The sequence below is a fragment of the Collimonas silvisoli genome, assembly GCF_018305005.1.
GTDB classification, from domain to species: Bacteria; Pseudomonadota; Gammaproteobacteria; order Burkholderiales; family Burkholderiaceae_D; genus Collimonas; species Collimonas silvisoli.
In genome coordinates, this window is sequence record NZ_JAGQEG010000003.1 from 1 (window position 1) to 57,671 (window position 57,671).

The window sequence follows — 57,671 nt, forward strand, 5'->3', positions numbered from 1 at the left end:
CAAACAGGCGGCCGCCTTGTGCTGCTTTGCCGGTGTCCGGCTCGAACCCATTCTCCAGTGTAAAGATCGCCTTCAAGCCGCCGCCGAAATCCTCGCTACCCTTCACACCCCAGCGGCTGCCGCTGCTGGCGCCGGAAGTCAGCTCAAGCAATTTATCGCCGGCGACATTCTGGTTGGTGCTGTAACGGATGCCGGTGTCGATACGGCCGTAGAGTGCGACTGACGACTGGGCACATGCCGCCTGGCTGACGAACACGGCCACCCAGCCGCCCAATATGAAGCGCAGTTTCATGATTTCTCCGGCGCGCTTATTGAATCGCTTCAGGCGTGACAACGATCCAGTTTTTGTCGGCCGTCACCGGCAGGCCGAGCTCCTTTTGGCGCGCGACGTTTTGCTGCTGCATGCCATTCAGCTGCTGCATGTATTTGTCTTTGCGGTTGACCCAGACCCGCACCCCGCCCTTCTCGATGTCGGTCTTGTGGAACAGCATCGGACCGTCGCTGACCGGCGTATCGCCGGCGACCAGGATCGGACGCTTCCATTCATCGATATAGGTGTTGATGGCGGCGGACTTGCCTTCGAACCAGGTAAGCGGCGCCCACAAAGTGGCGGTCAGCTCGTAATCCAGCAATGCATCGGGCTGATATTTTCCCTGGGCGACCAGCTTGCGGACAGTGGTGACTTCAGCAGTCTTGCGATCTTTCAGCAGCATGCTGACGCCGATCACATTCTGCGGCTTGACGTTATAGCCGTATTTCGGATCGGCCATTATCATACGCGCCAGATCCTCGCTGGCGGCACTCATCACGTAGACTTCAATGCCGTTCTGCATCAAGGCCCGATACAACTCACGCATGCCGGTAAACAGTTGCGGTGCCTGCACCTGAATCGACTTCACTTCAACGCCTTCGTAATACCTGGCTGGCACCGGCTTGCCATAAGCCATCAGCTGGTCGACCTGCTGCTTCAGTTCACGCAAGGTGAAGCCCGCGAATACCTGCGCCACCCACGGGTAGCAAACCTGGTCGTCGATTTCGCACAGCCGTTGGTAATAGCTGTAGAGGCTTTCCTTGAACTGCGGCGTGTCCTTGAATGGAATCAGCTTGAGCGATGCCGGCAGCTTGTCCCGTCTTAGCAAGCCTTTCATTTCCATGAAGGGCAGCAGCGACTCTTCCAGATCGTAGCGATAGCTGGTGTTGTCCATATCGAACACCGCGAACGCGCCCTGGTTGGCGTTGGCTGCAATGACCGTCTTGAGCTTCTCGGCTGCCGCCGCAGGCCAATGATCCAGCACCATTTCCGCATGGGCGAAACAGGACGCCGCACAAAGCGCGAGACCAGCCCACCATATTCTTGCCTTGCTGCTCGCCATATCATTTCCCCCTTCAAATGACCTGCATTCGTGTCCGAAGATGCATACCGGAGTCGGCAAGGCATTGTGGAATTGATAACATTGCAGCAATTGCAATCAGGCGACGCAAAACATAATGCGCGCGACAAATGCAAATCGTTACAGCAGATGATTGTCTGCAAAAAAAAACGGGATGCGTCAATCTACGCATCCCGATGTGTTGACTACTGTGCGCCGGAAGCAGTCGCCTGGCGCAGCATTGCCATCATGGCCGAATTATTTTCTGCCAGCCTTGGCGTCGCCGAAATTACTGTTATCCAGTACGGTTTGCTGTGCTTCCAATGTACGGATACGGTTTTGCAATCCCAGCAACTCGCTGCGTGCCGCTTGTTGCTTGGTGCTTAGCAGTTGCGCTTGCTGACGCGCCTGATCTTGTTGGACGGTGACGTTTTGTTCTTGCTGCTGTTGCACCACCAGATCGTTTTGCAAGGCGCTCAGACGGGTTTCCTGTGCTGCAATCAGCTGCTCGGTGTAGGCTTTGTCCGCTTCCAGCTTGATGCGGCGGATATCGACCTCAGCCAGCTTTTCGGTCTGGCCGACAAAACTCTTATAGATTTGCTCGGACCGCGTATCCGATGTGGTCTTGACGACGCGCCAGAAATTCTTTTGCTGGAACAACGCGACATAATAATTACGGCTATCCGGCTTGAACAGCAGGCTGGCGCCGTAGTTGCCGTTATAGGTGGTACGCAATTCGCTCACGCCCTGGCTCTGCATCAATTGCTGTAGTTCGCTGATGGTGCTGTTAGCGCTGTTGATGCTGCTCCCTGCAGGTTTGGCGGCGCTGATCGGGGCTGATGCGACAGTTGTCGGCGCGGGGCTGGCTGTAGACGATTGCGCCAGAGCGTTGATCGACAAGCCGGCAATGAGCATTCCCAGTCCTAGACCGCGGACTGCATTGCGTACATTTACTTTCATCCCCTGATTCCTTCGCTAACATTAATTTTATCGATATGAGCTACAGCAACAGGCAATTTTATCTGCAATCCTGTTGATGCTGAGCACTGTTTTCATTTAAAACATTATTGTTGTTATTTTATCACCGCATTCGATCCGACTATTCAGCCTCGCCGATCGCTTCGGTGTCGGCAATCTGGAATTTGCGCATTTTTTCCCACAATACTTTACGGCTGATGCCAAGCGCATTGGCGCTATCCTGGCGACGCCAGCCGTTGGCGTCCAGTACCGAAAGAATGCGGCCGCGCTCGGCCATATCCCATTTTTTGCGCACGACCGTCAGATCATTGCCTTCATTCACCCGCTCCATGGCGCCCAGTTTATCGAACACACGATCGATGCGGACACGGTCCCAGACGCCTAACTGGCGATAGATGATGCCGACCCGTTCAGCCACATTGCGCAGCTCGCGCACGTTGCCCGCAAATTTTGCCGCCGCCACCAGTTCCAGCAGCCAGTCCGGCGGCGGCGGGATCTGATCGTAAGTCTGCGCCAGCAAGGTGTTGAAAATCGCCATCTTGTCGGCTCTGCCGCGCTCTTCCAGATTGGGCACGCGCAGTTCGATCACCGCCAGCCGGTAATACAAATCGGCGCGAAACATGTCTTGCTGGACCTGCTCGCGCAGATTGCGGTTGGTCGCCGCCACCAGCCGGAAATCCAGCTTGACCTCGGTTTGCGAACCGAGCCTGGTGACCGTGCTTTGCTCCAGTACGCGCAGCAACTTGACCTGCTGATACAAAGGCAGATCGCCGATCTCGTCGAGGAACAGGGTGCCGCCGTCGGCTTGTTCGAAATACCCCTTGTGCGCCAGCAAGGCGCCGGTAAACGCGCCCTTGGCATGGCCGAAGAACAGCGACTCGAACAATCCGTCCGGAATCGCGCCGCAGTTGACGGCGACAAACGGCCCATGGCGATAACGGCCGTGACGCTGATGCAATAGCTGAGCGATGCGTTCCTTGCCGACCCCGGTCTCGCCGATGATCAGCACGCTGGATTCGCAATCGGCGAAGGCTTCAGCCTCGGCCACCAGCATCTGCATGCTCTCGGATTGCGCGATCAGCGGCTGCGGCTTGCGATCGGCGCTGGCGTTGGCGTGCAGCTCGGACGCCAGGCGGAACACCAGCTTGCGCAACTCGGCGCAGGTAAAGTCGAGCATCAGGATATGCGAATATTCGACCGGATATACGCGCGGATTGGCGGTGCGCCCCACTTCCGCCACCCAGATCACCGGCATGCCATGCGATTTTTGCCAGTCATCGGCGGAAAACTCGGAGTGCTCGATCACCGTCACCGAGATCACCGCCAGCGACGGCCGCGACGACACCTGGTCGCGCGTCAGCGCCATGCCGTCGGCACGGATCACTTCAATATCGAAACTCGCCAGACATTGCGAAATCCGGTCAGCAATATCCGACTTGCCTTCCCATACGTAAATGTCGAGACTTTCTTGCAAAGGTTTGTTCTGCATGGTCATTTCTTTTCAATGTCCCTCGCTCAAAGTCGCTCAGACTGAGCGATTTGGCGCAGGCCGTTTTTTGTTATCACAGCAATCTCATCGCATAGCTCAATAAACCAGTTTCACATTGCCGCAACTAATCGAGGACAGGTTGAGGGTGCTTAACCCAATGTTCAGTCCTAGTTGCGACGTCAGTTGATCAAGCAATCCGCCGACGCTAGACAAAATCGGATTTAACAGATTTCCCAGGGTACTTAACAAAGTAGTCAGCGCCCCGCTTAAGAGTCCCAAAGGATCAGCATCCAAACCAACCCAAAATTTCTGCGGCTGGATAGTCCCGCCTAATATGTCTTGCAATTTGGAGCCGACAGTCACGGTATTGGAAGTCGATGGCGGGGGATACAAGGTAACGGCGGGATAGGAGGTGCTCGGCGAAACGTTGATGCCGAGATTGAGTACCCCGGCAATCGCATCAATCCGATTCGACGGGTTCGACGCCATATCGGCAGGGCAGGAAAGCGGCGAACTGGCAAGGGTTTGTCCCTTTGCCACACAGATTCCCGCGGTACTTGTCGTTATCGCGAATGTAGCGCTTTGCGGCGCATTGCATTGCAAACTGTTGAGTTTAGCTTTACCTGCCGCAAGATCAACGTAGATCGGGAGTTGCACGGCAGGATATCCGGGAATCAGCGTCAATGCCTGCACATTAATTGCCAGCCGCAACTGGGCCGAAGTTGCTGTCGCGCCGACCCCGCCCACGGCCATCTGCGGTGGCTCGATTAAATTTAGCTGCAACCCCGCTTGCCCCAATCCAGGGAGATTTACGTTGATATTGGAACTCGCAAGATGATTCTTGTTCGCGACCTGCAAGGTGCTGACATTGAGCAAATCCAGGATATTGATTTGCGTATCCAGAGCGGCGACTCCGTTGGCGGAACTCAGGTCAAAAATATCGCCGATTCTCAACAAGGTACCGCCCAATGTTCCGCTGGTCAGGCTGCCCAGATCGGTACCTATGTTCGCCACCTGGGTTGATGACAATCCGCCGATGGACGCATTGACCAGTTGCGCCAGCGTTACCTGGGTGTTTGCCACTTGGCTGACGCTACCGATATTCACATTCAGATTGGTTAGAACTTTCAACAAGGACACCTGCGCTCCCAGCAATCCGCCATACGAGGCGGCAGACAAACAAATATTGCTGCCCAGAAGACTGTTGACCAGCAGCGACGACAGCGAACCGCTAGAACTGCACAGAGAGAGCAGTCCAGTCCCAAGAGAGAACGCAGCAGTTGGATTGCTCGCCGAAGCAATCGCCTGAGCGTTGATGGTGCGTGCGCCCAAGCCAAAAAATGCGGGTACAGTCTGCGTAACAACTACCTTCACTGCATTCAGATTGGTTCCCGCCGCAGGAGTGGAAAAATAACCGGGAGCCAAAGCCAGATTGGCAACCGGATCCCAAAGACCGCAAGTTACGGTAATGGCATTTGACATCGCATTCGGGGCGACAGTCGAGAAACCGTTTGCCTGTGCGTTGCCAATCGCGGCCAGCACCGGTGCGTCGGTCGCCGCGCATGTGGTGGGATTGCCGGTCAGCGGCGTACCGACCAGCTGCTGGGCGCCCGCCAGCGCCGCCAGATCAGCATTTTTTTGCAAATCGCGCCTCATATAAAACATGTAGCCGATATCCACCGACGATAACAAGACCACGATCACAGATAGAAAAATCGCCGCCATCACAGCCACCGAACCATGTTGCGGCGCGTGATCATGGCGGCCCCGAACGACACGATGCGACGACAGATTGTTGAGGGTTGATGGCATGGGAGGCGTTCGCGTCGGATTCGGTATGTTCGTCAAAAAAATTCAGTTCTTATTTATTTTTGTTTCGAAAAATTCCGGCAAAGGATGCTTGAAGCTATCCAGATAACGCTGCCAGCTGGCGTCGGCGGTTACTCCCAGCATGGGCAGGCGCGGCCCGGCGACACGGCCATCCGCTTGCGCCTGCAACAGGGTGTGTGTGACGTCGCCGACACGTATGCTTTCCTGAGTTGCTTCCGCGGCAGTATTTTCTGTCGGCTGGGCGGGAGCTGATGCAGCGACAGCCGTTGCTTTCGACGCAGAGACAGCAGTTGTTGCTGCCGCAGGCTCCGGCAACAGCTTGCCCGAGAGCGGCGACGGATTCTGCGCGCACGCTCCTGAAGCGTCGATTGCCGCCAGTAGCACAGAGCCACAAAACAAGATGTGCTGCCGGAGAATTCTCTGCGCTTTCATTTTTTACCTCTTGAACAAAAATTTAACTGCGTGATATCCGATGCGATTCAATAAGACTCAGCCACCGTTGCCAAAGCGATCCAGCATGGATTGAAACGGCGTCGCAGGCAGCCGCGCCGGATTCTCATTTTTAAGCGCCGATGCGGCAGATTCATTCATTGCTGCCGGCCCATTGCTTGTGTTTTTCTGAACGGCAGCGACAACCGGCTGACCCTGACCGATTTCAGCTGCCAGGCCATATATCTTGGCGCGGCTCTCTGCCGGCAAGGCCGCCTTATCCATCACCGCGCGGGCTTTTGCGGCATCGCCGGAAACCAGCAACAGCAGCGCCAGATTGCCTATCATCTTGCGGTTGTCCGGCGCCAGTTCAGCGGCCTGCGCCAGCGGCACCCGGGCAGCGCTGATATCGCCGATACGCAACAGCGCATAACCCAGATCGCTCAGCATCACGGGATTGGTGGGCTGGCGATTCGCTGCTTCCCGCAGGGAGCTCACGGCGGCCTTGTAATCGCCGCTCTGTGCGGCCAACAGCCCCAAACCATGCCAGGCGGCGCTGGCTTCGGACGAATTCAGCAATTTTCGATAAGCGCCATTCGCTGCCGCAGTTTGCCGGGTTTCGCGCAAAGCGTCGGCACGTAATCGCTGCAGCTCAGGCGTACTGCCATTTTGCTGTTCGTAGGCATCGATATGCGCCAGCGACGCAAAGTACATGCCCTGCTCCTGCATTTGCCGAATCAATCCCAGGTACATGCCTTTGTTGTCCGGCGTCGGCGCCTTGTCCTCTGCCTGTTGGCGCAATTGCGCCGCTTCGTTTTGCTGCGCGTATGCCTTGGCGGCGTTGCTGGCGCAGCCGGCCAGCAACCCTGCGGCAAATATCATCGAGAGCGGCAACATCCAGTACGGGAAAGCGAACTGCGGCAGCGCATGCCTTTCTATATCTGGCCGCTGCTGAAGATAAATCATATATTTGCTCCCATTTTTGCCAGAGCCCGGATCACTGCCAGAAAACCGACGCCGCCGGTAATCACCAGTAAGCCAGGCAGCAGGGTCAACACCATGACCCCGGTCATCTTTACCGTCAACTTGCCTATCTTTTCCTTCATGTCCAGCTTGCGTTGCTCGCGAATCCGCTCACTGAATTGCTTAAGCGGCTCTTGCACCGCGCCACCGTGATGTTCCACCTGCACCAGCAAGCGCGCCACCGCTTGCAGATCCTCATTGTCGAATACGGTAGAAAAGCGCCGCATCGATTGTTCGCGGCTGCGTCCCGTGCTGTATTGGCGGCCGGCGATAGCCAGCTCTGCTCCCAGCACCTTGAGAACATTGCGGAATTCGTTTTCAATCACATGCAGACTCTGATCGACCGACAACCCGACACCTTGCAGCAAGCGCAGCAAATCGATAAGCAGAGGCAATTCTTCGGCGGCCTGGCGCTGACGTTTGAGTGCTACCCGCTGCATCACCCACTTGGGCAACATATAACCCAGGGCGACGCCGAAAAACAGGATCAGCAACAGGGATAGCCATCCTCCTCGCTCGAACAGCACTAAACCAAGCAACGGCAAGCCAACCGCCAGCACTACGCGTGCCGTAAAAAAAAGCGCTTTGCCCTGCATGTCGTTGACGCCGCACTGATCCAGCAGATGCCGGTCTTCTTCAGCCACCAGCTGACGTCCCAATGAGGTATCCAGCCAATTGGCGCTGAATGCAGCCAGGCGCTCGCGCCGGCTCGGCAGTTTTGTGACGGTATTCAAGGCAGCTGCCGGCCTGTCGCGGGCCGCAATCTTTTGATCGATCGTAGCCAGGTTGCGCTTGAGCCGCCACGCTCTCGCCAATAGCGTGGTTCCCATCAGCAATAAGGCCGCCGCCATCAGCAGGATCGCCAGGATGATCAGCGTATGTTGTGTTGTATTCACCTTATTTGTCCCGTATTTTTTCCGTATTTGTCCCACGCAACGTCGGGCGCCGACCATGCGGCTAAACCGTTTTCGCCAATCTGTATAAACCGTAGCCGCCCAAAATTTCCAGCATGACTGCGCCGATCAGCATTTTTTTTCCAATCGGGTCATGCCACATATTGGAAAACATATCGTTGTTGAAAATGATCAGGAACATGCCGATAGCGGCCGGCAATACCCCCATGATCCAGGCCGACAAACGAATTTCCGCGGATAAGGCGACCATTTCATTTTGCGCATGCTCAAGATCGCGCATGAACCCGGCCATGCGTTCCAGAACCAGGTCGGAGCGTCCGCCAAAGCGCGTCGAAACACCAATCACGGCGGCCACCAAATCCAGCTCCTTGAAACGAAAAATCGCTGCTTGCTGACGTAGCGCATGCTCCAGATCGACACCGGCTTGCACCTGCCGGTTGGCGCGGTCCAAGACCACCTTGAGCGGCCCTTCAGTGCCCACTATGCCGGTCTGAAACGCGGAGCCGATGCTATTGCCGATCGTGACCAGGCGCACCAGAGTATCCAGAAATCCCGGTAGTTGCCGCACCATGATTCGCTGCAATTTGGAAGTCTTCAGCCAAAAATAAAAAATCACCAGCATGGTGTACAGCACCAGCGTCCCCAGCGCGGATATCCAGCCGCCCAGCAGCAACGCCAGCAGGGTCAGGGCTATGCCGGGCGCGATTAGCTGGAAATACAGCTTGCCGCCGGGCTGCTGAATGCCCGCGCGCAAAAAGAACTGGCGCAATGCTTCTATCTGCGGCTGCAATTGCGGCGACGCCTCGCCCGTCTCTTGCGGCTGCGCCTGACTCTGCTGCATGCCTTGAATCTGCCGGTTCACGAAGGCGGCGCTGACGTCTTGCCGGGTGCGTTGCTGTGCACGCTGCCACAGCCATAATGCAACGCCCGTCAACAATAGGGCCGCAGCAAGCAGCCATAGAGCGATATGCATGGCTAGCGCCTCCCCGGCAGACCACCTGTGCCGGGCCCAGGGCCGCCGGTATTCGGATTAGCGCCGCTTTGCTGACCGAGCTGGCGTTGCCGTTGCAACTTGGGCGAGTGCGGGAAGATGCCCAGCGAAACCCAGCGATCCGCTTCTTCGCCGTCGGGGCCGATATAGCTTTCGTGCCGATACAGTTCTTGCATGGTGATGATGTTGTCGCCCATGCCGGTCACTTCGGTAATCGAGACGATCCGGCGGCGGCCGTTGGAAAGCCGGCCGATTTGCACAATGAAATCGAGGGCCCCGGCAATTTGCCGCCTGAGGCTGCTTTCACTGCCCTGGAAGCCGGCAAACCCGGCCAGCATTTCGATCCGGTACAAGCATTCGCGCGGTGTATTGGCGTGGATCGTGCCCATCGATCCGTCGTGGCCGGTATTCATCGCTTGCAGCATTTCCAGCACTTCGGCGCCGCGCACTTCGCCGACGATAATCCGGTCCGGACGCATGCGCAGGCTGTTGCGGATCAGGTCGCGGATGCTGACTGCGCCGGCGCCTTCGAAACCGCCCAGGCGCGATTCCAGGCGCACCACATGCGGATGATTGAGCGACAGTTCGGCGGTATCTTCCACCGTCACCACGCGTTCGTTTTCCGGAACGAAAAATGCCAGGGCATTCAGCAAGGAAGTCTTGCCGGAACTGGTGCCGCCGGAGACCAGGATATTGCAACGGGCTTTGACGGCGTTATCCAGCAGCGAATAGATTTCCTGGTTCATGGTGCCCAGGTTGAGCAGATCGGTAGGCTTCAGCGGCTCTTTGCGGAACTTGCGGATCGACACCATCGGCCCGTCTACCGACAACGGTTCAATCACCACGTTCAGCCGGCCGCCATCCGGCAAGCGGGCGTCGACCATGGGGTTCGATTCATCCAGGCGGCGCCCGAGCGGAGCCAGGATGCGCCTGACGATGCGCAGCAGGTGGGCGTTGTCGGTAAAACGCAGCGTCTCACGCTGCAAGATGCCGTGGCGCGAAACGAACACGTCGTTATAGCCGTTGATCAGGATATCTTCGACCGTCATATCGGCCAGCAGATCTTCCAGCGGCCCCAGGCCGGCGAGTTCCTTGGTCAGGGCGTCGGCAATCTGCCGCACCTCGGCTTCGTTCAAGGGAATCCGCTGCAGACGGACAAAGCCGTCGACGTCCAGATTGACGAATTGCTGGATCGCGCTGCGCGACCAGCGGCCGAATTCCGCCCCCAGTTCTTCGATCCGCGTCAGCAGATGATCGTAGGCCGCCGTCTTGATATCCTGGAACTCCTGGGTGTTCGAAAACGTTTGGTCATCATCGGCAAATTCAATCTGGTTACTCACGTTTGCTTCTCCTGTCTTTCATCAGGGGGCCGCTTCCTGCATGCCTTTCCCGGCATCCTGAGAAGGTTCTGCATCAGCGGCGCGTATCACGCTATACCTACGCTTAAATCGGCTTGTCTATTTTCGTAATAAAATTTTCGGCAGCCAGCGTCCCACTCCATGCTTGTTCGGCGCCGTCTCGGCATGCGTGAGCAAGCCATCGATCAAACCTCCTACCGCCCTTACATAGGCATCGTGCGGGGCAACTTCATGCAGCAGCTTGCCGTGATTGGCGCAGGCAGTCAGCTTGAGCGTGCGTTCGGGCAAAGTCGCCAGCAAAGGCAACTTGAAGCGCTCGGCAATCTGGCTGGCGGCCATGCCGAAACGATCGTCATAGCGATTCACCACCAGCTGCCGCTTGCCATCGTCAGGATGCCGGCCGTTCAGCTCTTGCAGAGTGCCCGCCAGGGATACCAGCGCACCGACGCTTTGATCCGTCACCAGCCATACCTGGTCAGCCGCACCGGTCAGATTGGCAATGAAGTCATGATTGCTGAAACCGCCCAGGTCGGCGATCAGGACATCGAAATACAAACGCAGGCGGTCCAGCAAGGCCAGTGCGTCGTGGTGCGACACGGTCCGCATCTCATTCAAACTGTGCGGCAGGGAAATCACGGTAACGCCGCCCGGGCTGCGTGGCAGCGCGGTGTGCACCAGCGTTTCGTCAAAACGGCGCAGATTGCGCACGGCTTCGGCGAAATCGAAATTACCGTTGGCGCTCAGGTATAACTTGCCGTCTCCGGCGGGCAGACCGAGATCGAGCAGCGCCACCCGGCTGTCGCTCGCATTACGCTTGCCGCCGTGGCCGGCATTGCGTTGCTGAATCATGTCCGCCAGATGTGCCGCCAGCGTGCTGGTGCCGATCCCCGGCCGCACTCCGAGCAAGGTCACCAGCTGACCGCGCTTGACTGGTGTCGCGGACTGCGCCGCTTTGGCCAGCACCCGCTGCACCACATCGCGCGCTTCATCTTCGGAGGCGCTGACGTCGATGAAATCGCTGACGCCGGCGCGCAATGCGGCAATCGTCCCTTCCGGAAACGCCATCGAACCGACTGCTACCAATGGCAAGGCCGGCAGTGTCTTAGTCAGTGCGCGCGCCAATTCAATCGCATGCGCGGTGCTGCCGAGAGAATCAATCGACAAGACGCCGGTTTGATCGCTCACATGCTCAACGCCGGAAAAATCCAGCAATACCAGCAAGGGGTTGAGTTCAATTGTGCGCGACACCAGTTCCGCCACATCGGCTTTTTCCTGCAGCAGGGTGCCCCATTTGCCGAGGGCGGCGCCCAGCCATTCCGCTTGCGTGCTGTTATGCGAGCAGAAGACGAAACGGCTTAGCGCCGTCAGTTCATTCAAAGCCTTGTTACGAGCATTCATCATGTAATCCAAAAAGGTTGTCGCTTATTTCGAAAATCCCGGCAACTCGTCCCGGCTCGCTCCTCCAAGCAGATAGCTGCCCCACGCGGTACTCGCTGTATTGCGGCGCTCCTGACTGTCACCCGGCAATGGCAACGGCACATTCCTGGCTATCGGCTGGACCACGTGCGGCGTGACGATGATCACCAGCTCCTTGTCGGCCTGCGAATAACTGAGACTGCGGAAAAAACTGCCGATGATGGGCAGATCGCCGAGCAATGGAATTTTCTTGACGTTGGATTTGGTGGTACGCGAAACCAGGCCGCCGATGATGAAGCTTTCTCCATCGCCTAGCTCAACCGTGGTATCGGCGCGCCGGGTAGTGATCGCCGGAATCGAAATGCCATCGGTGATGACAGCGTTGCCATAGTCGATATCGCTGGCTTCCGGCGCGACTTTCAAGGCAATCCGCCCCTTGGCCAGTATGGTCGGTGACACCGTCAAGCCGATGCCGAAAGGTTTGTAGACTATCGTGGTGGTGCCGAGGCCGCCCGACTGCGGAATCGGCAATTCGCCGCCGGCCAGGAAACTCGCGCTTTGGCCTGAAAGCGCGGTCAAGGACGGCTCTGCCAATACCCGTGCCATGCCGTTGCCTTCGATCAGGCGCAAGTTACTGCTCAAGCTGTAACTGCCCCGGCTGAACTTGGTCAACAAGCCGAATGCCTCCGAAGCTGTCGAAAGTCCGCCGTTGGAAGCGAGATTGCTGCCCAGATTAAAACTGAAATTGCCGCGATTCACGATGAGCCCGAAATCGAAGCCGATTTCCTTCAATACCGATTTACTGAATTCGACAATCTTGACATCGATCTGCACTACGCTGCCGCTATCGATGGTCGAGATATCGAACACCTTGCCTTTGCCTGCTGCGTCGATGGCGGCGGCGCTGCTTTTTGCGTGCTCCAATAACGAAGCCGCCTGTCCGCTGATCACGCTCGCAGCGCCGCGCACCTGCACCTTGGCGCCGCCCTGCTCCGCCAGCGCCGCTTGCAAGTCACCCTGCACCGTAATTCTCCAGGTATTGGCCGGCATTCCTTTGGCCCATGCAGTCACGGTAGTAGTGCCGGCTTTTTTCCCAACCAGAATCACACTGCCGCTCTTGCCGCCGGAACCGCGCACCATCAACACATCCGCGACTTCCGGATGGCTACCGCAATGCGTTCCAGCGCACCGGCAACCGGCAGGCTCTGCTGTTCACGCATGCCGAGTGTGATATCCGTGGTGGCGGCCAGGGAATATGTTGAATATGCACTTGCAATCAGTAACATCGGCAAAACCAGATCGTGAATTTTCATGAGTTGCGGTCAATCCTGTTATTGATATAAGCCCGTCATTGAAAAATATCTTCGCGTCAAAAAACTACTGATTCCCGTTGCGTGCCTCGAATTACTTCTACCGTACCGGAGGTATTCGCGCCGCGCGCTTGTCCCGCCGCTGGTTGCGCAGCCAGGTTATTGGCAACAGGCTTGCGGCCCGGCGCTGTGTTGGAATCACCCGCCAATCCATTCATCTCCATGCCGGCAAAAGCCTGGTTATCGGCTCGCTTCAATGCTTGCTGCTGATCGCGTGTCAGGTCTTTTTTGCCGACAAGTACGGCGGCCGGTGGCGCAAACAATGCCGGATCAGGCGTTGTTGCATCGCTGGGATTGCGCAATGCCAGCGTCAACTTGCCGTTCTGGGTTGCCAGCAGCAGTCGATTGACATCTGCCACCGGGGTTGCCAGCACCGCGGTGCGAGCGGCTTGCTGAGCTTGCTGCGACGATTGCGCCTGCTGACTCGCTTGCGGCGTCTGCTGATTTGGTATCGCTCCCATATTGCCGCCAGCGGCGGCAGCGCCGATCACTGCCGCGCCATACGATAGAACTTGCAAGCGCGACATCAGCAAACGCGACTGGGTTCTTTCGACGTCCGGGCCTTGTTTGAGCGTGAAAAACACATCCACATAATCGCCCGCCTGGACATGATTGCCGGCCCCGATAATTTCGTCGACAGGAATCGCCACGGCCCGCTCGCCGTCGGCCAGTTTCACGGCAAGACCGCTAGCCAGACCGCTTTCGGTAATCGGAGTGCCGGTACCGATTTCAATCAAGGGGATTTTGCCGACCACCGAGCTGGCCTGGCTATACGCACCGGCGGGATTGATCGGCAAAGTCACCAGGCTGATGTCATCGGTAGCGATCGCCTTGCCCGCTGCCAGCGCACGCGCCGCCACCACAACTTCGTATTGTCTGGAGCTCTTGGCGATTGCTACGGGCGCCACGGTAATCGTCGGCGGCGGCCGGCTGCCTAGCCACCAGGCCACAAACGCCAGGCTGAGCGCCGCCGCTACCAGTATCGCTGCAACAATTTTTGTCAGGTTATTCATAGCGTGTACTCGATGCCTGTCCGAATGGAGAGATTGTTCACGGTGAGTTCCAAGTCAAAGTCAAATTCAAATCGGCAAAGGACGTCAAGTCGCTGGCCCAGCGATTCGTGAGCATTCAGCAATCGGAACGTGCTCAGCAAGCAAACTTCATCCGGTCAAAGACGCAAACCCGGCGCGATTAAATTCAATTAATCTGTACCGTCGCCGAGCTACCCAATGTAGTGGGTACCGCAAGACTCATTAGCGGTCCCAGTAACAATGGCACTAGTGGCTTGCTGCTATAGGGATAAATAACTTTGACCGTGATGCACTGCGCGGTGGCGCCCGCAGGGAAAGCGCAGGCTACCGGTCCAACCGGGGTGCAAGTAGCAATTGGATTTCCACCAGCGTCGGTGCCTAGCCACCTGATAAGGTCAGTGGCTGTGCTGCAACCAATCGTGCCGCGATCTGCGGTGGCGTATCGTAGCGCAGCACGGGCGCCCTCTTCCGCCGCCAGCGCCAGCGACTGCTGGGCCAGGAAGATCAGAACATAGGTAATGATCCCATATAGCAGCATGAAAAAAACCGGGAAGACCAATGCAAATTCTATTGCTGCGACACCGCCTTGAGCGATGTTCTTGGCGTCTACCCTCATGGCGGGGCGAGCCGTATATTTATATTTTTTATGCATCCCTGCTCCCGATCTTTACCACGGAACCGATCAGTACATTACCGGCGTCTGCTGCGCTGACATGCATGATGCAAACGAAAATTCAAGCAAAACCTTGCATTACTCTCGTGCCGGATATCCCAATCCAGGCTCCCGCCAAAGCCAAATACGCTGCATAAGGAATGCCAACACGGCTACCACGCTTTTCCAACATTCTCTGATACCAAGACCAGCGCGTAACCCGTATCGCAACGAGTTGCAAACTCGGGATTAGTCCCAATCGCGACATGTAGAGCACAACGGCATGAACGGCGGCTATCACAGATGCTATCAAAAAGGCAGACAACAACGCTCCGGGTCCAAGCAAGAAGCCAAGCATCGCAAAAAACTTGACATCGCCTGCAGCCATCGCACGCAACGTATATAGCGGCAAGAAAAATGCCAGTCCGATTGCAAAACCGGTTAATGCGCTCCCCGCCCCCATCCCGTTGAATCCTTTGCCCAACAACACAAAACATCCCAGTTGCAAAGCGGCCGCAGTCAACAAAAAATTATTAGGAACACGGCGAAACAAGTAGTCGTATGAAAATATCAGGGCGCAAAAAAACAAAAACAGAACTAGCAGAGAAAAATTTGTATCGGGCATATCTGTCACGTCCAACTAGGGCGTGTTGACATATGCGTTGAGAAAAGTTGGACTGCTCATGACATTCGATCGATATCTGGCTGCTTTAAGTGATGCTGCCGGCAAGATTGGTTAATTTGGTTCCTATTTTGGTAAATATGCCTTCCAACCCGGTTGTACTTGTTCCGGTCAAAGCTCCGACGGCAACAACCAGCGCCACAGCCACAAGTCCCGCAATCAAGCCATACTCGATAGCCGTAATGCCATCTTCATCCCGAAGAAATTTCATTAATTTTACGTTCATTGTGATCCCCCTGAAGAAGCACTCATCGCGTTAAGGAAGCGGCTCTTTGCGTTGCAATCCACGGAAAAATATACCCACATTTTTCCAGGAAGAACGAACCCTGATCTCGAACTACGCGGTATCAGCATAGCCTTGATTAAAAATTACCTCAAGACAAATTTTTCCTTTTAGAAACACATTATTAGAGGTATAAATCTAAATCGATTTTCATAGGCGAAGGTAACATTCATCTTGAAATATCGTTTTGCATTGTGAAAAAATTCTTACTTTAAAAAAAGAAAAAATACACAAAAAAAATCTCGACATCAACTATCGACACGCGTTCTGCGTAACTTTCCTGAGCATAAAAAATGCAATCGCGCGTCAATCCAACTGATACGAATACATCGCGTTTACCCGCCATGACCTCGACGTTGCATTGACCGGAATATCAGCCACCGGTTTTGCCAGCGACAAATCCAGGGTGTAGTAGCGACTGTCGGAAAAGCGCATGCCTAACGCAACAGAACCCAAGGTGTCGTGAATTAAAGGAGCGACATTCGAGTACACCCGCGAATGGTCCGCCAGAAAATATGGCTGCACCGATTTGAGATAGGTGTAACTCAATGGGAATAGCCGATTGATTTCGGCTGAAATACCCCAGCCTTTGTCGCCGGCGACTTCACCGGCCGGATAACCGAGGCCAAACAATTTTCCGCCGAAACCGATCTGCTCCGAAGTCGGCAAGATATTGCTGCTGTATTGCGTGCTGGCGGCCACGGCGACACCAAAGCCGCCCGGCAGCTGATTCGATTGCGCCGCTTGCAGCGTGATTCTGGTGAAACCCAGATCGACCTTGCTGTTCTCGCGTTTGGCGCCGAGCGCGTCTATGCCCTTGTACACGCCGACATTCAGCTGCCGCGTCTGCTGCCGTTTGTCCGGCCCTGTCTTGACATCGGTCCAGGCAGCTTCCGCGCTCAATACGCGCACGTGCGAACTGAGTTCGATCGACATCGGCGTAGCCGGCGCCGAGCCGGTGTACACCTGGCTGTTTTCAGCAGCATAAGCGCCGCCGGTGACGGTCAGGTTATGCGTGTTATCGAGGATCACCGGATAGCTGAGCGAGCCGCCGGCGCGTACGGTGTTGGTCTGGTAGCGATCTTGAATGTGCTGACTTTCCAACGCCGTGTTTTCTGGCTGAGCACGATAGTCGGACCAGTTCAGCCTGGCCAGCATGCCGTCATTGCCGATCGGCTGGACGTAATTGATCGCATAATATTTTTCATCCTGCGGCCCGCTCGGCTGCAATGTGCTGACGGTCACTTGCTCGCCCAACGGCGTCAAGCCATTGCTGCTGGCAGTCAGCAAGCCGCGGATGCCAGGCTGCCGGTAATCGGCGCCGATGCCGACCGTGACCGGCCGTCGCTTCACCGTCAGCACCATGTCGGCAGCGCCATCGGTAGTAGTCGGCGGCGCCACGTTGGCGACAATCCTGACCCCTGGCTGCAAACTCAGAATGCCGGCGACCCGCTCAAAAGTGGCGCGGCGCAACGGCCGGTCTTGCTGCAACTGTTCGGCAATCCGCGTCAGGCGTTCTTCGCTGGCACCGGGATTGCCTTCTACCTTGACATTCTTGACGTAACCTTCGACCACCGTCACCACCACCACATTGTTCTCGAAACTCTGGGCCGGGATGAACGCAAAGGAGAGCGGATAACCCTGGTCTTGATACATCTGCGTGATCTTGTTGGCGGCAGCCAGCAATTCGGCGACAGTGGTATCGCGGTTAGCCAGCGGCGCGAACTGCGCAGCGATCGGCTCGAACGCCAAGGTTTTGACGCCGACAATCTGAAAACGGGACGGCGTCAAATGGCTTGCCAACAATTTTTGCAGCGCCGGATCGACCGCCTGGGTCTGGATATTGAGCGTCACCGGCGCGCTTGGCGGCGCCTCGGCTTTGGGCAATGTGTCAGCCGGGTTGCCTTGCAACGGACTGCGCGCATCGGCATGTGCGGGTAAAGGATACGACGTCATGAGCCAACAAGCAGCACTGATCATGGCCATCGCAGCGCGGCTGCAGCATTTCGATTGGGATAATTGCATGCAGCTACGGCTCTCGTTCGTTATCGACGGCAAAACCTGTCTTATTCATCGGGACCTGAAGTCATTGTTAAATTAAGGCAATAATTCATCCTGTGCAACTATTTTGTTGCTGCGCGCGCTGTCAATCCACCAATCCGCTTCTGCACGGCTTGACTGTCTTGCCTCTCCTGTTTTGCCTCCCACCCGAACGAAAGGGCCTTGGAAAAAGCCAAGGCCCCTTTTGCAAACAGCTGCCAACGCTTATTTTTTACCTGCACCACCCAGCAAGCCGCTCAGCAATCCAGTCGCCTGCCCGCTGCCGGCGGCGCCGCCAGTCCCCGCTGAAACCGAGGAGCTCAAGCCGGCTACCAGATTAGTCACCGGGGCCAGCGGACTGCTTGCGCTGCCGCTTGCACCTAACGTTACAGCGCCGCTCACACTACCCAATAAAGCAGTCACAGGAGCTAACGGACTACCGGCGCTGCCGCCAGCAGTAACGCCACCGCTCAAGCCACCTAACAAGCCTGTCACCGGGGCCAAAGGACCGCTGCCGCCAGCACCGCCCACAGCGCCAGTCAAACTACCCAGCAAACCGGTGACTGGGGCCAGAGGGCCGCTGCCAGCGCCGGCGACTGCGCCGTTAAGGCTAGCGGTCAAGTTGTTCGCCACGCTCACCACCGGAGCCAGAGGCCCGGTAAGGGTGCCCAGCAGTGCATTGTCGGCCGGTTGCAATATGCCGCCGGTTTGATTTCCTAGTAATGGCTGGCCGCTGCCGGTCAAACCGTTGACGGCAAGACCGCTCACCAGATTGCCGGTACTGCTCACCACCGGGCCAAGATTGCCGACGACAGGTACGCCCGAATTAGTCAGGCCACCGCCGACGCCGGCGACGGTACTGCCAACCACACCCAGCAAAAGATTAGCCGGCTGGTTCAACGCAGTCGTATTGCCGGCAGTCTGGAGCAAAGTGCCTGCGGCGTTGGTCAAAGGCTCGATCGCAGTGCTCACCGTTTGCGTCACTTGCTGTACCGGGCCGGTCGTCAGTGCCGTGGCGAGCGTCGGCGCCACGGTGCCAGAGATGGTGTTGCCGATCGTGCTGACCAGGCCGCCGGCCGGTGCGGTCACCGGCGCCAAGGCGCTAAGCGGGCCGCTGCTGCCGAGGCTGCTCACCGCTTGACCGGCGCTGTCCACCGTAGCGCCGGCCTGAGCCACGACCCCGCCAGCACTGCCGACCGTGATGCCCACCGGATCCTGCGCTGTGCCAATCTGCCCCAGGCCGTTGGTCAGACCGCCGCCCAGCACGTTGACGATACCGCTGCCATTATCGATCACTCCCTTCAATGCTTTCTTGGTGGTCGGTGTTACCGGCAGTTGGTCGACTATCGTGTTGCCGGCACCGTCAACTGCTGTGCCTACGCTACCTGCGGTGCCGCCGCCATTCGCAAGCAAGTTGGCCGCTGGGGCCGGCGTTACAGGAGTGTCCGGTGTGACGGGCGTGGTGGGTGCTGTCGGCGTGCTGCCGCTATGGCCGGTACTTGTTGTGTTGCCGCTGCCATTCGAATGGCTAAGCAAGTCTCCGCCGCCGCCGCAGCCGGTGAGCAATGCCGTCAGTAACACGGATGCTGCAAGCACCCCTCTTTTTTTCGATACTCTCATGATCTCTCTCCTTTTTTGATGAATCGGATAACGCTTTGCTTACCGTCTTTCCGCAAAGAACATGCCAGTCAGAAACGCCGTCGAAACAGCGACTGCCATGCCTCATTGTTTTCCACAAAAAAGGCAAGAAATATCTTAAAAATCAATGACTAACAGCAACTCTCAAACATCGACCGGGAGAATATCCGGATACGTAACGGCGGGCTTTGATACGTAACATGTAACGTAACGGCGTGGAACACAGCTCTTTCAACAGCACAAAAAAACATTGCAAAAATATCACCGGGCGTGCGCCCTCTTGCGCCCCCATCAACATTTAACCGAGCGCCTATAATGAGCGCTCTCAATCTCGACCTTAAGACCACCAACCATGCCGCAGTCTTTAGAAAACCTACTGGTCATCGGGATTTCATCCCGTGCGCTATTTGATCTGGAAACCGAAGAGGCGATCTTTCGTCAACATGGCCTGGAAGAATATCGCCGCCACCAGCTGCTCAACGAAAATCAGATTCTCAAGCCGGGAGCCGGCTTCGCCCTGGTGAAAGCGCTGCTGAAACTGAACCGCCTGACCGGCCAGCGTTTCGTGGAAGTAGTCGTGATGTCGCGCAATTCCAGCGAGACCTCGATGCGCATCTTCAACTCGATCAAGCACTACGATCTCGACATCACGCGTGCGGTACTGTCCGGCGGCGCTTCGCTGGCGCCATATCTGCAAGCCTTCAATGTCAGCCTGTTTTTATCCTTGCATGAGGATGACGTGCAAGCCGCCGTCAACTCCGGCGTGGCGGCAGCGCTGCTGTATCAGAAACCTGAGAACGCTCTGGAAGAGCTGGAGCAGATTCGTATCGCCTTCGACGGCGATGCTGTGATTTTTTCGGATGAATCGGAAAGGATATATCAGACCGAGGGGATTGAAGCATTTGAAAAACATGAGCGCGAAAATGCCTTGCTGCCATTGCCGCAAGGTCCGTTTGCGCGTCTGTTGCTGGCGTTGTCCTACATTCAGAATAACTTCAAGAATCCGGATGGACATGCGGCGCCCATCCGCACCGCGCTGGTCACGGCGCGCTCCTCGCCGGCCCATGAACGGGTGATTCGCACCTTGCGTGCCTGGGATGTGGCGATCGACGAAACCTTTTTCATGGGCGGCATCGTCAAATCGGATGTGCTGGCTGCGTTCAAGCCGCACATGTTTTTTGATGACCATCCCGATCATTGCGATCGTGCTGCCAACAAAGTGCAAACAGGGCGCGTGCCATGGAAGCAGCCGAGTGAATTTGAATAAATATTCCATCATCCCCGCAAACGCGGGGATCCAAGTTGCTGATTAAAATGGATTCCCGCGTTCGCGGGAATGACGCATCCAAGTTTGTTCGCGCTTACTTTAACTGATCTCGCATCGACCTCAGGCGGTCGGCAAGATATAAGCCTTGAACTGTTCCCGCAGTTTGTTTTTCAACAGTTTGCCGGTGGCGCCAAGCGGCAAGGCGTCGACGAACACGACATCATCCGGGGTCCACCATTTGGCGATCTTGCCGTCAAAGAATTTGAGCAACTGCTCCTTGCTCACCTCCATACCGGGCTTCCTGACGACCACCAGCAACGGCCGCTCGTCCCACTTCGGATGAAAAATCCCGATACAGGCGGCCATTTGCACCGCCGGATGCGCCATGGCGATATTTTCCAGGGCTATGCTGCTGATCCACTCGCCGCCTGACTTGATCACGTCCTTGCTGCGATCGGTTATCTGCATGTAGCCGTCGGCATCGATGGTGGCTACATCGCCGGTAGGAAACCAGCCATCCTGCAATACCGCTCCGCCCTCATTCTTGAAATAGCTATCGATAATCCACGGCCCCTTGACCAGCAGATTGCCGTACGTTGCGCCATCCCACGGCAACTCCTTGCCGGCGTCGTCGACAATCTTCATGTCGACCCCAAAGATCGCATGCCCCTGCTTTTGCAGCAGCAATTCCTGCTCCTCAAGCGGCAAGGATAAATGCCTGGTCTGCAGGCCGCAGGTGGTGCCCAGCGGCGACATCTCGGTCATGCCCCAGGCATGCACCACCTCGACCTCGTAGCGATGGCGCAAGCTCTGCATCATCGCCGGCGGGCAAGCGGAACCGCCGATGATGGTGCGCTTGAAGCTGGAGAATTTCAGCTTGTTCTGATCCATATGCGTCAGCAAACCGAGCCATACCGTCGGCACGCCGGCAGAGAAGGTGACCTGCTCCTGTTCGAATAACTCATACAGGGATTTGCCATCCAGCGCCGGGCCCGGAAGCACCATTTTCGCGCCGGTAAGAGGTACCGCGTAGGGCAAACCCCAGGCGTTGACATGGAACATCGGCACAACCGGCAGCACGACGTCGCGCCCGGATATGTTCATGCTGTCCGGCATGGCCGACGCCAGGGAATGCAATACGGTCGAGCGGTGCGAATACAGCGCGCCCTTGGGATTGCCGGTAGTGCCCGAGGTATAGCACAGGCTGGAAGCGGAATTTTCGTCAAACAATGGCCAGCTGTAGTCGTCCGGGCTGGCGTCCAGCAACGCTTCGTAGCACAACAGATTCGGCAGCTTGCTGTCTTGCGGCATATGCTCCGGCCCGCACATGGCGATGTAGCCCTTGATGGACTTGGCCAGCGGCGCCACCGCCTCGACCAGCGGCAGGAAACAGACATCGAACAGCAGATATTGGTCTTCGGCGTGGTTGGCGATATAGCCGATCAGGTCCGGATGCAGGCGCGGATTGATGGTGTGCAGCACAGCCCCGGAACCGGATACCGCGTAATACGCCTCCATATGCCGGTAGCCGTTCCAGGCCAGCGTGGCAACCCGCTCGCCCATCTTGACGCCAAGCCTGGTCAAGACATTTGCCAACTGGCGCGCACGTCTATGGCAATCGCTGTAGGTATAGCGATGCAGGTCGCCTTCAACCCGCCGTGAGACGATTTCATTGCTGCCGAAATGGCGGTCTGCATGCTCGATAATGCTGGAGATGAGCAAGGGCTGGCTCATCATCTGTCCCATCAAGGGACTCTTGGCGTACTGTGACATCGCATCTCCTGATGTTGTAATGAATACGTCTTTTTTTTTAGAACTCATTTCATCAATATCCGTGAGATGCGTTCTCATGAAACAGCGTACTTACAATAATCCAGGGATGACATGCGTGTCAAAAGCAAAAAAGCCCGCTGTTACCGCCGATCATTTGGCGCTAACAGCGGGCTTTTTATTCTTGCGTACTATGGATATTTAAATCTTAGCGGGCCGAAATCGCATCCACCACGCACAGCGCGGTCATGTTGACGATACGGCGCACGGTGGCCGAAGGCGTCAGGATATGAACCGGCTTGGCGCAACCCAGTAGAATAGGACCGACCGCAACGCCGTTGCCGGAAGTATTCTTGAGCAGGTTGTAAGCGATGTTGGCGGCGTCGATGTTAGGCATCACCAGCAGATTGGCGTCGCCTTTCAGGCTTGAATCAGGCATCACTTTTCTCAGCAACTCGGTATCCAGCGCGGTGTCGCCGTGCATTTCACCATCGACTTCCAGATCCGGCGCCAGCTCCTTGATGATGGCCAGAGCCTTCCGCATTTTTTGCGCCGAAGCGCTGTTGCTGGTGCCGAAGTTGGAATGCGACAGCAAGGCTGCCCGCGGCTTGATGCCGAAGCGCAGCATTTCTTCCGCCGCCAGGATGGTGATCTCCGCCAGTTGCTCGGCGGTCGGATCTTCGTTGACGTGGGTATCGACCAGCACCAATTGACGATTCGACAGAATCAGCGCGTTCATCGCTGCATAGACATTCACGCCTTCGCGCCGGCCCAGCACCTTGTCGATGTAGTTCAGATGCAGATTGGTGGTGCCATAGGTACCGCAGATCATGCCATCGGCATGGCCTTTGTGAATCGCCATCGAACCGATCAGGGTATGGCGGCGACGCATTTCCAGCTTGGCGTATTGCTCGGTCACGCCCTGACGCTTGGTCATCGCCAGGAAGGTTTGCCAGTAATCGCGGTAACGCTCGTCGAAATCCGGATTGATGACTTCAAAATCGACGCCGGCTTTCAGACGCAGGCCGAAACGCTCAATGCGCTGTTGCAGCACCGCCGGCCGTCCGACCAGGATCGGCCGCGCCAGGTTTTCGTCGACCACCACCTGCACCGCGCGCAGGACGCGCTCTTCTTCGCCCTCCGCATAGACAATCCGTTTCTTCTCTGCCTGCGTCTTTTTGGCGGCCTGAAACAGCGGCCGCATGAAAGTGCCGCTGCGGTAAACGAATTGCTGCAGCTTGTCGATATACGCTTCCATATCCTGGATCGGACGGCTGGCCACGCCGGACGCCACGGCGGCCTTGGCGACTGCCGGCGCGATCTTGATCATCAGACGCGGATCGAACGGCTTTGGAATAATGTACTCGGGCCCGAACGACAGATTGGTGATGCCGTAAGTAGTAGCGACGATGTCCGATTGTTCGGCTTGCGCCAGCTCGGCGATCGCATGCACCACTGCGATTTCCATCTCACGGGTGATGGTGGTGGCGCCGCAATCGAGGGCGCCGCGGAAAATGTAGGGGAAGCACAGGACGTTGTTAACCTGGTTCGGATAGTCCGAACGGCCGGTTGCCATGACGGCGTCGTCACGTACCGCCTTGACTTCTTCCGGCAGGATTTCGGGAGTCGGATTGGCCAGCGCCAGCACCAGCGGCCGTGGCGCCATCGCCTTCACCATATCTTGCTTGAGCACGCCGCCGGCCGACAAGCCGAGGAAAATATCGGCGCCCGGGATCAGTTCGGCCAGCGTGCGCGCATTGGTTTCACGCGCAAAACGTTCCTTGTCCGGATCCATCAGTTCGACACGGCCTTTATAGACCACGCCGGCCAGATCGGTCACGAAAATATTTTCAATCGGGAAGCCGAGATCGACAATCAAGTCCAGGCAGGCCAGCGCCGCAGCGCCGGCGCCGGAGACTACCAGCTTGCAACTCTTGATGTCTTTGCCGACCACTTTCAGGCCGTTCAGGATCGCCGCGCCGACGATGATGGCAGTGCCATGCTGATCGTCATGGAACACCGGGATCTTCATGCGGTCGCGCAGTTTGCGCTCAATCTCGAAACATTCCGGCGCCTTGATGTCTTCCAGGTTGATACCGCCGAAAGTCGGCTCCAGCGAGGCGATGATGTCGCACAGTTTCTCTGGATCGTGTTCGTTGATTTCGATATCGAAGACATCGATGCCGGCAAATTTCTTGAACAGCACGCCCTTGCCTTCCATCACCGGCTTCGACGCCAGCGGCCCGATATTGCCCAGTCCGAGAACCGCGGTGCCGTTGGTGATGACGGCAACCAGGTTGCCGCGCGCCGTGTAGCGGAAGGCGTTGGCCGGGTCGGCCACGATTTCTTCGCAGGCGGCAGCGACGCCTGGCGAATAAGCCAGCGCCAGATCGCGCTGGTTAGTCAGTAATTTGGTCGGGGTGACGCTTATTTTCCCTGGAGTCGGAAACTCGTGATACTCAAGCGCAGCTTGACGCAATTGTTGGCGGAGCTCTTCTTTTTTATCGATCATCGAATCCATATGCGTCTGTCCCCAAATGTAACAAGTGAAAGTCTTTGATTTTATCAGACTGCTCGCATTCAACTATGTGAATTTCGCATTGTGAATGGCAATTTCACATTTTTATTCATAAAGACTATCTGAATCCACAAATTAAATACAAAAAAACTATCATAGATGCAAAGATAATCAATTTTTCATTTCTATATCCCCTGGAAAGGCCGCCAAACGTTTCGCGACCCTGGACAAAGTGGAACAGCGCGACGCCAAGATGGATTTTGAAGTGCTTGAAATCCAGTCTGACGCTTGCTGTAAAATTAGCCGCCGCACAACCGCACAGCCACACGTATTGCGCCGGCTCGCGCTCCACATCAGATACCACGTTCATCATCACTGCCAACCATCCTTCAGGACATTCCATGAAACCCATTATCATCATCGGCGCCGGCATGGCTGCCTATACTCTGGCGCGTGAAGTACGCAAGCTGGACAAGACAGCCGCGCTGCTGATCATCACGGCCGACGATGGCGGTTTCTATTCCAAGCCGATGCTGTCGAACGCCTTCGCGCAAAAGAAGCTGGCGGCGCAGCTGATCTCGCAAAGCGCGGTGCAAATGGCTGAACAGATCGGCGCGAATATCATGACCAAGACCCGGGTCAACGGCATCGATACCGCCGGCAAGGTGGTCGACACCAGCAACGGCGCTTTCGAATACCGGCAGCTGGTGATTGCGGTCGGCGCCCAGCCGATCCGCTTGAACCTGGCCGGCGACGCCAACGACCGCGTGCTGTCGGTCAACCACATCGACGATTACGCCACCTTCCGTGCCAAGCTGCTGCCCGATCAGCAAGCTTCGGCCCGGGTTGCCATCCTCGGCGCCGGCTTGATCGGTTGCGAATTTGCCGACGATCTTGCTGCGCACGGCCACACGGTGACGCTGATCGATCCCAACCCTTTGCCATTGGCAGCGCTGGCGGCGCCGGCGTTATCGCAAGGTTTGCAAGCTGCGTTGACCGGCCGTGGCATCGCGCTGCAGCTTGGCGCCACCGCCAGCAGCGTCGACCATGCCGACGGCGCAATCAAGATCAGCTTGTCGAACGGCGATGCAGTGGTAGCTGATGTCGTCTTGTCTGCGGTCGGCCTGCGTCCCGACTTGGCTCTGGCGCAAGTAGCGCAATTGGCTACCGGCCGCGGCATCATGGTGGACGCTCACGGCCGCACCAGCGCTGCCGATGTGTATGCGCTCGGCGATTGCGCCGAATACCGGGTGGACAGCGAAGGCCGCACCAGCCCCTTGCCATACATCGCGCCGATCCTTACCGCAGCCCGGGCGATTGCCAAGACCTTGACCGGCGAAGATACCGAGATTGATTTGAAACATTCGCCGGTGATCGTCAAAACCCCTAGCTACCCGCTGGCGCTGGTGCCGCCGCCGTTGCATGCGGTGGCCGCCGGCCGCTGGGAAACCGAACAGGATGGCGCGACCACGATTTGCCGTTTCTTTGATGCCCAGGGTGTGATGGTGGGTTTTGGGGTAGCGCCGCAAGAAGCGAAAATCAGGCAAGCCTTGATGGCGGCCTTGGGTACTACTGCTTAGGGACAGCTCGAATAACCCTGTTCTGTCATTCCCGCGGACGCGGGAATCTATTTTAAATCAGTAAATTGGATCCCCGCGTTCGCGGGGATGACGGAGTTTTTAGAGATCGCGTTAGGTGATTGAATGATTTGGCGGCGCTACTACTGTTACGCAAACTCGGCAATCAGCTCGACAATTTCCGCACCATAAGTCTCCAGCTTCTTCTCGCCGACGCCGCTGACGCCGCGCAGATCATCCAGAGAGGCCGGTTGCGCCTTGGCGATTTCACGCATGGTAGCGTCGTGGAAGATGACGTAAGCGGGCACGTTGTGCTTGCGCGCAGTTTCGACCCGCCACCAGCGCAGTTTCTCGAAAATCGCCTGTTCCAGCGTCGACAGATCGGTCTCGACATAGCCCTTGGGCTTGCTGCCGCTGCGTTTCTGTTTGACCGGTTTCTGGTACTGCCGCAACTGCACCTGCTGCTCGCCGCGTAGCACCGGCCGGGCAGCATCGGTCAGTTTCAGCGCGCTATAGGCTTCATGATCGACCGTGATCAGGCCGAGCGCAATCGATTGCCGCAAGATCGCCCGCCATTCGGCTTCACTGCGATCGCTGCCGATGCCAAAGGTAGAGAGTTGATCGTGACGCCACTGCTTGATCTTGTCGGAATCGATGCCGCGCAAGACATCCATCACATGCATCGCACCGAAACGCTGGTCGACCCGATAAATCGTCGACAGCAGCTTTTGCACCACCACTGTCGCATCGAATGACACCGGCGGGCTCATGCAGGTATCGCAATTACCGCAACGCTCAGAACCCTGGCCGAAATAATCCAGCAAACGCACGCGCCGGCAATGCAGGGTTTCGCATAGCCCCAGCATCGCATCCAGCTTGACGCCCAGCACGCGCTTGAAGGTTTCGCCGGCCTCCGACTCATCGATCATACGCCGCTGCTGCACCACGTCCTGCAAGCCATAAGCCATCCAGGCATTGGCGGGGCCGCCGTCGCGGCCGGCGCGGCCGGTTTCCTGGTAATAACCCTCTATGCTCTTCGGCAGATCCAGATGCGCGACAAAGCGCACATCGGGCTTGTCGATGCCCATGCCGAAAGCGATGGTGGCCACCATCACGATGCCGTCTTCGCGCAGGAAACGCCCTTGGTTCTTGGTCCGTTGCGCGTAGTCCATGCCGGCGTGATAGGGCAAGGCTTGAATCCCTTGCTGCTCCAGAAATTCAGCGGTTTCCTCGACCTTCTTGCGCGACAGGCAATACACAATCCCGGCATCGCCGACGTGCTCGCTTTGAATGAAATCGAGCAACTGTTTGCGGCCGTTGGCTTTTTCAACAATCTGATAGCGGATATTGGGGCGGTCGAATGAAGAAACGAAACGCGCGCCCTGTTCGAGTTGCAAACGCAGCGCAATTTCCTCGCGGGTCTGCTGGTCGGCGGTGGCCGTCAGCGCAATCCGCGGCACTTGCGGAAAACGCTCGTGCAAGATCGATAGCTTGATGTATTCCGGCCGGAAGTCATGCCCCCATTGCGATACGCAATGCGCTTCGTCAATCGCAAACAAGGCGATCTTCGACGATTCCAGCAAATCCAGGCAACGCGGTGTCAGCAAACGCTCCGGCGCCACATACACCAGATCGAGATCGCCGCTGCGCACGCGGCGTTCGATCTGCGACGCTTCTTCATAGGTTTGCGTGGAATTCAGAAAAGCGGCGCGCACCCCGACCTCGGCCAGCGCATCGACCTGATCCTGCATCAGCGCGATCAGCGGCGACACCACTACCCCGACGCCGTCTCGCAACAATGCCGGGATCTGGTAACACAGCGATTTGCCGCCGCCGGTCGGCATCAAGACCAGCGCATCGCCACCGTTGGCTACATGGCTGACAATCTCAGCCTGCTGGCCACGAAAAGATGGATAACCGAATACCGTCTGCAGTATATGCAGTGCTTGCGGATCGGAACTTGCGTCGGCTGGATGTGACATTAAATAACTAGGCCCGACGTTGATTAACTAAGAAAACCGTTGCTGACGGCGACCAGCAGGAAGATCCCGAGGGCAATCCGATACACGATGAATGGCCAGGTCGAGAATTTCTCCAGGAATTTCATCAAGCCCCAGATCGCGCCGAAAGCCGAGATGCTGGCGATCACCAGACCGAAAATCAGCAGCATCCAGGTCTCTAGCGGCATATGCAAATGGAACAGCACCAGCAGCTCTTTCAAACCGGCCAGGGCGATCGCCGGCAGACCAAGCAGGAAAGAAAAGCGCGCCGCTTCTTCGCGTTTGAAATTGAGGAACAAGGCGGCGGTCAAGGTCGAGCCGGAACGCGACACGCCCGGAATCAGCGCACCCACCTGCGCCAGACCGACGATCAGCGCGTCGCGCAGACGCATCTCGCCGACAGTGCGGCGATGACGGCAACTTAGTTCGGCAATCGCCAGCAACACGCCCATGGCGATACAGGCGTAACCAATCACGCTCAGACTGCGCAACGGCGAACCGCAGGCGTTCAACACAGACGACAGGGCCAGACCGGCAATCCCGATCGGTATCGTCGCCAGGATGATCGCCAAGCCGAGACGGAATGACGGATTGCTGAAATTGCGTTCGCGTACCGCGGTGATGCTGCCGACAGTGACCTCGCGCACATCGCGCCAGAAGTAACTGACCACGGCGGCCAGCGCGGCCAATTGCATCGCCGCTGAAAACGCCGAACCCGGATCATGCCAACCGAGTATGGCGGGAACGATGCGCATATGCGCGGTGGAAGAAATCGGCAGTAACTCAGAGATGCCCTGAATCACGCCCAGGATCGCGACTTGCACATAGTCTAGCGATGCAAACCCGATATCGGTACCAGCGGAACATACACTTGCCACAACATTCTCCTGCTCAAAATTGGACAACTACGGTTTTTAAAATACCCATGACTCTTCTATAAAGCAGATACAAAGCACATGCGCGCTCAATGCGCCCAGCTTACCCAGCCGGCATAACCGGTCACGATCACTACCAGGCCAAACACAATCCGATACCACGCAAACACGGAAAAATCATGGCTGCTGATATAGCGCAGCAACCAGCGCACGCACAGGAATGCCGAGACAAATGCCGCTACCGTGCCGATCGAAAACAGCGGGATGTCGGCCGCCGACAGCAGCGCGCGATCCTTATACAGGGAATAAATGGTGGCGGCAAATAAAGTGGGAATTGCCAGAAAAAATGAAAATTCGGTAGCGGCCTTGCGCGACAGGCCAAACATCATGCCGCCGATAATCGTTGCACCCGAACGGCTGGTGCCTGGAATCAGCGCAAACGCCTGGGCAATACCTATCTTCAAGGCATCCAGCGCACTCATGTCGTCCACCGATTCGACCCTGGCGGCACGATCACCATTCTTGTTGCGGCGCTCAACCCAGAGGATGACGAAGCCGCCGACAATCAGTGCAATCGCCACCGGCAACGGCGCAAACAATTTTTCCTTGATCATCTTGCTGAACAACAGCCCCAGTATCGCCGCCGGGATAAAAGCAATGATCAGGTTGACGACCAGCTTGCGCGCCTTGGCGTCGTGAGGCAGGCCGCGCAAGACCGCAGCTATACGGGCGCGGTACTCCCAGCACACGGCGAAAATCGCGCCAGCCTGGATGGCGATCTCGAACACTTCAGCTTTTTCACGCGTGATGTCGGCAGTAAAATCCAGCAAGCTGCCGGCCAGAATCAAGTGACCTGTCGATGAGATTGGCAGAAATTCGGTGAATCCCTCGACCAGGCCCATGATGAGTGCTTTTAACGCGAGAATTATATCCATGTAGCGTGGGGGTAGAAAGAGAAAGGGAATCCGGCCGGCGAATGATACCGCCCCGGACGTCGTAAAGCTGCGCGAGTTTTCTTAAAACCAAGGGGCTATTTTACCGGTTCGAATGTGACCACCAGATTTTCCGGCCTGGTGCCGATTTTCGTCGGCATGAAAGCAACGCCGGCATAGCGCAGGTCTTCCGGTTTAAAGGTATACAACGGCAGGTTGGTCAGCAATTGACGCGCCAGCAGATTGCCGATCTGAGTCACTTGCGCGGCGTAGGTATCGTCCAGGCCGTTGAGCATCAGGCTATCCAGTTTCGGCTCTTGCAACGTCACCGCATTGTGCGGATTGTCCAGGGTCAGCACACCCGAAATCGCCATCGTGCCGTTCCAAGATTTGCCAAGCAACGGCATGGTCACCGTTACATCGGTTGCCATCGACAAGCGATTCTGCTCGGGCGGCAAGCTCAGTTGGGCCCGGTTGGCGGTAATTTCGAACAGGCCCAGATAACGCTGGGAAAACGGCAAGCGCTTATCCACCGATTGCTGAAGTTTGGCCAGTGGGAATTGGACATCGCGCGGTCCGATGAGGGCCGCACAGGAAGCTAACAATAGCGTGATCAGTAATGCCAGCAACACGGGAATGACCTTACCGGGAATGAATTTTTTTGCATGCATCGGGATTTTTCCTTGTTCTGCCTTGTTGTGTCTACAGACAGACCCTACACAGCGGTCAATCGTTCCAACGTTGCCAGGTAATGCATGGCGTGCGCCTGGGAACTGCCGCACATATCCAAGGCTGGCTGCAGGCTGGCGCAAACGGCAGGGCGATCGGGACTGGCGAAAATCCGGCAAAGATTGGCCTGGTCCAGCTGAATGCAGCGGACTCCCGCCGGTTTGCCGTCAGGCATGCCAGGGATAGGCGACGAAATCGACGGCGCCGTGCAACAGGCGCCGCAATCCGGGCGGCAAGAAATGCTTTGCGCGCTCACCCCCAGACCTCAGCAATGAATGTATTTTTTGAAAACATGCGAAATATATAACAATACGATTTAACCGAAGGTCAGATTTTACTTGCAATCATCGTCCGTACCGTCAAGTTCCAACGCACTGACCGGCCTTTCTTGACACTCTCCCAGTTGCCGCTTACATTACTGACTCTTAAGTCAGTAATTAACAAAGCCAAGCATTCATGAATTGCCCTTTCAGCTCCACACCCCGCTGGGCCAGACGCAAAGAAGCGCGTCCGCAGGAATTACTGGCGGCCGCGCTGGATCTGTTTGTCGAACGCGGATTTGCCGCCACCCGGCTGGGCGATGTCGCCGCCCTGGCCGGTGTCTCCAAGGGAACTCTGTACCTGTATTTTGAGAACAAGGAAGAGTTATTCAAAGCGGTAGTACGCGAAAACATGCTGCCGGTGCTGGATGAAGCGGAAGACGTCATTGACGGCTACGGCGGCTCCAGCGCCGATCTGTTCCGCGACATCGTCCTGCGCTGGTGGCAGCGCATCGGCGCTACGAAACTGGCCGGCATTACTAAACTGATGATGGCCGAATCGGGTAATTTTCCGGAATTGGCGACCTTCCACCGCGAAGAAATCAGCCAGCGCGGCGAAGCCATGATTGTACGCATGCTGCAGCGTGGCATCGAGCGCGGCGAATTTCGTGCGATCGACGTCGGCCAGACTGCGAATGTGCTGATTGCGCCGGTGATCATGCTGATGATGTGGCAACAACCATTCAATCCCTGCCATGTGGAAGCGGTTGACGCGGCCAGCTATCTGGACAGTTTTATCGACCTTTGCCTGCATGGCTTGCTCAGCCAGCCGCATGCCGGTTCTAAATAGGTTTTTGAGGGTAGCCTTTGATAGAATGAGCCCTTTATTTTCACTACCGAGCCATAACCATGAATATCGAACAAGCCCGCTTCAATATGATCGAACAGCAAATTCGCCCTTGGAACGTGCTGGACCTGGACATCCTGGATTTGCTGGCGGTAGTACGGCGCGAGGAATTCGTCCCTGCCGCCTACAAAAGCCTGGCGTTTTCCGATACCGAAATCCCTCTGCCTGGCGCCAACGGCGAAAGCATGCTGGCGCCTAAGGTCGAAGCGCGCCTGTTGCAAGAAGCTGGCGTGAAGAAACATGAGCAAGTGCTGGAAATCGGCTCCGGCTCCGGCTACATGGCTGCCTTGCTGTGCTACAAGGCAAGGCATGTCACCACGGTTGAAATCGATCCTGAACTGAAAGCGCTGGCCGAAAAGAATCTGGCTGCCTACGGCATCACCAACGTCGAGGTTGCCCTGGGCAACGGCGCCCAGGGCTGGGACCAAAGTGCCAACAAGAGCTACGACGTGATCGTGATTTCAGGTTCGCTCTTAAGCCTGCCGGATGCTTTCCTCAAGCAGCTCAATGTCGGCGGCCGGATTATTGCCATCCTGGGTGAGGCACCGGTGATGTCGGCGCAAATCATTACCCGTACTTCTGACAGCAACTACAGCACGGCCCACCTGTTTGAAACAGACGTCAAACCGTTGCGCGAAGCCGCTGTTCATTCCCACTTCAAATTCTAAGCCTGCCTATGCAACATCTCACCGCCTCAGAACTGGCCGCCTGGATCGCCGATCCGCAACGTCCCAAGCCGTTGCTGCTGGATGTACGCGAACCGTGGGAATACGAGACTTGCCGCATAGATGCGGCGCGGCTGATGCCGATGCAAACGGTGCCGGCGCATCTGAACGATCTGGAAGAGGATCAGGCGATCGTCTGCATCTGCCATCATGGCGCGCGCAGCATGCAGGTCGCTGCTTTTCTGGAGCGTCACGGCTTTTCCGCGGTCAGCAACCTGACCGGCGGCGTTCATGCCTGGGCCCAGCAGGTCGATCCGGCCATGCCGACCTACTAGACCTGCCAGACCGATCGCCTACTGACCTGCCGCCACCGTTCCGGAGAGTGTAATGCGCAATACCCTGATGGCTTCGTTGATCGCAAGCGCATTGCTGGCTGTGAACGCGCACGCAGTCGATCTGGTTCAAACGTATCAGCAAGCGCTGGCCAACGATCCGGTGTACACCAGCGCACGTTATGCGCTCAGCGCCAGCAACGAAGCCAGTGTTCAGGGGCGCGCCGCCCTGTTGCCGACGGTCGGCGTCGGCGGCAGCTACAGCCGTGCCGGAGATTCCTGGAAAACCATCACCAACAATTACAGCCTGCAGCTTACCCAGCCCCTGTTTCGCCCGGCATATTGGCAGCAGTACCAGGAAAGCAAATTATCGGTCGCCGCCGGTGAAGTGAGATTCGCTCAGGCTCAGCAGGATTTGATGCTGCGCGTCAGCCAGGCTTACTTTGACACTTTGACGGCACAGGACGTCTTGGCATTTTTGCAAGCTCAGAAAAGTTCGATTGCCGAGCAACTGGCTTCTGCCAAACGCAATTTCGAAGTCGGCACCGCCACCATTACCGACACCAATGAGGCGCAAGCCAGCTACGATCTGGTGATCGCTCAGGAAATCGCGGCCGGCAATAATCTGGAAGTCGCCCGCAATGTGCTGCAGCAGATTATCGGCAAGCCGCCGGCGCCGCTGGCGACCTTGCGTCCCGGGGTCCAGCTGAGTGCGCCGCAGCCGGCTGCGATCGAGAGCTGGGTGAGTAGCGCCGAACAGCAGAACTTCGGCGTGATCGGCCAGGAAATCGCACTGGATAGCGCAAAATACGAAATCAAGAAGAACCGTGCCGGCCACCTGCCGACGGTCGACCTGGTTGCCAGCCGCAGCCATTCCGATGTCAGCGGCAGTCCGATCCCCTTTTTCAATATCTCGCAGGTGTCCAATTCAATCGGCGTGCAATGGACCATCCCGCTGTATGCCGGCGGCGCCGTCAACAGCAGCGTGCGGCAGGCGGTGGCGTTGGAAGACAAGGCGCGCTCCGATCTTGAAAATGCGCGCAGGACCGCCGCGTTGAATGCACGCCAGGCCTATCTCGGGGTCAGCAGCGGCTTGGCTCAGGTCAAGGCTTTCGAGGCTGCGGAAATCTCCAGCCAATCATCGCTGGACTCCAATCGATTGGGGTATCAGGTGGGGGTACGCATCAATATCGACGTGCTGAACGCGCAGCAGCAATTGTTCTCTACCCGCCGGGATTTGGCCAAAGCACGTTACGACACGCTGATGAATAGCTTGAAACTCAAGTCAGCAGTCGGCACCTTGAAGGAAGAGGATCTGCAGCAAATCAATGCATTGCTGGTGCCGGCAGTGTATTGAAAACTGCGTGAAGGAAGTCGAGTGAGCGAGGTTAAGTGATCGAGTTGGAAAGCGCGGCCCCACACTCCGATCAGGTTTCGTTATTTTTCAGCAGGAACGGTGAAGTCTTGAACATGTGAATACAGTTGTCGACCACTTTCGCGACATTTTCTGTAAGATCAAAGCTCAGCGGACTGAAGGTCCAGTTGTTCAAGATGCCGAACAGCAGTCCTTGCACCATGACCGCAGCCAGTATCGGATCCAGTTCGCGCGGCAGCTGCCCTTTCGCAATCGCAAATCGCAGCAAGCGTTCTATATCGGTACGACCTTCCAAAAAGCATTCGAGCCGGCGAATGTAAATAGGGTCCTCCGGATCCACCAGCTCGCATTTGTGCAGGACGATTTCAAAAATCTTGCGCGACTGCGGATTCAACGTCGCTTCCTGCAAGGTAAACAAACATCTGTTGCGGAACTGATTTAAAGGATCATTCGCATTTTCGTCGGCGGTTTTTTCGATCATCGCCTCCATCGGCAAGCGCACCCGCTCGCACATGGCGTCGAATAAATCGCTCTTGTTCTTGAAGTGCCAATAGATAGCTCCGCGCGTTACGTCAGCGGCGCTGGCGACATCGGCCAGCGTGGTGCGCGATACGCCATGCTGATGAAACACCTCCGCTGCCGCATCAAGGATGCGGCCACGCGTTTCCAGCGCTTCTTCTTTTGTACTTCTAGCCATTTTAAGCCGACCTCCAAACTGTTACGATGCCCTGTGCGCTCGCAGCAAATAATTACAATAAAACATCAACAACTACAGTCAAAAAAACATACATTCATGCATGTATGTATAATAGCAGGATTCCGGCTGCTCCACCCGCTTTCCGGCAAAGCATCCGGTGCACCAAAGCAATTACATATATATCCTATGTCGTTTCAAGAAGCAGAGTCACCTGTCAGATTTGCAGTCTTTCCTCAATTACCGTGCGAGAATTTTATGAATTCAGTTAGCTCTATCAACCGTCTCACGCGTATCACCCTGGCTATCGCGCTCCTGTCAGCAGTCGCCGCCTGCGGCAAGAAGCCGGACGCCCAAGGTGCGCCGCCTCCAGCCGGCGTTTCAATCATCACTATCGCGCCGGAACGCCTGGCTCTCACCACGGAACTGCCTGGTCGACTGGAAGCTACTCGTATCGCTCAAATCGGCGCACGCGCGGCCGGCATTGTGCTCAAGCGTAATTTCCGCGAAGGCAGCGATGTCAAGGCTGGTCAAACCTTGTATCAGATCGATCCGGCGCCGCTGCGAGCCGCCTACGACAGCGCGCAAGCCACGTTGGCCAAGGCAGAAGCAAATCTGACTACCGCGACGCTGAAAGCACAACGTTATAAGCCACTGGTGGAGGTCAACGCGGTCAGCAAACAGGAATACGACGATACCGTTGCAGCGCAGAAGCAAGCGGCAGCAGATGTTGCGTCCGCCAAGGCTGCACGCCAAACCGCCAGCCTCAATCTCGGTTACGCGACCGTGACCTCGCCAATTTCCGGCCGCATCGGCAAGGCCTTGGTTACCGAGGGCGCACTGGTAGGCCAGGGTGAAGTAACTCAGCTGGCAGTGGTGCAGCAAATCGATCCGATCTATGTCAACGTGACCCAGTCCAGCACTGACATTCTCAAATTGCAGCAGGCAATGAAGAGCGGTCAATTGGAAAGCGCCGGCGCAGGCCAGGCCAAGGTCACCCTGGTGACTGAAGATGGCCGCCCTTATCCGCAGGCCGGCAAATTGCTGTTTTCCGATTTGACGGTCGACGCCACCACCGGTTCGGTCACCCTGCGCGCAGAGTTCCCTAACCCGGATCGTAGTTTGCTGCCGGGCATGTACGTACGCGCCAAACTGGAGCAGGTAGTCAACGCTTCCGCCCTGACCGTGCCGCAACAAGCGGTGCAGCGTGATCTCAACGGTTCTTCGGTATTCGTCGTCGGCGCCGACAACAAGGTGGCGGTACGCCCGGTGACGGCCGATGTTGCGCAAGGCGACAAATGGATCGTCAGCGATGGCTTGAAAGCCGGCGACAAAGTGATCGTCGAAGGCATGCAAAAGATCAAACCGGGCGCGGTCGTGAAGCCAACGCCATGGAATCCGACTGCTGCAGCCGCGCCGACCGCAGCCGCAGTTGCCTCAACTGCTAAATAAGGAGCCTATTAATGGGCAAGTTTTTCATCGATCGCCCCGTATTTGCGTGGGTGCTGGCCATATTCATCCTGCTCGGGGGTGCATTGGCCATCACGCAATTACCGGTGGCCCAGTATCCCTCGATTGCACCACCGACGATTGTAGTTAACGCTACCTATCCCGGTGCAACTGCACAAACCCTGGACGACAGCGTTACCAGCCTGATCGAACAGGAAATGAACGGCGCCGACGGTTTGCAATATATCGAGTCGCAAAGCCAGGCCAACGGCGCAGTGGCGATCACCGTCACTTTTACTCCGGAAACCAACGCCGACCTGGCGGCGGTGGATGTACAGAACCGCTTGAAACGGGTTGAGGCGCGGCTGCCTGCGGCAGTCACGCAACAAGGCGTGCAAGTCACCAAGTCGCGTAGCAACTTCCTGATGTTTATCGGCCTGTCTTCGTCTGACGGCAAGCTGGACCCGATTGCACTCGGCGATTATCTGTCGCGCAACGTGGTGAACGAAATCAAACGTGTGCCAGGCGTCGGCCAGGCGCAGTTGTTCGGTACTGAACGGGCGATGCGGATCTGGATCGATCCGGCCAGGCTGGTTGGCCTCAACCTGACGCCAGCCGATGTAACGGCTGCAATCACGGCGCAAAATGCCTTGGTCGCAGGCGGCACCATCGGCGACCTGCCTAGCCCTGGAACGCAGCAGATCTCCGCTACCGTGGTGGTCACCGGCCAGCTGAATACCGTTGAGCAGTTCGGCAATATCCAGCTGCGTGCCAATGCGGATGGCTCGGTGGTGCGTCTGCGCGACGTTGCCCGTATCGAAATCGGCGGCCAGTCTTATGCTACCGCCGGCCGGCTCGACGGCAAACCGACCTCCTTCGTCGGTGTGCAATTGTCGCCAACCGCCAACGCGCTGGGCACCGCTACCGCAGTCCACGCCAAGATGGCTGAGCTGTCCAAGTATTTCCCAGCCGGTGTTACATACACGATCCCTTACGACACCTCGAAATTCGTCAAGATTTCGATTGAAGAAGTGGTCAAGACCTTGGTCGAAGCGATCATCCTGGTGTTCCTGGTGATGTATCTGTTCCTGCAAAACATCCGCTACACCTTGATCCCGACAGTGGTGGTGCCAGTCGCATTGATGGGTACTTTCGCCACCTTGCTGCTGTTCGGCTTCTCGATCAACGTCCTGACCATGTTCGGCATGGTGCTGGCGATCGGCATCCTGATTGACGATGCAATCGTGGTGGTGGAAAACGTCGAGCGCATCATGAGCGAAGAAGGTTTGTCGCCACGCGATGCAACCCGCAAGGCGATGGGCCAGATTACCGGCGCCCTGATCGGTATCACCCTGGTGCTGATTGCCGTGTTCATCCCAATGGCTTTCTTCAGCGGCGCGGTGGGCGCGATTTATCGCCAGTTCTCGCTGTCGATGGTGGCTTCGATGGTGTTCTCGGTATTGATGGCATTTACGCTGACGCCAGCGCTGTGCGCCACCATCCTGAAGCCGGTGGAAGCAGGACATCACCATGAGAAAAAAGGCTTCTTCGGCTGGTTCAACCGCAAGTTCAACGCTACCACCAACAGCTATCAAGGCTTTATCGCCAAAATGCTGGGCAAGACCGGCCGCTATCTGCTGATATATGGCGCGATCCTGGTATGCGTCGGCTTGCTGTATGTGCGCTTGCCGGCATCGTTCCTGCCGGCCGAAGATCAGGGCTACATCGTCACCAACGTCCAGTTGCCTTCCGGCGCCAGCAGCAACCGCACCCTGGAAGTCATCAAGCAAATCGAAAACTATTACGCGAAATTGCCTGGTGTCGCCAATGTGGTTGCCATTACCGGCTTCAGCTTCTCCGGTAACGGCCAGAATGCCGGCTTGGTATTCACCCCGCTCAAGGACTGGAGCGAACGCGGTCCGGATCAGTCGGCCGACGCGATCGCAGGCAAGGCATTTGGTGTGTTCTCGCAAATCAAGGACGCCATCATCTACCCGCTGAATCCGCCGCCGATTCCTGAGCTGGGCAACGCAACGGGCTTTACTTTCCGTCTGCAAGACCGCGCCGGCGTGGGACATGCGGCATTGACCGCAGCACGTAACCAGATGCTGGGCATGGCCTCGCAAAGCAAGATCCTGGCTGGGGTCCGCCCTGAAGGCCTGGAAGATGCGCCGCAGCTGCAACTGGATATTGACCGCGACAAAGCCAACGCCCTGGGCGTCTCGTTCAATGCGATCAACAGCGCGCTGTCGACCGCGCTCGGTTCGTCCTACGTGAATGACTTCCCGAACCAGGGACGTCAGCAACGGGTGATCGTGCAAGCCGATGCACCGCAACGGCTGCAACCGGAAGACCTGGCCAAGCTGTATGTCAAGAACACGCAAGGAACCATGGTGCCGTTCTCGTCATTCACCAGCTCGCGCTGGACCAACGGCCCGGTGCAGCTGACGCGTTATAACGGCTATCCGGCGATGAAAATTTCCGGTGGCGCTGCGCCTGGCCATAGCACCGGCGAAGCGATGGATGAAATGGAGGCGCTGACTGCCAAGCTGCCGCCTGGCTTCGGCTTTGAATGGACCGGCCAGTCGCTGGAAGAAAAGACCTCCGGTTCGCAAGCGCCGATGCTCTATGCATTGTCGCTGCTGGCAGTGTTCTTGGTGCTGGCGGCCTTGTATGAAAGCACTTCCATCCCGCTGGCGGTGATGCTGGTGGTGCCGCTCGGGATTCTCGGCGCGCTGCTGGGCGTTACCTTGCGCGGCATGCCGAACGACGTCTACTTCAAGGTCGGGATGATTACCGTGGTCGGCTTGTCGGCGAAGAATGCGATTCTGATTATCGAATTCGCGAAAGACTTGCAAGCTCAGGGCAAGGGCCTGATCGAAGCGACCCTGGAAGCGGTGCATCTGCGCTTCCGGCCGATTCTGATGACCTCGTTCGCGTTTATCCTCGGCGTGCTGCCGCTGGCAATCAAGACCGGCGCCGGCTCAGGCAGCCAACGCGCGATCGGTACCGGCGTCATGGGCGGCATGATCACAGCGACAGCCTTGGCGGTATTCCTGGTGCCGGTGTTCTTCGTGGTGGTACGCAGACTCTTCAAAGGCAGCGAACGCCAACGCAAGCTGCATGCGGCCGGTCAGAAAATAGATTTGGAGAATCAGCATGTTTAATGTGGCAGACTCGGTGGCAAATTCGGTGGCAAACTCGGTGACGAAATCGATGTCAATTACGGCGTCTTTACCCAAGCGCCTGAGCGGCGCCCTGCTGCTGGCAGGGGTTCTGTCGGCTTGCAGCATGGCGCCGACCTATGTACGGCCGGAAGCGCCGGTGGCCGGCAGCTACCCGGCTGCCGCCGATGGCCAGGCGCAACTGGATGCGGTAGCGCTCGGCTGGCGCCAGTTTTTCCCGGATCAACGGTTGCAGGCGCTGATTACCTCGGCGCTTGAGAACAACCGCGATCTACGCACCGCTGCCTTGAATATCGAGCAAGCGCGCGCGCAATACGACATCACCGCATCCGATGCCTTGCCACATTTCAATGGCAATTTCAGCCGCACTCGCGGCCGTACCGCTGCCGATCAGTTGGTGCCGGGTCAGCCCGCAGTCGGCACGTCCTACCAGGTCGGTTTGAACATGACATCGTTCGAACTCGATTTCTTCGGCCGCATCCGTAGCCTGAAAGATGCTGCGCTAGCTAGTTACCTGGCGACCGAAGAAGCACGCCAGTCGGCGCAAATCAGCCTGGTTTCGCAGGTTGCGCAAGCCTACCTGACCGAGCAGTCGTTCGCCGAGCAGCAAAGACTGGCGCAGCAAACCCTTGATAGCCGGCTGGACGACTACAAGCTGGACAAGATGCGCTTTGATGTTGGCGCATCGTCGGAACTCGATCTGCGCAATTCCGAAACGCTGGTGCAATCGGCCCGCGTATCGCTGGCGACGCTGGTACGCCAGCGCGGCCAGGCGACTAACGCCTTGACGCTGCTGGTCGGCAAGCCATTGGGCGACCTGCCGGCGCCGCAATCGCTGTCGGATGAGCAAATCGTCACTGATATCCCGGCCGGCCTGCCTTCCGATCTGCTGACACGCCGTCCCGATATCCGTGAAGCGGAACAGCAACTGCGTTCTGCCAACGCCAACATCGGTGCGGCCCGCGCTGCCTTCTTCCCTACCATATCGCTGACGGCGGGGATCGGCAATGCCAGCACATCGCTGGGCAGTTTGTTCTCGGCAGGCAGCCGCACCTGGTCGTTTGTGCCGCAATTGACCTTGCCGATTTTTGAGGGCGGCCGCAACCGCGCCAATCTGTCGTTGAGCGAAATCCGTAAGAATCTGGCGATTGCCAGCTACGAAAAAACCATACAGAGCGCATTCAGGGAAGTTGCCGATGCGCTGGTTGCCCGCGGCACGCTGGAAGAGGAGCTGTCAGCGCAGGATGCATTCGTCAAAGCGCAGGAACAACGGGTGAAATTGACCGATCTGCGTTACAAGAACGGTATCGCCAGCTCGACTGATCGCCTGAACGCGCAACGTGATCTGTTCTCGGCCCAACAGGCTCTGATCCAGACGCGGCAACTGCGCCTGAACAATGCGATCGATCTGTATCGTTCGCTGGGTGGCGGTTTGAATGAAAATACCGTGGCTACGAAATCGTAATTTGCGCTCCGATCGGTATTAACGCAGAGAAAACGCCGCACTTGTGCGGTGTTTTTTTTCACTGCAACAATTTGTGCCTATGCCAATAATATAATGGGACGATCCCCCAATCGCCATATAAATTGAGATGAATTTCTTATGAAAAAAACCATTATTTTAACCGGGGCCACCGGATATATAGGCTCTCATACCTGGTGTGCCTTGATTGCGGCCGGGTATAACGTCATCGGCCTGGATAATTTTTGCAATAGCACTATCGAAGTTGTTAACCGAGTTTCTATAATTACCCAGAAAAAATTAAATTTTGTCGAAGGTGATGTGCGCGATGCAACTCTGCTTGAGAACCTTTTCTCACAGAATAAAATAGATGCGGTCATCCATTTTGCTGCGTTGAAAGCCGTTGGGGAATCGGTAAAACAACCACTTACCTATTACGATACAAATCTAAATGGTCTATTGGTTTTATGCAAAGTCATGGCGCAGCACTCGGTGAAAACCCTGGTATTCAGCTCATCTGCGACGGTTTATGGCGACCCGGAAACGGTGCCGATTAAGGAAAATGCTCCTCTACGTGCAGCCAATCCATATGGACAAACCAAGTTGATGAGTGAGCAAATTTTGCGTGATCTGGAATGTTCGGATCACGACTGGGACATAGGCTATCTGCGCTATTTCAATCCGGTTGGCGCTCATGAAAGCGGATTGATTGGCGAAAATCCCCTGGGCGTACCCAATAATTTGATGCCCTATGTGGCACAGGTCGCTGTCGGCAAACTGGACAGATTGCGCGTATATGGCGGAGACTACCCTACGCCAGACGGCACAGGTGTGCGCGACTATATTCACGTGATGGATTTAGCGGAGGGGCACGTCTCGGCACTGTCACATTTGCTCGGCGACGGCGCATCATTCACCGTCAATCTTGGGGCTGGACGCGGTATCAGCGTTCTGGAGGTAATCGGCAGTTATGAAAAAGCATGTGGGCATCCAATCCCCTACGAAATCGTTGCAAGACGTCCAGGCGATGTTGCAGCTTACTATGCTGATCCGTCGTTAGCGGCGCGAATCCTCGATTGGCGTGCAACTCGGGGACTCGATATCATTTGTGCCGACTCTTGGCGTTGGCAGAATATGAATCCAAACGGCTTTTCCGATACTTGACGGCCGTTCGATTCAAGCAAAAATTCTGATCCCCAGCTGTAAAGCTTCTTGTCCAATGTCCAAAATTACTAAAAATCTATGGGGACGGCAGCTCTTCCTGATGCAGAATTTTTTTACGCTTTATAATATATGTTAAGAAAAAAGCTATGCTTACAACGTAATACGGATAGATTTCCCACCACAAGAACACAACATCTACCAATCCAAGGATGATAAATCCGAGACACAGCGCAAGCCCCATCGCAGCTGTATATCGGATTTCCGAATCATTATCGCGCAGCTCTCGAGAAAAATAATATGCGGGAACAAAATACAACGCTAATATTGCCAATAGACCGAATAAACCAAGCCTGGACATCATAAATAATATTTCGTTGTGTGAATGCGGGAACGTGGCAGAAAGTGGCGTAATAATATTCCTTTTGGATAAATCCTCTAAAGCTTTCGGAAAATTTTCCACACCGACCCCAAAGATTGGATGCTCCTTGAACAACACCCATGATCCACGCCATAATTGAAGACGGATACCTAAAGAAGTGTCTACGTTTGCGCCTACCGAATACTGACTGATATCACTTTCGGCAACCAAGACCCGTTCCTTTACAATATTTCCAAAGTAGGATACAGCGCCCAATAGAATTACAAAGAAAGTGATAGCGGATAGCTTGTAGCTGGAGCGAATATTTTTTGCCGCCAGGCCGGCGATGACAGCAAAAACCGGTATGGTAAGCCAGACACCGCGTGATTGCGATAAATATGCCGCATACAAGCCGGCACATAGCGCCGCAATTTTGAAAAATATAACTGCTTTATTGTCAGATTTATTCCATGCAATCGATAATGTGGAGAAAACACCTAGTAACAAAGCCATCTCACCAAAGATAATAATAGGGATGAAATCCGTTCCATAACGCGTTGCTCCGCCGTTCGTCAGCGTATATATTTTGATGGCTGACAGGAAAGCTCCTATGACCAAACCCCACTGGACAAAAAATCAAGACAAACATCGCCAATCGGAATGGTGGATCGTACGTCCGCCCCCGAAAATGTCCGGACCCAAGCTGATTCGCAAATACGGCAATTAACGGGCTGCACATTGCCAAATGAAGCGGCCAGTACTCTTTTATCAACTGCCAGAATGACTTGCCGTCGGATTCTCTCCGAGACACAAGGAAAATCAGACCAAGCAATAACAATAAAGCAAAAATTACTCCGGCAGCACGGTCTACAACCAATGCTAAAATATAAAATGCTACTAATAAGCCAGTAGCCAATAATTTCAAATAACGCAACTATTTCTCCGATTCGCGGATATTTAAAGTTTGAAAATTAATACATTGCCACACCCGTACTCGAAGCCGGGAAGCAGATCTGATCTTTTGATTTAAATATTATTTTCACAATCCATAAGCATGAACAATATTATTCATATTCCAATCGAATAATTAAAATTTATTTTAAGCGAATCTTCATGTTATAAATAAGTTTCACCCATAAATATTTTGTATGCCAATATACACCCTCGGTAACTCTATGTTGCTTGACGAGAAATTTTGAAAACAATTTCAACTCTCTCGCAGTTTTAGGTCGATCCAATGGCATATCGGCCCAGGAAGACATTGATTGATATTCAATGAATATGGCCTTCGCTTCGTGCAAACACCAGTCATGCCAAGGTTTTACCGGCCCGGTAAAATGCATAAACACAATCGGCCCCGGCATACTCAAACGCATATCACCTTTACTGAGAAAATCTACCAAATGGTAACGAAAATTCCATTTTTCTTCGATATATCTCGTACGGCCGTTTAACACAATATTTAATGCATCCTGATCTGCAAAAACCAGTTCCTGCTTTGTAAGAATAGTTAATGCTTTATTCTGAGAGTCGTTCGCCACCCAGTTATCAACATTAATGTACATGACACCGGCATTGAAATATTCGCTATGTGGCAAATTTAATGCAGCAATCTGTGTCTTTGCGGTGGTTTCAATCTGATCATGGACTACCGCAGCTATACAGTTGTCTATTTCTATAGACAACAATTCAGTAAGCCCGCCCAGACATAAGATGTCGGCATCCAGATAGAGCACTTTCCTGGTGATTCCCTGAAGTAAATTCGGAATCAGGAGCCGGACGAATGTGCCCAGCGGATGCTGTGAAAAACAAGGAAATTGGGAAAACTCAGCCAGTACACTTGTTTGGATAATGTGAATATTGATAGAGGTGTTATAGCTGCTTTCCAACCTCTCCAGTCGGCGCCGGCTGTCATCCGTAATGGAAAATGCAAACACATGAAAAACAAAAAACACACCAGGATTATTTTTCAGAACGGAGGTAATAGTGACGCCCATGCCTCTGAAATAATTTGTGTCGACACCAAACGCGACATGTACGGCATCAGAGTGGGGAGCGAGACCTGAAAGAGAATTGCGGGATGAAGTGGCACCCAATTGTTGTCCTTGCTAAACGATGTTGTATAGATCCTCAAAGCTCAAGGATAAATTTCCAAGCGAGAATATTTAACAAAAATACACCCTCAAAATCAACTGCATTGCACTTTTAAAGTAGCGAAGGATAACAAATTTGAGTTCTGCATGTCGTTAAAACGTATGCTCATACTGAGTCTTTCAGCTACCGGTTAATTGAGCTGCGCTGACTTAGTTCTTTCGGGCAACTTTGCGTCAGTTTGCTGTCAGGCAGTTCCCATGTGTCGCGAATACCCGTGTCGCATGCGATACCACAACACTCCCAACCACTCATGCAAAGCATATTCGCTACGGCGCAAGCCCTCTCCCGACGGCAAGAAACTTAATAAGGTAAGCCGGTCCCGGCTAAAAAACATGGTCGGCGCAATCACTACATCCAACCCGGTCTGCGCAAACATCATCTGCGCTCGCGGCATATGCAGAGCATCAGTCACCAATATGATTTTTTTCACCCCCGCTTGGGCCAGAATCCCGACCGAGAATTCTGCATTCTGCTCGGTATCGTCGGATGCCTCTTCCAGCCATTTTGCCGGCGTCGCAAAATCGTCGCGCAAGCTGTTTGCCATCAGTGTGGCCTCGGATATTTTCGAACCCTCAGGCATGCCGCCGGATACCAATATCGGCAGCCCGGTCTGGCGCTGTATCTTGGCGCCGTAGCGCAAACGCGCCAGAGTCCAATAGTTTGGGGTGTCGCCGTCGTTATATTCAGGCGCATTTTCCAGCCTGCCTCCGCCCAATATGACAATCGCCTGTGCGCCGTCGGCAGCAGCGGCCGCCAACGGCGGCGCACGTTGCTCCAGCGGCGTCACCAGCAACAACGCGCCGGCCTTGCTGCTTAGCACCGCCAGCAACAACAATGACGCGAGACTGACGACCATGCCGACACGCGGATAGGCACGCCGCAGCAGCATGCCGGCGATGCACGACAAGATCAGATTGGTTGGCAGGAGCAATAGCGCGCTCACCACTTTGGTGATGATAAAAGTTGCATGCATGGTTGAACGGAATTAGATAAACGGCGCCAGCAAGGCCATGGTGCGCGCGGTGGCGCCGCGATGCTGTTGCGCGAAATGGCTGGCTTGCTCACCCATCGCCTGGCGTTGTCGATCGGCCTGCAACAATTGCAGGGCTGTATCCAGCATATTGTCGACATCGCTCACCCGTTGCGCCGCACCGGCAGCAATCGCCTGCTCAGTGATGTCTGAAAAATTGAAAGTATGAGGACCGATCAATACCGGCTTGCCGACCGCAAACGCCTCGATCAGGTTTTGCCCGCCCATCGGTAGCAGGCTGCCGCCGATAAACGCCACATCGCAAGCGGCGTAATAGGCGAACATTTCCCCCATCGAATCGCCGACCAGTATCTTCACTTGAGGCTGCACTGGCTCGCCACCCAGCCGAGTACGGCGCGACGATGGCAATCCCTTTGCTGCCGCTATCTCAACCACCTCATCGAAACGTTGTGGATGGCGCGGCACGATAATGACCAACAGATTGGCATATGCCGGATCCCGGCCGCGTTTCGCCAAGGCCTCAAGAATCAGTTCTTCTTCGCCGTCACGAGTGCTGGCGCACAACAGCACCGGACGCTTGCCGATCAGCTCTCGCATCGCAGCGCCGATAGCCAATAGGGATGGAGCAGGCGTGACATCGAATTTAACGCTGCCGGTCACCTGTACGTTGCTACCGCCGAGTTGCCGCAAACGGCCGGCGTCTGCTTCAGTCTGTGCGCCGACACAGGACATGCCGCTGGCAGCTTCGGTCATCAGGGTAGAGAAACGCTTGCCGCGACGCAGGGAACGCTCCGACAGACGCGCATTGACCAGCGCCACCGGCACGTTGTGGCGTCCGCACTGGACGATCAGGTTTGGCCACACTTCGGTTTCCATCAGGACGCACAGGCGAGGCGAGAAATGCCGCAGGAAGCGGCCGGCCATCCAGCCGGTATCGTAGGGAAGAAAACACTGCAGCACCCGCGGCGACTTGCCAAACAAGGCTAGGCCGGTGGCGCGTCCGGTGGCAGTCATATGCGTCAACAGGATGGCGTGTTCCGGATAGGCGTCGAGCATGGCCGCGATCAAGGGCTCGGCAGCACGCGTCTCGCCGACCGAGACCGCATGCACCCACAGGAATTTCCCCGCTGCCAGCGGCGGTGCTATGGGCGGATAAAAACCAATCCGTTCCAGCACATGCTGCCGGTAACCCGGTTCTTTACTCCCACGGCGCCACAAGCGCAGCAAGACCAAGGGCATCGCCAGCCACCATACTGCGGAATACAACAGACGGATACGCCAGGCCCGCCCTGCATCAAAACCCGATGCAGCCTTCATTCGGTCAGCGCACGGCCAGTCAGGCGACGCAAGATTGCCAGCGGACTGGCGCCGGGATCGTATTGCTTGGCGGCCGGCAGGTGCAAGGTTTGCTCCATCATGTACTGGCCCGACATCACCGCGTGCGGCGTCTGATCAGAAAAGCATACCCATACCGATCCTGCTGCAAATGGCTGCGTCACTTGCGGACCATCTTTCTGATAGGCCAGATCAGACTTCATGGCGTCATGCAATTGCAGCATCAGATGATCGTATTCGCTGCGTAAGGACTTGGTGACATGCAAGGCGTTCAAGGCCTGAGCCTGCCAGCGCGAATACGCTTTTACTCTAGGCAAGAAGCGTTGCGCCACATCTTCGAACGGTTCACCGACACGCCATACGCGCGGCACGCCATCCGGATTGACGTTGGCAAATACGCGCAAGATGCGTTCGCCGTAATTAGGCCGCGAAGGAAACGCATCGACGTGCATGCGGCGATCATCGGCGCGCCAGGATTGGGCGCGGGTTTCCACTTGCATCGGCCGATAGCTGGTCGGCGCCATGCGCAATTCGCTGCGCGTATCGGCATAAGCAGGCAGCAAGGAATAGATCAGTTGTTGCGCTTGCTTTCGAAAGCGCCCGATCATGTTTGCCAAAGCAGCCAGATCTGCCGCATCGCCTAGCGCGCCTTTCAATCTGCCATTAGCGTCCAGGCTGATATTGCGGCTCTTTGGATCGCGAATTGCCGGCGTCAGGAAGCGCTTTTCATCGGCGCTGAAGATAAAGCTGAGATGTGGGAAATACAGGACTTTTCCGGCTTCAAGCGCAGAAATCCACGCCGAATTCGGTGTGCCGATCTGCCAGTCGGCAATGTCAATTTCGAGAATTTGTTGTTCCATGGCCGTATTATGCCGTGTTGCAATGACGGCGTGAACCACAGCATCAATCGGTTTGAATTCAGCCTGAATTATAGTTGCCAATCAATTAATTCAAGAAACGCCCTGCCGGCACGGATTCAGAGAGCTCTGATGGCAACCGGGCCGCAACATTTCCCTCTGTTGGCAGACAATAATCCATCCTATAATAAATTGGCATGTACCGACGCGATTTGGCATTAATGCACAAAGAGAGGTCTACCCATGGTTCACATGTCAAGACGCCAGTTCCTTAAAACGACTGGCGCTACCCTGGCAGGTTCGAGCCTGGCGCTGATGGGATTTTCGCCGGCGCCGGCGTTGGCGGAAGTGCGCAGCTATAAACTGGCGCGCACTACTGAAACCCGCAACACCTGCCCCTACTGCTCGGTCAGCTGCGGCGTCCTGATGTACAGCCTCGGCGATGGCGCAAAAAACGCCAAGGCCAGCATCATTCACATCGAGGGCGATCCGGACCATCCGGTCAATCGCGGCACGCTTTGCCCTAAGGGCGCGGCGCTGCTGGATTTCATTCACAGCCCCAGCCGTCTTCAGTTCCCCGAATACCGGGCGCCCGGCTCCAAGGAATGGAAACGCATGTCGTGGGAGGATGCGCTAAACCGTATTGCGACCCTGATGAAACAGGACCGGGACGCCAATTTTGTCGAACAGACGACAGCGGGCCTGACCGTCAACCGCTGGCTGACGACGGGCATGCTGGCAGCATCGGCCAGCAGCAATGAAGTGGGCTACCTGACCCACAAAACCATGCGCAGCCTCGGGCTGCTGGCGTTCGACAATCAGGCGCGTGTCTGACACGGCCCGACGGTGGCAGGTCTTGCCCCGACGTTTGGCCGTGGAGCGATGACGAACCATTGGGTCGACATCAAGAACGCGGACGTGATACTGATCATGGGCGGCAACGCAGCCGAGGCTCACCCCTGCGGTTTCAAATGGGTGACGGAAGCCAAGGCACATAACAAGGCAAAGCTGATCGTTGTCGATCCGCGCTTTACGCGCTCGGCCTCGGTCGCGGATTTCTACGCGCCGATCCGTACCGGCACCGATATCATTTTCCTCGGCGGGGTAATCCGTTACCTGCTGGAAAAGGATCAGATCCAGCATGAATATGTCAAGAACTACACCGACTTCACCTTCATCGTGCGCGAGGATTTCACCTTCGACGAGGGGATTTTCTCTGGCTACAACGCGGAAAAGCGCAACTACAGCAAGAGCACCTGGGATTACGAACTGGGCGACGACGGTTTCGTAAAGACCGATCCAACCCTGGCCCACCCGCGTTGCGTCTTCAACCTGATGAAAACGCACTACGAGCGCTATACGCCGGAAATGGTGGAGAGCGTATGCGGTACGCCCAAGGAAAAATTCCTGAAAGTGTGCGAGATGCTGGCGTCCACCGCATCGCCGACGCGCGCCGGCACCATCCTGTACGCACTCGGCTGGACCCAGCATTCGATCGGCTCGCAAATCATCCGCACCGGCGCCATGGTGCAACTGCTGCTCGGCAATATCGGTGTCGCCGGCGGCGGCATGAATGCGCTGCGCGGCCACTCGAACATCCAGGGCTTGACCGACCTGGGGTTAATGACCAATTTGCTGCCGGGCTACATGACACTACCCTCGGAATCCGAACAGGATTACGGCAAATACATTGCCGCGCGCGCCAGCAAGCCGTTGCGCCCGAACCAGATGAGTTACTGGCAGAATTACGGCAATTTCCATGTCAGCCTGATGAAGGCCTGGTGGGGCGACGCCGCCAAGGCAGAGAACAACTGGGGCTACGATTACCTGCCCAAGCTGGACAAGCCGTATGACATGCTGCAGGTGTTCGAGCTGATGAACCAGGGCAAGATCAACGGTTACATCGCGCAAGGCTTCAACCCGCTGGCAGCGGCGCCGGACAAACGAAAGATCGGCGCCAGCCTGGCCAAGCTGAAGTTCCTCGTCATCATGGATCCGTTGGCCACCGAGACCTCTGAGTTCTGGCAGAACCATGGGGAATTCAACAACGTCGATCCAAGCAAAATACAGACCGAGGTGTTCCGCCTGCCGACCACCTGTTTTGCCGAGGAAGACGGTTCGCTGGTCAACTCCGGCCGCTGGCTGCAATGGCACTGGAAAGGCGCACCGCCTCCAGGCGAGGCGCGCAGCGATCTGGAAATCATGTCGGAACTGTTCCTGAAGATTCGCAAGATGTACATCAAGGACGGCGGCAAATATCCCGATCCGATCGTCAACCTGGCCTGGCCTTACGCCAATCCGGAAAGCCCCACCGCAGACGAGCTGGCCAAGGAATACAACGGCCGCGCGCTAAGCGACCTGGCCGATCCCAAAGACGCCAGCAAGATCGTACGCAAGAAAAACGAGCAAGTGGCCGGCTTTGCCGAGTTGCGCGACGACGGCAGCACCGCTTGCGGCTGCTGGATTTTCGCCGGCTGCTGGACCGAAGCCGGCAACCAGATGGCGCGCCGCGACAACTCGGATCCGACCGGCATCGGCCAGACCCTGAACTGGTCATGGGCATGGCCAGCCAACCGCCGCATCCTGTATAACCGCGCATCGTGCGACCTTAACGGCAAACCGTTCGATGCAAAACGCAAGGTGATCGGCTGGAACGGCCAGAAATGGAGCGGCGTCGATGTTCCAGACTTCAAGGTGGACGAAGCACCGGCGGGCGGCATGGGGCCGTTCATCATGAACCCGGAAGGCGTGGCGCGTTTCTTTGCCCGCGCCGGCATGGCCGAAGGGCCGTTCCCGGTGCATTACGAACCGTTCGAAACGCCGCTCGGCTACAACCCGCTGTTTCCAAAAAATCCGGCGGCAACCAGCAATCCGGGCGCCCGCGTGTTTCCTTACGACCGCGCCATGTTCGGCAAGGCCGACGCCTTCCCGCATGTCGGCACCTCTTATCGGCTCACCGAACATTTCCATTACTGGACCAAGCATGCGCGTCTGAACGCGATTCTCCAGCCTGAACAGTTTGTCGAAATCGGCGAGGATCTGGCGAAGGAAATCGGCGTGGTCGCCGGCGAGCGTGTCCGGGTCAGCTCCAAGCGCGGTTATATCGTCGCCGTCGCTGTGGTCACCAAGCGCCTCAAGAAAATGATGATTGAGGGCAAACCTGTGCACCACGTCGGCATCCCGATCCACTGGGGTTTCAAAGGTCTGGCGAAACCGGGCTACCTGACCAATACGCTGACGCCTGGCGTGGGGGACGGCAATTCGCAAACACCGGAATTCAAATCGTTCCTGGTCAAGGTCGAGAAAGCATAGGAGCAGCCATGGCACTGCAATCATTAGATATCAAACGGGTGTCCGCCACCACCACGCCGCCGCCTGGCGTGCGTGAGCCGGTGACCGGCACCGTTGCCAAGCTGATCGACGTCACCAAATGCATCGGCTGCAAAGCCTGTCAAACCGCCTGCATGGAGTGGAACGACCTGCGCGACGAAGTCGGCGTCAATGTCGGCGTACTGGATAACCCACCAGACCTGACGGAACATTCGTGGACCGTCATGCGTTTTTCGGAATATGAAAATCCGAAAGGCAACCTCGAATGGCTGATCCGCAAGGACGGCTGCATGCACTGCGAAGACCCGGGCTGCCTCAAGGCCTGCCCTTCGCCTGGCGCAATTGTCCAGTACAACAACGGCATCGTCGACTTTCATGAGGAAAACTGCATCGGCTGCGGCTATTGCGTGACCGGCTGCCCGTTCGACGTGCCGCGCATTTCCAAGAAGGACAACAAAGCCTACAAATGCACGCTCTGCTCGGATCGCGTCGCGGTGGGCCAGGAACCGGCCTGCGTAAAAACTTGCCCTACCGGCGCCATCGTATTCGGCACCAAGGAAGATATGAAGGCCCATGCGGAAGAGCGTATCGTCGACCTCAAGGAACGCGGTTTCGACAAGGCCGGCCTGTACGATCCGCAAGGCGTCGGCGGCACCCATGTCATGTATGTGCTGCACCACGCCGATCAGCCGTCGCTCTATCATGGCTTGCCAAACAATCCACGCATCAGCCCGCTGGTCGGTTTGTGGAAGGGCGCCGCCAAACCGCTGGCGCTGGCAGGCATCGCCCTGACTGCGCTGGCAGGATTTTTCCACTACATCAAGGTCGGCCCGAACGAGGTCTCAGCAGAAGACGAGGCGGCGGAACGGGAAGAAACCAACGCCACGCGGCGCGCGGCGCAGCCGGCAACGCCGCCCGATAGCAACGCCAACTCGCAGGACCTGCCGCCATGAACAACGCCGAACGAGACGCAAAGAACGACACTATCGAACGTTACAACGCCAGGGAACGCATCAATCACTGGATCGTTGCCATCACATTCGTGGTGTTGGCGCTGTCCGGGCTGGCGCTGTTCCACCCGGCGCTGTTCTGGCTCAGCTTCGTGCTGGGCGGCGGCACATGGACGCGCATCCTGCATCCGTTCATCGGCCTGCTGATGTTTATCTGTTTTGCCGTGCTGGCGCTGGGTTTCTGGCGACACAACCTGATCGAAAAAAATGACATTGCCTGGCTGAAAGGAATACGCGACGTAGTCAACAACCGCGAAGAAAACCTGCCGCCGGTAGGCCGCTACAACGGCGGCCAGAAGTTGCTGTTCTGGATGATGATCGGCTGTATGATTGGATTGCTGCTATCCGGCATCGTGATCTGGCGCGCCTGGTTTTCCTGGATGTTCCCGATATTCGTCATCCGGACGGCGGCGCTGCTGCATGCGCTATGCGGTTTCCTGCTTATCGTCGGCGTCATCGTGCATATTTATGCCGCCCTCTGGATCAAGGGAACGGTGGGCGCCATGACCCGCGGCACGGTCAGCCGAGCCTGGGCGCGCAAGCATCATCCGGCTTGGTACCGGAAAATGACAGGCGAATGAAGGGGCTACTTTGCAACGCATTCTCGAACCAGGTGAAATCGAAGCGCTCGATCACAACGCGATTCCGCGCATTCGCCTGCCGCACGCCGACGTATTCACCAATCGCTCGCGCCGCCTGAAACAACTCGCAGCAGGCAACGCCATCGGCGAATACCTGAGCCTGATGGCGGTGCTGGTAGAGGCGCAACAGCAGGCCTTGGACGAACTTGCCGGCGAGCCAAACGACCACGCCCAGGACCAGGCCCGCATCAACCTCGCGCACACGCATTTGATGCCGCTGATTCTGGCAACAAACCAGGTGCGCAACCCGCACTGGCCTTCTGTCCTGGACCACTTGCTCGAACGCGTCGCAACAGCCGGCGGTGTCCCGGCAGCCGTAACCGAACTGATAGCGCGCATCCGGCAAAGCAGCGCGAACCGGCGTGACAGCCAGGCCGAAGCCATCCTGCAGGGCAATAACGAGATCGTCGATCCAGCTGCTGCGCCGTTCTACGCCGCGGCCTTGCAGGTGGTGTGCAGCGATCTTGTGACCCGCTTCAGCGAACGTGACGTGCCGCTGCTCGATACGCCCGGCCTATGCCCATGCTGCGGTTCGCTGCCGGTCGCCAGCGTGGTGCGGATGGATGGACAATCGCAAGGGCATCGTTACTTGCAATGCAGCATGTGCGCCGCCGAATGGCATATGGTGCGCATCAAATGCAGTCATTGCGATTCCACAAGAGGCATTGCTTACCAGGTCATAGAAGACGGTTCGGCAGCCATCAAGGCAGAGACCTGCGACGAGTGCCATAGCTGGCTGAAAATCTTCTACCAGGAAAAAGATCCCTATATCGAACCGCTGGCAGATGACCTTGCCAGCCTAACTCTGGACCTGCTGATGGGTGAAACCAGTTACGCACGCCGACGCTGCAATCCACTGCTCTGGCAATCCATGGAGAATTGAATGGCTGCTGCAATCACGCCGGCCGGGACAAGCACTAGCTCGATGGCTTCCGCCAGTGACATTCCCTCGGTAGACCGTGTCCTGAACCTGGCGCAAATCAAACCGCTGCTCGCGCAGTACGGGCGCACTCAGTTGACCGGCGCGCTGCGCAGGCATCTGGACCAGCTTAGAGCCGATGCCCTGGCCGGCAAACTGGTACTGGCAGACGTGGATGATTCGCAGCTTGCCGCCATTCTTGAGAAGCAACTGGCAGCCGCCAACCGACTGCACCTGCGTGCATTGTTCAACCTTACCGGCACCGTCCTGCACACCAATCTTGGACGCTCCCTGCTGCCGGATGAAGCCGTGCAGGCGGTGGTCAGTGCGTTGACCACTCCAGGCAATCTCGAATTCGATTTGGACAGCGGCGGTCGCGGCGACCGCGACGACCTGGTCGAGGACGTGCTGTGCGAACTGACCGGCGCCGAAGCCGCGACCGTCGTCAACAACAATGCGGCTGCGGTGTTGCTGATGTTGAATACGCTGGCGCAGAAAAAGGAAGTCATCGTCTCGCGCGGCGAGCTGATCGAAATCGGCGGCGCCTTCCGGATTCCAGACATCATGCAGCGCGCCGGCGCAAAACTGGTGGAGGTCGGCACGACCAACCGCACCCATCCGGCAGATTACGCCAATGCCATCACAGCACGCAGCGCGATGCTGATGAAGGTTCACTGCAGCAATTACGCCATCAGCGGCTTCACCCGCAGCGTCGCGGTCGATACCTTGGCACAGCTGGCGCGGCCGCACGGAATCCCGGTCACCGTCGATCTCGGCAGCGGCACGCTGCTTGACTTGGCGCAGTGGGGTTTGCCGAGCGAGACCACGGTACGCCAAACCATCCAGCAAGGCGCCGACCTGGTCACCTTCAGCGGCGACAAGCTGCTGGGCGGACCGCAAGCCGGCCTCATCGTCGGCCACGCCGACCTGATACGCCGCATCAAGAAAAATCCCCTGAAGCGCGCACTGCGTGTCGGCAAGCTCACGCTGGCAGCGCTGGAGCCGGTGTTGCGACTGTATCTGGCGCCGGAATTCCTGAGCGAGCGCCTGCCCGCATTGCGCCTGCTCACCCGTCCTCAGCTCGCCATACGCAACCAAGCCGAACGTCTGCTACCCATCTTGCAAAACGTGCTGGAAAGCCACTATACGGTTACGGCAGAAGCCATGTTCAGCCAGATCGGCAGCGGCGCCCTGCCGATTGACCAGTTGCCCAGCTACGGCCTGGCGCTGCGCGCCGGCAATGCCGCCAACGGCGGCAAGCACCATGGGCGCGCGCTGGACAAACTCGAAAAGGCTCTGCGCCAGTTGCCGCGCCCGGTGATCGGCCGCATCGGCAACGACGCGTTATGGCTGGATTGCCGTTGCCTGGAGGAGCACGACGAAGCGCTGTTCAGCGCGCAGTTGCGCGCCATAGTCCTATGATCGTCGGCACCGCCGGACATATCGATCACGGCAAGACCACGCTCATCAAAGCTCTCACCGGCGTCAATACCGATCGTCTCAAGGAAGAGCAGGAGCGCGGCATTTCGATTGAGCTGGGATACGCCTATACACCGCTGGAGAATGGCGACGTACTGGGATTTATCGATGTACCCGGCCATGAGCGTCTGGTGCATACGATGGTGGCGGGCGCATCCGGCATCGACTTTGCGTTGCTGGTGATCGCCGCCGACGATGGCGTCATGCCGCAGACCCGCGAGCATCTGGAGATATTGCAATGGCTCGGGATCAGCGCCGGCGCAGTCGCGCTGACCAAGATCGACCGGGTCGACGCAGCGCGTATCGCCGAAGTCAAGCACGAGATCCGGCAATTGCTGGCCTCCTCGACGTTGGCCGGCACACCGCTCTTCCCGGTAGCCGCACATCTTCCGCAAGATGCCGGAACCGGGGCGTTGCAACGTTATCTGCATGAAACCGCACAGCGCCTGCCGGCGCGCCGCGACGACGGCTGGTTCAGGCTGGCGATTGACCGGGTATTTACCCTGGCGGGACATGGCACCGTGGTCACCGGCACCGTTTTCTCCGGCCGGGTCGAGGTCGGTGACCGTGTCGCGTTGATGCCGTCCGGCGCCATTGCACGCGTGCGCAGCCTGCATGTGCAAAACCGCCAGGCTGCCAGCGGCCACGCCGGACAACGGTGCGCACTCAACCTGAGCGGCATCGACAAGGATGCCATCAAGCGCGGCGACTGGGCCGCCGACTCGCGGGCAATGACAGCAACGACGCGGCTCGATGTGGAACTGCAGCTATCGGCCAATGCCGGAATATTGTTGCGCAATCGCTCACCGCTGCACGTGCATCTGGGCAGCTCGCACCAGCTCGCACATATAGCGCTGCTGGAGGGGAATACGCTGGCCCCCGGTGGCCGCGGCAGGGTGCAACTGCAGTTCGACACGCCGCTCTGCGCCATTCCCGGCGATCGTTTTATCGTCCGTAACGCCCAAGCCAATATGACGATCGGCGGCGGCCGCATACTCGATCCATTCGCACCGGCACGCAAGCGTCGCACTCCGGAGCGCCGGACCTGGCTCGATGCATTGACGCAGATGGTGGATGGCAATGGCGTCACAGCGCTGCTTCAAGCCGCGACGCCCGGCGGATTGCGGCTGTCGGCATTGATGCAATTGGCTGGATTGCCGCCGGCCGCATTGCGCTTGCCCGACAATGTGCAAATGATTGCCACCGGTGCGCAGGAGCAAGACAACTTCGTCATGCTGTCCGCCCAATGGCAGTCGCTTCGAGCGCGCGCAATGAGTGCGCTGACCGATTTCCATGTCCGCTTTCCAGACGAACAGGGTGTGGATGCCGCAAGGCTGCGGCGCATGACGCTGCCGACGCTGGACGCGGCGTTGTGGCTGGCAGTCATCGACTCTTTGCTAAGCAATGGTGCGATCCTGCGCAGCGGACCATGGCTGCATCTGGCCGGGCATGTGGTGACCTTGTCCGACAGCGAGCAGCTACTGGCGCAGCAGCTGCTGCCTATGCTGGCCGCAGCGCGCTTCGATCCGCCCTGGGTCCGAGAACTGGCGCAAGCACTGGCCGTGCCTGAAGAACGGATGCGGCAACTGCTGCGCAAGATGGTACGGCAAGGGCTGCTATACCAGATTGAGCATGATCTGTTTTACCACCGTGACTGCGTGCGCGAATTGGCCGGATTGGTGGCCAGCCTGGCGGCCGAACAAACGCAGGAACATGGCGCTGCGGCAGCCTCTGGAATAAGCGCAGCACGCTGGCGCGACGCTACCGGACTCGGGCGCAAGCGTGCAATCCAGATTCTGGAATTTTTCGATCGCGTAGGCTATACCCGCCGCGTTCGCGATACGCATGTAGTACGCGCCGGTAACGTAGTCTCATTCTGAGACGAAAAACAGGAACGATAGACCGGCACTTTTGGCGAACGGTACAATACGGCAGCACCAAG

At 56.8% G+C, this 57,671-nt stretch carries 50 protein-coding genes and 1 tRNA gene (1 of these 51 running past the window's edge); 18 read left to right on the top strand and 33 right to left on the bottom strand.

Going from position 1 to position 57,671, the window contains the following annotated elements; all coding sequences use genetic code 11:
* The 18 genes from KHU33_RS01055 to KHU33_RS01135 all read right to left on the bottom strand — a co-directional run.
* The coding region (locus KHU33_RS01055) for a porin (protein WP_211460655.1) at positions 1–292 on the bottom strand (292 nt) is incomplete at its 3' end.
* Between the two features lie 16 nt (positions 293–308).
* The gene (locus tag KHU33_RS01060; RefSeq protein ID WP_211460656.1) at positions 309–1,373 is read right to left on the bottom strand and encodes a haloacid dehalogenase-like hydrolase; all 1,065 of its coding nucleotides are present in this window, start codon (positions 1,371–1,373) and stop codon (positions 309–311) included.
* 255 nt (positions 1,374–1,628) lie between these two features.
* A complete protein-coding gene (locus KHU33_RS01065) occupies positions 1,629–2,330 on the bottom strand; it encodes a DUF2968 domain-containing protein (RefSeq protein WP_211460657.1) in 702 nt (233 codons plus the stop codon).
* Positions 2,331–2,469: 139 nt separating this feature from the next.
* A complete protein-coding gene (locus tag KHU33_RS01070; protein WP_211460658.1) occupies positions 2,470–3,837 on the bottom strand; it encodes a sigma 54-interacting transcriptional regulator in 1,368 nt (455 codons plus the stop codon).
* A gap of 96 nt (positions 3,838–3,933) precedes the next feature.
* Complete coding sequence (locus KHU33_RS01075) at positions 3,934–5,649, bottom strand: TadG family pilus assembly protein (protein WP_211460659.1); 1,716 nt, start codon at positions 5,647–5,649, stop codon at positions 3,934–3,936.
* A gap of 42 nt (positions 5,650–5,691) precedes the next feature.
* Entirely contained in the window at positions 5,692–6,099 is a 408-nt protein-coding gene (locus KHU33_RS01080) for a DUF3613 domain-containing protein (protein WP_211460660.1), read from the bottom strand.
* 57 nt (positions 6,100–6,156) lie between these two features.
* Complete coding sequence (locus tag KHU33_RS01085) at positions 6,157–7,062, bottom strand: tetratricopeptide repeat protein (protein ID WP_230413977.1); 906 nt, start codon at positions 7,060–7,062, stop codon at positions 6,157–6,159.
* The gene (locus KHU33_RS01090; RefSeq protein WP_329956005.1) at positions 7,059–8,015 is read right to left on the bottom strand and encodes a type II secretion system F family protein; all 957 of its coding nucleotides are present in this window, start codon (positions 8,013–8,015) and stop codon (positions 7,059–7,061) included. Before KHU33_RS01090 ends, KHU33_RS01085 begins: the two co-directional genes overlap by 4 nt.
* A 61-nt stretch (positions 8,016–8,076) precedes the next feature.
* Positions 8,077–9,006 (bottom strand): type II secretion system F family protein, encoded by a 930-nt coding sequence (locus KHU33_RS01095; protein ID WP_211460662.1) that lies wholly within the window; start codon positions 9,004–9,006, stop codon positions 8,077–8,079.
* 2 nt (positions 9,007–9,008) lie between these two features.
* Positions 9,009–10,364, bottom strand: a complete 1,356-nt coding sequence (locus tag KHU33_RS01100; protein WP_211460663.1) for a CpaF family protein — start codon at positions 10,362–10,364, stop codon at positions 9,009–9,011.
* 117 nt (positions 10,365–10,481) lie between these two features.
* Complete coding sequence (locus KHU33_RS01105; RefSeq protein ID WP_211460664.1) at positions 10,482–11,783, bottom strand: AAA family ATPase; 1,302 nt, start codon at positions 11,781–11,783, stop codon at positions 10,482–10,484.
* A gap of 21 nt (positions 11,784–11,804) precedes the next feature.
* Complete coding sequence (locus KHU33_RS01110; RefSeq protein WP_230413978.1) at positions 11,805–12,938, bottom strand: type II and III secretion system protein family protein; 1,134 nt, start codon at positions 12,936–12,938, stop codon at positions 11,805–11,807.
* On the bottom strand, positions 12,938–13,111 hold the full coding sequence (locus tag KHU33_RS26260) for a hypothetical protein (protein ID WP_230413979.1): 174 nt from the start codon (positions 13,109–13,111) through the stop codon (positions 12,938–12,940). Before KHU33_RS26260 ends, KHU33_RS01110 begins: the two co-directional genes overlap by 1 nt.
* A 56-nt stretch (positions 13,112–13,167) precedes the next feature.
* Entirely contained in the window at positions 13,168–14,181 is a 1,014-nt protein-coding gene (gene cpaB, locus KHU33_RS01115; RefSeq protein ID WP_211460665.1) for a Flp pilus assembly protein CpaB, read from the bottom strand.
* Between the two features lie 184 nt (positions 14,182–14,365).
* A complete protein-coding gene (locus KHU33_RS01120) occupies positions 14,366–14,851 on the bottom strand; it encodes a TadE/TadG family type IV pilus assembly protein (protein ID WP_407928231.1) in 486 nt (161 codons plus the stop codon).
* 82 nt (positions 14,852–14,933) lie between these two features.
* Complete coding sequence (locus tag KHU33_RS01125; protein ID WP_211460666.1) at positions 14,934–15,476, bottom strand: A24 family peptidase; 543 nt, start codon at positions 15,474–15,476, stop codon at positions 14,934–14,936.
* Positions 15,477–15,561: 85 nt separating this feature from the next.
* Complete coding sequence (locus KHU33_RS01130; RefSeq protein WP_211460667.1) at positions 15,562–15,759, bottom strand: Flp family type IVb pilin; 198 nt, start codon at positions 15,757–15,759, stop codon at positions 15,562–15,564.
* Positions 15,760–16,122: 363 nt separating this feature from the next.
* Entirely contained in the window at positions 16,123–17,772 is a 1,650-nt protein-coding gene (locus KHU33_RS01135) for a ShlB/FhaC/HecB family hemolysin secretion/activation protein (RefSeq protein WP_230413980.1), read from the bottom strand.
* Here KHU33_RS01135 and KHU33_RS01140 point away from each other — a divergent pair.
* Positions 17,771–17,917 carry a hypothetical protein gene (locus KHU33_RS01140; RefSeq protein WP_211460732.1) on the top strand — a complete coding sequence of 49 codons (147 nt, stop codon included), beginning with the start codon at positions 17,771–17,773 and terminating at the stop codon, positions 17,915–17,917. The genes KHU33_RS01135 and KHU33_RS01140 overlap by 2 nt on opposite strands.
* A 164-nt stretch (positions 17,918–18,081) precedes the next feature.
* On the opposite strand, the gene KHU33_RS01145 is transcribed toward KHU33_RS01140, so the two are convergent.
* Positions 18,082–19,476, bottom strand: a complete 1,395-nt coding sequence (locus KHU33_RS01145; RefSeq protein WP_211460669.1) for a collagen-like triple helix repeat-containing protein — start codon at positions 19,474–19,476, stop codon at positions 18,082–18,084.
* Positions 19,477–19,846: 370 nt separating this feature from the next.
* Between KHU33_RS01145 and KHU33_RS01150 the strand changes: the two genes are divergently transcribed.
* Positions 19,847–20,761 carry a 5'-nucleotidase gene (locus KHU33_RS01150; protein WP_211460670.1) on the top strand — a complete coding sequence of 305 codons (915 nt, stop codon included), beginning with the start codon at positions 19,847–19,849 and terminating at the stop codon, positions 20,759–20,761.
* Between the two features lie 120 nt (positions 20,762–20,881).
* Here the strand turns inward: KHU33_RS01150 and KHU33_RS01155 are convergent, their stop codons facing one another.
* The 3 genes from KHU33_RS01155 to KHU33_RS01165 form a co-directional block, all read right to left on the bottom strand.
* Positions 20,882–22,534 carry a 3-(methylthio)propionyl-CoA ligase gene (locus KHU33_RS01155; protein ID WP_329956006.1) on the bottom strand — a complete coding sequence of 551 codons (1,653 nt, stop codon included), beginning with the start codon at positions 22,532–22,534 and terminating at the stop codon, positions 20,882–20,884.
* Between the two features lie 205 nt (positions 22,535–22,739).
* Complete coding sequence (locus tag KHU33_RS01160) at positions 22,740–25,052, bottom strand: NADP-dependent malic enzyme (protein WP_211460671.1); 2,313 nt, start codon at positions 25,050–25,052, stop codon at positions 22,740–22,742.
* Between the two features lie 115 nt (positions 25,053–25,167).
* The gene (locus KHU33_RS01165) at positions 25,168–25,461 is read right to left on the bottom strand and encodes a hypothetical protein (RefSeq protein ID WP_211460672.1); all 294 of its coding nucleotides are present in this window, start codon (positions 25,459–25,461) and stop codon (positions 25,168–25,170) included.
* Between KHU33_RS01165 and KHU33_RS01170 the strand changes: the two genes are divergently transcribed.
* Positions 25,451–26,629 (top strand): FAD-dependent oxidoreductase, encoded by a 1,179-nt coding sequence (locus KHU33_RS01170; RefSeq protein WP_211460673.1) that lies wholly within the window; start codon positions 25,451–25,453, stop codon positions 26,627–26,629. The genes KHU33_RS01165 and KHU33_RS01170 overlap by 11 nt on opposite strands.
* 146 nt (positions 26,630–26,775) lie before the next feature.
* Here KHU33_RS01170 and recQ read toward each other — a convergent pair whose 3' ends face one another.
* The 5 genes from recQ to KHU33_RS01195 form a co-directional block, all read right to left on the bottom strand.
* Entirely contained in the window at positions 26,776–28,608 is a 1,833-nt protein-coding gene (recQ, locus tag KHU33_RS01175; protein ID WP_211460674.1) for a DNA helicase RecQ, read from the bottom strand.
* Between the two features lie 23 nt (positions 28,609–28,631).
* Positions 28,632–29,504, bottom strand: a complete 873-nt coding sequence (locus KHU33_RS01180) for an undecaprenyl-diphosphate phosphatase (RefSeq protein ID WP_211460675.1) — start codon at positions 29,502–29,504, stop codon at positions 28,632–28,634.
* Positions 29,505–29,590: 86 nt separating this feature from the next.
* The gene (locus tag KHU33_RS01185) at positions 29,591–30,436 is read right to left on the bottom strand and encodes an undecaprenyl-diphosphate phosphatase (RefSeq protein WP_211460676.1); all 846 of its coding nucleotides are present in this window, start codon (positions 30,434–30,436) and stop codon (positions 29,591–29,593) included.
* A gap of 95 nt (positions 30,437–30,531) precedes the next feature.
* Positions 30,532–31,104, bottom strand: a complete 573-nt coding sequence (locus KHU33_RS01190) for a DUF1439 domain-containing protein (protein WP_211460677.1) — start codon at positions 31,102–31,104, stop codon at positions 30,532–30,534.
* 44 nt (positions 31,105–31,148) lie between these two features.
* Complete coding sequence (locus tag KHU33_RS01195; RefSeq protein WP_211460722.1) at positions 31,149–31,403, bottom strand: YkgJ family cysteine cluster protein; 255 nt, start codon at positions 31,401–31,403, stop codon at positions 31,149–31,151.
* A 215-nt stretch (positions 31,404–31,618) separates the two neighbouring features.
* Here KHU33_RS01195 and KHU33_RS01200 point away from each other — a divergent pair, with 215 nt between their 5' ends.
* The 4 genes from KHU33_RS01200 to KHU33_RS01215 are packed head-to-tail and all read left to right on the top strand — an operon-like array spanning position 31,619 to position 34,683.
* Complete coding sequence (locus KHU33_RS01200) at positions 31,619–32,272, top strand: TetR/AcrR family transcriptional regulator (protein WP_211460678.1); 654 nt, start codon at positions 31,619–31,621, stop codon at positions 32,270–32,272.
* Positions 32,273–32,331: 59 nt separating this feature from the next.
* Complete coding sequence (locus KHU33_RS01205; protein ID WP_211460679.1) at positions 32,332–32,997, top strand: protein-L-isoaspartate O-methyltransferase family protein; 666 nt, start codon at positions 32,332–32,334, stop codon at positions 32,995–32,997.
* Positions 32,998–33,005: 8 nt separating this feature from the next.
* Positions 33,006–33,329, top strand: coding sequence for a rhodanese-like domain-containing protein (locus KHU33_RS01210; RefSeq protein WP_211460680.1), 324 nt, complete (start codon positions 33,006–33,008; stop codon positions 33,327–33,329).
* 52 nt (positions 33,330–33,381) lie between these two features.
* The gene (locus tag KHU33_RS01215; protein ID WP_211460681.1) at positions 33,382–34,683 is read left to right on the top strand and encodes a TolC family outer membrane protein; all 1,302 of its coding nucleotides are present in this window, start codon (positions 33,382–33,384) and stop codon (positions 34,681–34,683) included.
* Positions 34,684–34,753: 70 nt separating this feature from the next.
* Here the strand turns inward: KHU33_RS01215 and KHU33_RS01220 are convergent, their stop codons facing one another.
* The gene (locus KHU33_RS01220) at positions 34,754–35,398 is read right to left on the bottom strand and encodes a TetR family transcriptional regulator (RefSeq protein ID WP_211460682.1); all 645 of its coding nucleotides are present in this window, start codon (positions 35,396–35,398) and stop codon (positions 34,754–34,756) included.
* 255 nt (positions 35,399–35,653) lie between these two features.
* Here KHU33_RS01220 and KHU33_RS01225 point away from each other — a divergent pair, with 255 nt between their 5' ends.
* From KHU33_RS01225 to galE, 4 genes are all read left to right on the top strand, one after another.
* A complete protein-coding gene (locus tag KHU33_RS01225; protein ID WP_211460683.1) occupies positions 35,654–36,847 on the top strand; it encodes an efflux RND transporter periplasmic adaptor subunit in 1,194 nt (397 codons plus the stop codon).
* Positions 36,848–36,858: 11 nt separating this feature from the next.
* A complete protein-coding gene (locus KHU33_RS01230; RefSeq protein ID WP_211460684.1) occupies positions 36,859–40,011 on the top strand; it encodes an efflux RND transporter permease subunit in 3,153 nt (1,050 codons plus the stop codon).
* 49 nt (positions 40,012–40,060) lie between these two features.
* A complete protein-coding gene (locus KHU33_RS01235) occupies positions 40,061–41,494 on the top strand; it encodes an efflux transporter outer membrane subunit (RefSeq protein ID WP_211460723.1) in 1,434 nt (477 codons plus the stop codon).
* Positions 41,495–41,632: 138 nt separating this feature from the next.
* Complete coding sequence (gene galE, locus KHU33_RS01240) at positions 41,633–42,655, top strand: UDP-glucose 4-epimerase GalE (protein WP_211460685.1); 1,023 nt, start codon at positions 41,633–41,635, stop codon at positions 42,653–42,655.
* Positions 42,656–42,731: 76 nt separating this feature from the next.
* On the opposite strand, the gene KHU33_RS01245 is transcribed toward galE, so the two are convergent.
* The 5 genes from KHU33_RS01245 to KHU33_RS01265 all read right to left on the bottom strand — a co-directional run bounded on the left by KHU33_RS01245 (position 42,732) and on the right by KHU33_RS01265 (position 48,353).
* Complete coding sequence (locus KHU33_RS01245; RefSeq protein WP_230413982.1) at positions 42,732–43,631, bottom strand: O-antigen ligase family protein; 900 nt, start codon at positions 43,629–43,631, stop codon at positions 42,732–42,734.
* Between the two features lie 476 nt (positions 43,632–44,107).
* Entirely contained in the window at positions 44,108–45,109 is a 1,002-nt protein-coding gene (locus tag KHU33_RS01250; protein ID WP_230413983.1) for a glycosyltransferase family 8 protein, read from the bottom strand.
* Between the two features lie 242 nt (positions 45,110–45,351).
* Positions 45,352–46,140 (bottom strand): YdcF family protein, encoded by a 789-nt coding sequence (locus KHU33_RS01255; protein WP_211460686.1) that lies wholly within the window; start codon positions 46,138–46,140, stop codon positions 45,352–45,354.
* Positions 46,141–46,152: 12 nt separating this feature from the next.
* Entirely contained in the window at positions 46,153–47,475 is a 1,323-nt protein-coding gene (gene waaA, locus KHU33_RS01260) for a lipid IV(A) 3-deoxy-D-manno-octulosonic acid transferase (protein ID WP_230413984.1), read from the bottom strand.
* Positions 47,472–48,353: a Kdo hydroxylase family protein gene (locus KHU33_RS01265; RefSeq protein ID WP_211460687.1), complete on the bottom strand. Its 882-nt coding sequence runs from the start codon at positions 48,351–48,353 to the stop codon at positions 47,472–47,474. The genes waaA and KHU33_RS01265 overlap by 4 nt, the downstream gene beginning before the upstream one ends.
* Before the next feature lie 240 nt (positions 48,354–48,593).
* Between KHU33_RS01265 and fdnG the strand changes: the two genes are divergently transcribed.
* The 7 genes from fdnG to KHU33_RS01300 form a co-directional block, all read left to right on the top strand.
* A complete protein-coding gene (fdnG, locus tag KHU33_RS01270; RefSeq protein ID WP_211460688.1) occupies positions 48,594–51,662 on the top strand; it encodes a formate dehydrogenase-N subunit alpha in 3,069 nt (1,022 codons plus the stop codon).
* Positions 51,663–51,670: 8 nt separating this feature from the next.
* Positions 51,671–52,633, top strand: coding sequence for a formate dehydrogenase subunit beta (gene fdxH / locus KHU33_RS01275; RefSeq protein ID WP_211460689.1), 963 nt, complete (start codon positions 51,671–51,673; stop codon positions 52,631–52,633).
* Positions 52,630–53,271, top strand: a complete 642-nt coding sequence (locus tag KHU33_RS01280) for a formate dehydrogenase subunit gamma (RefSeq protein WP_211460690.1) — start codon at positions 52,630–52,632, stop codon at positions 53,269–53,271. Before fdxH ends, KHU33_RS01280 begins: the two co-directional genes overlap by 4 nt.
* A gap of 10 nt (positions 53,272–53,281) precedes the next feature.
* Positions 53,282–54,214 carry a formate dehydrogenase accessory protein FdhE gene (gene fdhE / locus KHU33_RS01285; protein WP_211460691.1) on the top strand — a complete coding sequence of 311 codons (933 nt, stop codon included), beginning with the start codon at positions 53,282–53,284 and terminating at the stop codon, positions 54,212–54,214.
* Positions 54,215–55,672, top strand: coding sequence for an L-seryl-tRNA(Sec) selenium transferase (gene selA, locus KHU33_RS01290; protein ID WP_211460692.1), 1,458 nt, complete (start codon positions 54,215–54,217; stop codon positions 55,670–55,672).
* Entirely contained in the window at positions 55,669–57,609 is a 1,941-nt protein-coding gene (gene selB, locus KHU33_RS01295; RefSeq protein ID WP_211460693.1) for a selenocysteine-specific translation elongation factor, read from the top strand. Before selA ends, selB begins: the two co-directional genes overlap by 4 nt.
* A gap of 61 nt (positions 57,610–57,670) precedes the next feature.
* A tRNA-Sec gene (locus KHU33_RS01300) sits at position 57,671 on the top strand (it continues 95 nt past the right edge of the window).

What these genes read in the sequence shown, in the direction of transcription:
- KHU33_RS01060 (WP_211460656.1), bottom strand. Translation starts at nt 1,373, where the DNA reads ATGGCGAGCAGCAAGGCAAGAATATGGTGGGCTGGTCTCGCGCTTTGT.
- KHU33_RS01065 (WP_211460657.1), bottom strand. Translation starts at nt 2,330, where the DNA reads ATGAAAGTAAATGTACGCAATGCAGTCCGCGGTCTAGGACTGGGAATG.
- KHU33_RS01070 (WP_211460658.1), bottom strand. Translation starts at nt 3,837, where the DNA reads ATGCAGAACAAACCTTTGCAAGAAAGTCTCGACATTTACGTATGGGAA.
- KHU33_RS01075 (WP_211460659.1), bottom strand. Translation starts at nt 5,649, where the DNA reads ATGCCATCAACCCTCAACAATCTGTCGTCGCATCGTGTCGTTCGGGGC.
- KHU33_RS01080 (WP_211460660.1), bottom strand. Translation starts at nt 6,099, where the DNA reads ATGAAAGCGCAGAGAATTCTCCGGCAGCACATCTTGTTTTGTGGCTCT.
- KHU33_RS01085 (WP_230413977.1), bottom strand. Translation starts at nt 7,062, where the DNA reads ATGATTTATCTTCAGCAGCGGCCAGATATAGAAAGGCATGCGCTGCCG.
- KHU33_RS01095 (WP_211460662.1), bottom strand. Translation starts at nt 9,006, where the DNA reads ATGCATATCGCTCTATGGCTGCTTGCTGCGGCCCTATTGTTGACGGGC.
- KHU33_RS01105 (WP_211460664.1), bottom strand. Translation starts at nt 11,783, where the DNA reads ATGATGAATGCTCGTAACAAGGCTTTGAATGAACTGACGGCGCTAAGC.
- KHU33_RS01110 (WP_230413978.1), bottom strand. Translation starts at nt 12,938, where the DNA reads ATGGTGCGCGGTTCCGGCGGCAAGAGCGGCAGTGTGATTCTGGTTGGG.
- KHU33_RS26260 (WP_230413979.1), bottom strand. Translation starts at nt 13,111, where the DNA reads ATGAAAATTCACGATCTGGTTTTGCCGATGTTACTGATTGCAAGTGCA.
- cpaB (WP_211460665.1), bottom strand. Translation starts at nt 14,181, where the DNA reads ATGAATAACCTGACAAAAATTGTTGCAGCGATACTGGTAGCGGCGGCG.
- KHU33_RS01120 (WP_407928231.1), bottom strand. Translation starts at nt 14,851, where the DNA reads ATGCATAAAAAATATAAATATACGGCTCGCCCCGCCATGAGGGTAGAC.
- KHU33_RS01125 (WP_211460666.1), bottom strand. Translation starts at nt 15,476, where the DNA reads ATGCCCGATACAAATTTTTCTCTGCTAGTTCTGTTTTTGTTTTTTTGC.
- KHU33_RS01130 (WP_211460667.1), bottom strand. Translation starts at nt 15,759, where the DNA reads ATGAACGTAAAATTAATGAAATTTCTTCGGGATGAAGATGGCATTACG.
- KHU33_RS01140 (WP_211460732.1), top strand. Translation starts at nt 17,771, where the DNA reads ATGAGCCAACAAGCAGCACTGATCATGGCCATCGCAGCGCGGCTGCAG.
- KHU33_RS01135 (WP_230413980.1), bottom strand. Translation starts at nt 17,772, where the DNA reads ATGACGTCGTATCCTTTACCCGCACATGCCGATGCGCGCAGTCCGTTG.
- KHU33_RS01145 (WP_211460669.1), bottom strand. Translation starts at nt 19,476, where the DNA reads ATGAGAGTATCGAAAAAAAGAGGGGTGCTTGCAGCATCCGTGTTACTG.
- KHU33_RS01150 (WP_211460670.1), top strand. Translation starts at nt 19,847, where the DNA reads ATGCCGCAGTCTTTAGAAAACCTACTGGTCATCGGGATTTCATCCCGT.
- KHU33_RS01155 (WP_329956006.1), bottom strand. Translation starts at nt 22,534, where the DNA reads ATGTCACAGTACGCCAAGAGTCCCTTGATGGGACAGATGATGAGCCAG.
- KHU33_RS01160 (WP_211460671.1), bottom strand. Translation starts at nt 25,052, where the DNA reads ATGGATTCGATGATCGATAAAAAAGAAGAGCTCCGCCAACAATTGCGT.
- KHU33_RS01170 (WP_211460673.1), top strand. Translation starts at nt 25,451, where the DNA reads ATGAAACCCATTATCATCATCGGCGCCGGCATGGCTGCCTATACTCTG.
- KHU33_RS01165 (WP_211460672.1), bottom strand. Translation starts at nt 25,461, where the DNA reads ATGGGTTTCATGGAATGTCCTGAAGGATGGTTGGCAGTGATGATGAAC.
- recQ (WP_211460674.1), bottom strand. Translation starts at nt 28,608, where the DNA reads ATGTCACATCCAGCCGACGCAAGTTCCGATCCGCAAGCACTGCATATA.
- KHU33_RS01185 (WP_211460676.1), bottom strand. Translation starts at nt 30,436, where the DNA reads ATGGATATAATTCTCGCGTTAAAAGCACTCATCATGGGCCTGGTCGAG.
- KHU33_RS01190 (WP_211460677.1), bottom strand. Translation starts at nt 31,104, where the DNA reads ATGCATGCAAAAAAATTCATTCCCGGTAAGGTCATTCCCGTGTTGCTG.
- KHU33_RS01200 (WP_211460678.1), top strand. Translation starts at nt 31,619, where the DNA reads ATGAATTGCCCTTTCAGCTCCACACCCCGCTGGGCCAGACGCAAAGAA.
- KHU33_RS01205 (WP_211460679.1), top strand. Translation starts at nt 32,332, where the DNA reads ATGAATATCGAACAAGCCCGCTTCAATATGATCGAACAGCAAATTCGC.
- KHU33_RS01210 (WP_211460680.1), top strand. Translation starts at nt 33,006, where the DNA reads ATGCAACATCTCACCGCCTCAGAACTGGCCGCCTGGATCGCCGATCCG.
- KHU33_RS01215 (WP_211460681.1), top strand. Translation starts at nt 33,382, where the DNA reads ATGCGCAATACCCTGATGGCTTCGTTGATCGCAAGCGCATTGCTGGCT.
- KHU33_RS01220 (WP_211460682.1), bottom strand. Translation starts at nt 35,398, where the DNA reads ATGGCTAGAAGTACAAAAGAAGAAGCGCTGGAAACGCGTGGCCGCATC.
- KHU33_RS01225 (WP_211460683.1), top strand. Translation starts at nt 35,654, where the DNA reads ATGAATTCAGTTAGCTCTATCAACCGTCTCACGCGTATCACCCTGGCT.
- KHU33_RS01230 (WP_211460684.1), top strand. Translation starts at nt 36,859, where the DNA reads ATGGGCAAGTTTTTCATCGATCGCCCCGTATTTGCGTGGGTGCTGGCC.
- KHU33_RS01235 (WP_211460723.1), top strand. Translation starts at nt 40,061, where the DNA reads ATGTCAATTACGGCGTCTTTACCCAAGCGCCTGAGCGGCGCCCTGCTG.
- galE (WP_211460685.1), top strand. Translation starts at nt 41,633, where the DNA reads ATGAAAAAAACCATTATTTTAACCGGGGCCACCGGATATATAGGCTCT.
- KHU33_RS01255 (WP_211460686.1), bottom strand. Translation starts at nt 46,140, where the DNA reads ATGCATGCAACTTTTATCATCACCAAAGTGGTGAGCGCGCTATTGCTC.
- waaA (WP_230413984.1), bottom strand. Translation starts at nt 47,475, where the DNA reads ATGAAGGCTGCATCGGGTTTTGATGCAGGGCGGGCCTGGCGTATCCGT.
- KHU33_RS01265 (WP_211460687.1), bottom strand. Translation starts at nt 48,353, where the DNA reads ATGGAACAACAAATTCTCGAAATTGACATTGCCGACTGGCAGATCGGC.
- fdxH (WP_211460689.1), top strand. Translation starts at nt 51,671, where the DNA reads ATGGCACTGCAATCATTAGATATCAAACGGGTGTCCGCCACCACCACG.
- KHU33_RS01280 (WP_211460690.1), top strand. Translation starts at nt 52,630, where the DNA reads ATGAACAACGCCGAACGAGACGCAAAGAACGACACTATCGAACGTTAC.
- selA (WP_211460692.1), top strand. Translation starts at nt 54,215, where the DNA reads ATGGCTGCTGCAATCACGCCGGCCGGGACAAGCACTAGCTCGATGGCT.
- selB (WP_211460693.1), top strand. Translation starts at nt 55,669, where the DNA reads ATGATCGTCGGCACCGCCGGACATATCGATCACGGCAAGACCACGCTC.